The organism is Luteimonas sp. Soil_C_16 (assembly GCF_057657295.1).
Map to the genome: position 1 here is coordinate 1 of NZ_JBDGIS010000009.1, position 56782 is coordinate 56782.

At 67.4% G+C, this 56782-nt stretch carries 48 protein-coding genes (1 of these 48 cut by a window edge); 19 read left to right on the forward strand and 29 right to left on the reverse strand.

From position 1 onward, the window contains the following. Positions 1-307: 307 nt before the first annotated feature. From AC3A5T_RS15345 to AC3A5T_RS15360, 4 genes are read right to left on the reverse strand one after another with little or no spacing between them, the layout of a single operon-like run. Positions 308-1591, reverse strand: coding sequence for a TRAP transporter large permease (locus tag AC3A5T_RS15345; RefSeq protein ID WP_332078297.1), 1284 nt, complete (start codon positions 1589-1591; stop codon positions 308-310). Position 1592: 1 nt separating this feature from the next. After that, complete coding sequence (locus tag AC3A5T_RS15350; protein WP_487629293.1) at positions 1593-2111, reverse strand: TRAP transporter small permease; 519 nt, start codon at positions 2109-2111, stop codon at positions 1593-1595. 29 nt (positions 2112-2140) lie between these two features. Beyond that, positions 2141-3133: a TRAP transporter substrate-binding protein gene (locus AC3A5T_RS15355; protein ID WP_487629294.1), complete on the reverse strand. Its 993-nt coding sequence runs from the start codon at positions 3131-3133 to the stop codon at positions 2141-2143. Further along, positions 3130-3984, reverse strand: coding sequence for a 2-keto-4-pentenoate hydratase (locus AC3A5T_RS15360; protein WP_487629295.1), 855 nt, complete (start codon positions 3982-3984; stop codon positions 3130-3132). Before AC3A5T_RS15360 ends, AC3A5T_RS15355 begins: the two co-directional genes overlap by 4 nt. 141 nt (positions 3985-4125) lie before the next feature. On the opposite strand from AC3A5T_RS15360, the gene AC3A5T_RS15365 reads away from it, so the two are divergent. The 3 genes from AC3A5T_RS15365 to AC3A5T_RS15375 all read left to right on the forward strand — a co-directional run bounded on the left by AC3A5T_RS15365 (position 4126) and on the right by AC3A5T_RS15375 (position 7660). Continuing rightward, a complete protein-coding gene (locus tag AC3A5T_RS15365; protein WP_487629296.1) occupies positions 4126-5079 on the forward strand; it encodes an alpha/beta hydrolase in 954 nt (317 codons plus the stop codon). Further along, positions 5076-6683 (forward strand): carboxylesterase/lipase family protein, encoded by a 1608-nt coding sequence (locus AC3A5T_RS15370; RefSeq protein ID WP_487629297.1) that lies wholly within the window; start codon positions 5076-5078, stop codon positions 6681-6683. Before AC3A5T_RS15365 ends, AC3A5T_RS15370 begins: the two co-directional genes overlap by 4 nt. A gap of 101 nt (positions 6684-6784) precedes the next feature. Then, positions 6785-7660 (forward strand): rhamnogalacturonan acetylesterase, encoded by an 876-nt coding sequence (locus AC3A5T_RS15375; RefSeq protein WP_487629298.1) that lies wholly within the window; start codon positions 6785-6787, stop codon positions 7658-7660. Positions 7661-7746: 86 nt separating this feature from the next. Here the strand turns inward: AC3A5T_RS15375 and AC3A5T_RS15380 are convergent, their stop codons facing one another. The 5 genes from AC3A5T_RS15380 to AC3A5T_RS15400 all read right to left on the reverse strand — a co-directional run bounded on the left by AC3A5T_RS15380 (position 7747) and on the right by AC3A5T_RS15400 (position 19866). Further along, a complete protein-coding gene (locus AC3A5T_RS15380; RefSeq protein ID WP_487629299.1) occupies positions 7747-11562 on the reverse strand; it encodes a LamG-like jellyroll fold domain-containing protein in 3816 nt (1271 codons plus the stop codon). A 55-nt stretch (positions 11563-11617) separates the two neighbouring features. Continuing rightward, the gene (gene pelA, locus AC3A5T_RS15385; RefSeq protein WP_487629300.1) at positions 11618-12667 is read right to left on the reverse strand and encodes a pectate lyase; all 1050 of its coding nucleotides are present in this window, start codon (positions 12665-12667) and stop codon (positions 11618-11620) included. Positions 12668-12675: 8 nt separating this feature from the next. Further along, entirely contained in the window at positions 12676-13620 is a 945-nt protein-coding gene (locus tag AC3A5T_RS15390) for a pectinesterase family protein (protein WP_487629301.1), read from the reverse strand. Between the two features lie 31 nt (positions 13621-13651). After that, on the reverse strand, positions 13652-16807 hold the full coding sequence (locus AC3A5T_RS15395) for a TonB-dependent receptor (protein ID WP_487629302.1): 3156 nt from the start codon (positions 16805-16807) through the stop codon (positions 13652-13654). Positions 16808-17085: 278 nt separating this feature from the next. After that, on the reverse strand, positions 17086-19866 hold the full coding sequence (locus AC3A5T_RS15400; RefSeq protein WP_487629303.1) for a TonB-dependent receptor: 2781 nt from the start codon (positions 19864-19866) through the stop codon (positions 17086-17088). A gap of 192 nt (positions 19867-20058) precedes the next feature. On the opposite strand from AC3A5T_RS15400, the gene AC3A5T_RS15405 reads away from it, so the two are divergent. After that, positions 20059-21087, forward strand: coding sequence for a sugar kinase (locus AC3A5T_RS15405; protein ID WP_487629304.1), 1029 nt, complete (start codon positions 20059-20061; stop codon positions 21085-21087). 72 nt (positions 21088-21159) lie between these two features. On the opposite strand, the gene sppA is transcribed toward AC3A5T_RS15405, so the two are convergent. Together sppA and AC3A5T_RS15415 are read right to left on the reverse strand one after the other, a co-directional pair. Next, a complete protein-coding gene (gene sppA / locus AC3A5T_RS15410) occupies positions 21160-23055 on the reverse strand; it encodes a signal peptide peptidase SppA (RefSeq protein ID WP_487629305.1) in 1896 nt (631 codons plus the stop codon). A 117-nt stretch (positions 23056-23172) separates the two neighbouring features. Next, positions 23173-24552, reverse strand: coding sequence for an MATE family efflux transporter (locus AC3A5T_RS15415; protein WP_487629306.1), 1380 nt, complete (start codon positions 24550-24552; stop codon positions 23173-23175). A 180-nt stretch (positions 24553-24732) separates the two neighbouring features. Between AC3A5T_RS15415 and AC3A5T_RS15420 the strand changes: the two genes are divergently transcribed. Then, complete coding sequence (locus tag AC3A5T_RS15420; protein WP_487629307.1) at positions 24733-25902, forward strand: DUF3667 domain-containing protein; 1170 nt, start codon at positions 24733-24735, stop codon at positions 25900-25902. 80 nt (positions 25903-25982) lie between these two features. Here AC3A5T_RS15420 and AC3A5T_RS15425 read toward each other — a convergent pair whose 3' ends face one another. Together AC3A5T_RS15425 and AC3A5T_RS15430 are read right to left on the reverse strand one after the other, a co-directional pair. Continuing rightward, positions 25983-26627 (reverse strand): DUF3106 domain-containing protein, encoded by a 645-nt coding sequence (locus AC3A5T_RS15425; protein WP_487629308.1) that lies wholly within the window; start codon positions 26625-26627, stop codon positions 25983-25985. Further along, positions 26614-27576 carry an RNA polymerase sigma factor sigma-70 region 4 domain-containing protein gene (locus tag AC3A5T_RS15430; RefSeq protein ID WP_487629309.1) on the reverse strand — a complete coding sequence of 321 codons (963 nt, stop codon included), beginning with the start codon at positions 27574-27576 and terminating at the stop codon, positions 26614-26616. Before AC3A5T_RS15430 ends, AC3A5T_RS15425 begins: the two co-directional genes overlap by 14 nt. Positions 27577-28034: 458 nt before the next feature. On the opposite strand from AC3A5T_RS15430, the gene AC3A5T_RS15435 reads away from it, so the two are divergent. Beyond that, on the forward strand, positions 28035-30266 hold the full coding sequence (locus AC3A5T_RS15435) for a primosomal protein N' (protein WP_487629310.1): 2232 nt from the start codon (positions 28035-28037) through the stop codon (positions 30264-30266). A gap of 21 nt (positions 30267-30287) precedes the next feature. On the opposite strand, the gene AC3A5T_RS15440 is transcribed toward AC3A5T_RS15435, so the two are convergent. Genes AC3A5T_RS15440 through pssA form a run of 4 tightly spaced genes read right to left on the reverse strand, consistent with a single transcriptional unit; the run spans position 30288 to position 32656 of the window. After that, entirely contained in the window at positions 30288-31082 is a 795-nt protein-coding gene (locus AC3A5T_RS15440) for an NYN domain-containing protein (RefSeq protein WP_487629311.1), read from the reverse strand. Positions 31083-31138: 56 nt separating this feature from the next. Then, positions 31139-31618, reverse strand: a complete 480-nt coding sequence (gene rimI, locus AC3A5T_RS15445; protein ID WP_487629419.1) for a ribosomal protein S18-alanine N-acetyltransferase — start codon at positions 31616-31618, stop codon at positions 31139-31141. A gap of 16 nt (positions 31619-31634) precedes the next feature. Continuing rightward, positions 31635-31889, reverse strand: coding sequence for a hypothetical protein (locus tag AC3A5T_RS15450; protein ID WP_487629312.1), 255 nt, complete (start codon positions 31887-31889; stop codon positions 31635-31637). Further along, complete coding sequence (gene pssA / locus AC3A5T_RS15455; protein WP_332078276.1) at positions 31886-32656, reverse strand: CDP-diacylglycerol--serine O-phosphatidyltransferase; 771 nt, start codon at positions 32654-32656, stop codon at positions 31886-31888. The genes AC3A5T_RS15450 and pssA overlap by 4 nt, the downstream gene beginning before the upstream one ends. Positions 32657-32763: 107 nt before the next feature. Between pssA and AC3A5T_RS15460 the strand changes: the two genes are divergently transcribed. The 3 genes from AC3A5T_RS15460 (at position 32764) to AC3A5T_RS15470 (ending at position 35500) form a co-directional block, all read left to right on the forward strand. Next, positions 32764-33174 (forward strand): DUF4124 domain-containing protein, encoded by a 411-nt coding sequence (locus AC3A5T_RS15460; RefSeq protein WP_487629313.1) that lies wholly within the window; start codon positions 32764-32766, stop codon positions 33172-33174. A 74-nt stretch (positions 33175-33248) separates the two neighbouring features. After that, a complete protein-coding gene (locus AC3A5T_RS15465; protein ID WP_487629314.1) occupies positions 33249-34943 on the forward strand; it encodes a proline--tRNA ligase in 1695 nt (564 codons plus the stop codon). 179 nt (positions 34944-35122) lie between these two features. After that, entirely contained in the window at positions 35123-35500 is a 378-nt protein-coding gene (locus tag AC3A5T_RS15470; RefSeq protein WP_487629315.1) for an H-NS histone family protein, read from the forward strand. Between the two features lie 70 nt (positions 35501-35570). Here AC3A5T_RS15470 and AC3A5T_RS15475 read toward each other — a convergent pair whose 3' ends face one another. Then, a complete protein-coding gene (locus AC3A5T_RS15475; RefSeq protein ID WP_332078272.1) occupies positions 35571-36824 on the reverse strand; it encodes a threonine/serine exporter family protein in 1254 nt (417 codons plus the stop codon). A 118-nt stretch (positions 36825-36942) separates the two neighbouring features. On the opposite strand from AC3A5T_RS15475, the gene AC3A5T_RS15480 reads away from it, so the two are divergent. From AC3A5T_RS15480 to AC3A5T_RS15495, 4 genes are read left to right on the forward strand one after another with little or no spacing between them, the layout of a single operon-like run. Next, entirely contained in the window at positions 36943-38055 is a 1113-nt protein-coding gene (locus tag AC3A5T_RS15480; RefSeq protein WP_332078271.1) for an ABC transporter permease, read from the forward strand. A gap of 2 nt (positions 38056-38057) precedes the next feature. Beyond that, positions 38058-38891, forward strand: a complete 834-nt coding sequence (locus tag AC3A5T_RS15485; RefSeq protein WP_487629316.1) for an ABC transporter ATP-binding protein — start codon at positions 38058-38060, stop codon at positions 38889-38891. Continuing rightward, positions 38891-39817 carry an MlaD family protein gene (locus AC3A5T_RS15490; protein ID WP_332078269.1) on the forward strand — a complete coding sequence of 309 codons (927 nt, stop codon included), beginning with the start codon at positions 38891-38893 and terminating at the stop codon, positions 39815-39817. Before AC3A5T_RS15485 ends, AC3A5T_RS15490 begins: the two co-directional genes overlap by 1 nt. Then, on the forward strand, positions 39814-40512 hold the full coding sequence (locus AC3A5T_RS15495) for an ABC-type transport auxiliary lipoprotein family protein (protein WP_487629317.1): 699 nt from the start codon (positions 39814-39816) through the stop codon (positions 40510-40512). Before AC3A5T_RS15490 ends, AC3A5T_RS15495 begins: the two co-directional genes overlap by 4 nt. A gap of 116 nt (positions 40513-40628) precedes the next feature. On the opposite strand, the gene AC3A5T_RS15500 is transcribed toward AC3A5T_RS15495, so the two are convergent. Then, positions 40629-41222: an alpha-ketoglutarate-dependent dioxygenase AlkB family protein gene (locus tag AC3A5T_RS15500; protein WP_487629318.1), complete on the reverse strand. Its 594-nt coding sequence runs from the start codon at positions 41220-41222 to the stop codon at positions 40629-40631. A gap of 57 nt (positions 41223-41279) precedes the next feature. On the opposite strand from AC3A5T_RS15500, the gene AC3A5T_RS15505 reads away from it, so the two are divergent. Next, positions 41280-43346, forward strand: coding sequence for a glycoside hydrolase family 99-like domain-containing protein (locus tag AC3A5T_RS15505; protein WP_487629319.1), 2067 nt, complete (start codon positions 41280-41282; stop codon positions 43344-43346). Here AC3A5T_RS15505 and AC3A5T_RS15510 read toward each other — a convergent pair. Continuing rightward, complete coding sequence (locus tag AC3A5T_RS15510; protein WP_487629320.1) at positions 43325-43981, reverse strand: CoA transferase subunit B; 657 nt, start codon at positions 43979-43981, stop codon at positions 43325-43327. The two genes, AC3A5T_RS15505 and AC3A5T_RS15510, sit on opposite strands and share 22 nt — an antisense overlap. After that, positions 43981-44712, reverse strand: a complete 732-nt coding sequence (locus AC3A5T_RS15515) for a CoA transferase subunit A (protein ID WP_487629321.1) — start codon at positions 44710-44712, stop codon at positions 43981-43983. The genes AC3A5T_RS15510 and AC3A5T_RS15515 overlap by 1 nt, the downstream gene beginning before the upstream one ends. Positions 44713-44847: 135 nt before the next feature. Between AC3A5T_RS15515 and AC3A5T_RS15520 the strand changes: the two genes are divergently transcribed. Both AC3A5T_RS15520 and AC3A5T_RS15525 read left to right on the forward strand, forming a co-directional pair. Continuing rightward, on the forward strand, positions 44848-46197 hold the full coding sequence (locus AC3A5T_RS15520; protein WP_487629322.1) for a phosphohexomutase domain-containing protein: 1350 nt from the start codon (positions 44848-44850) through the stop codon (positions 46195-46197). A gap of 8 nt (positions 46198-46205) precedes the next feature. Continuing rightward, complete coding sequence (locus AC3A5T_RS15525; protein ID WP_487629323.1) at positions 46206-47618, forward strand: mannose-1-phosphate guanylyltransferase/mannose-6-phosphate isomerase; 1413 nt, start codon at positions 46206-46208, stop codon at positions 47616-47618. Between the two features lie 69 nt (positions 47619-47687). On the opposite strand, the gene rfbD is transcribed toward AC3A5T_RS15525, so the two are convergent. From rfbD to rfbB, 4 genes are read right to left on the reverse strand one after another with little or no spacing between them, the layout of a single operon-like run. Beyond that, complete coding sequence (gene rfbD / locus AC3A5T_RS15530; RefSeq protein ID WP_487629324.1) at positions 47688-48593, reverse strand: dTDP-4-dehydrorhamnose reductase; 906 nt, start codon at positions 48591-48593, stop codon at positions 47688-47690. After that, positions 48590-49147 (reverse strand): dTDP-4-dehydrorhamnose 3,5-epimerase, encoded by a 558-nt coding sequence (gene rfbC, locus AC3A5T_RS15535; protein ID WP_487629325.1) that lies wholly within the window; start codon positions 49145-49147, stop codon positions 48590-48592. Before rfbC ends, rfbD begins: the two co-directional genes overlap by 4 nt. Continuing rightward, on the reverse strand, positions 49144-50031 hold the full coding sequence (rfbA, locus tag AC3A5T_RS15540; RefSeq protein WP_487629326.1) for a glucose-1-phosphate thymidylyltransferase RfbA: 888 nt from the start codon (positions 50029-50031) through the stop codon (positions 49144-49146). Before rfbA ends, rfbC begins: the two co-directional genes overlap by 4 nt. Beyond that, positions 50028-51083 carry a dTDP-glucose 4,6-dehydratase gene (rfbB, locus tag AC3A5T_RS15545; protein ID WP_487629327.1) on the reverse strand — a complete coding sequence of 352 codons (1056 nt, stop codon included), beginning with the start codon at positions 51081-51083 and terminating at the stop codon, positions 50028-50030. The genes rfbA and rfbB overlap by 4 nt, the downstream gene beginning before the upstream one ends. A gap of 207 nt (positions 51084-51290) precedes the next feature. Between rfbB and AC3A5T_RS15550 the strand changes: the two genes are divergently transcribed. From AC3A5T_RS15550 to AC3A5T_RS15560, 3 genes are all read left to right on the forward strand, one after another. Beyond that, positions 51291-52037 carry an electron transfer flavoprotein subunit beta/FixA family protein gene (locus AC3A5T_RS15550; protein WP_487629328.1) on the forward strand — a complete coding sequence of 249 codons (747 nt, stop codon included), beginning with the start codon at positions 51291-51293 and terminating at the stop codon, positions 52035-52037. Between the two features lie 67 nt (positions 52038-52104). Continuing rightward, the gene (locus tag AC3A5T_RS15555; RefSeq protein ID WP_487629329.1) at positions 52105-53049 is read left to right on the forward strand and encodes an electron transfer flavoprotein subunit alpha/FixB family protein; all 945 of its coding nucleotides are present in this window, start codon (positions 52105-52107) and stop codon (positions 53047-53049) included. Positions 53050-53262: 213 nt separating this feature from the next. Then, on the forward strand, positions 53263-53883 hold the full coding sequence (locus tag AC3A5T_RS15560; RefSeq protein WP_487629330.1) for a class I SAM-dependent methyltransferase: 621 nt from the start codon (positions 53263-53265) through the stop codon (positions 53881-53883). Here the strand turns inward: AC3A5T_RS15560 and AC3A5T_RS15565 are convergent. The 4 genes in view from AC3A5T_RS15565 to AC3A5T_RS15580 are tightly spaced (at most 40 nt apart) and all read right to left on the reverse strand, a layout consistent with a single transcriptional unit that may run on beyond the window. Continuing rightward, complete coding sequence (locus AC3A5T_RS15565; RefSeq protein ID WP_487629331.1) at positions 53872-54849, reverse strand: glycosyltransferase family 2 protein; 978 nt, start codon at positions 54847-54849, stop codon at positions 53872-53874. The genes AC3A5T_RS15560 and AC3A5T_RS15565 overlap by 12 nt on opposite strands. Then, a complete protein-coding gene (locus AC3A5T_RS15570) occupies positions 54846-55631 on the reverse strand; it encodes a glycosyltransferase family 2 protein (protein ID WP_487629332.1) in 786 nt (261 codons plus the stop codon). Before AC3A5T_RS15570 ends, AC3A5T_RS15565 begins: the two co-directional genes overlap by 4 nt. Positions 55632-55645: 14 nt before the next feature. Further along, positions 55646-56008: an SMR family transporter gene (locus tag AC3A5T_RS15575; RefSeq protein ID WP_487629333.1), complete on the reverse strand. Its 363-nt coding sequence runs from the start codon at positions 56006-56008 to the stop codon at positions 55646-55648. 40 nt (positions 56009-56048) lie between these two features. Then, on the reverse strand, positions 56049-56782 hold the end of the coding sequence (locus AC3A5T_RS15580; RefSeq protein WP_487629334.1) for a DUF2142 domain-containing protein. It continues 1123 nt past the right edge of the window; 734 of the gene's 1857 nt are visible here — the last part of the coding sequence; its start codon lies beyond the right edge, outside the window — the gene reads right to left on this strand; it ends in the stop codon at positions 56049-56051.

Below are 56782 nucleotides of genomic sequence, written 5' to 3' on the forward strand. Positions count from 1 at the left end.
AAACTCGCTGCGCTCAGACATGGGCTGCTCTTCGGCCACGCCAGGCTCCGGTGCTCGGCTCGCTTTACGGCTCGATTGAAGATCAATAGCAAAGAGCAAAAAGCAAAAGCCAAAACGAAAGCAAAATAAAGCAGCAGCAGGATCACAATGGATTCCCGATTTCGCGGGAATGACGGCGGTGGAGCGAGGCCGAAATTCGCCAAGGACGGACGGCGCAGGCGACGACACAAACAAGCGCAAGGCGGACCCCACAACAGAAACGGCCCCGCAAGCGGGGCCATTTCATCAATCCATCGTCACCCGCCAATCAGGCGCGCAACACACCCGGCAACCACAACGACAGCTCCGGGAACAACGCCACGATCAACAACACCCCCAGACCCGCGAGCCAGAACGGCCAGATCGTGCGCATGCTCTCGCCGACGGTGATCTTGCCGATCGCCGTGCCGATGAACAGCACCGAGCCCACCGGCGGCGTCACCAGGCCGAGACCGCCGGTCAGCACGAGCACCAGACCGAAGTGGATCGGATCGATGCCGTAGGCGCGGGCGACGGGCAGGAAGATCGGGGTACAGATCAGGATCAGCGGGGCCAGATCCATGAAGGTGCCGAGCAGCAGCAGGATCACGACGATCATCAGCAGCACCGCGAGCTTGCTGTGTGCGAACGACTGCAGGAAGTCGACCGCGGCGGCCGGCACCTGCAGATAGGCCAGCAACCAGCCGAACACCGAGGCCGTCGCGATCACGAACAGGATCACGCCCGTGCTGCGCGCCGCATGGACGATCGTGTCCTTGAACTCGCGCAGCTTGAGCTGGCGGTACAGCACGATCGTCACCAGTAGCGCGTAGACCACGGCGATCGCCGCGCTCTCGACCGCGGTGAAGATGCCGGCGCGGATACCGATGAAGATCAGTGCGACCAGACCCAGACCCGGCAGTGCCGACACCAGACGCAGCAGCACCGCGCGCCAGCCCGGGAAGATCTCCACGCCGTAGCCGCGATGCCGGGCGACGAAGTAGCCGGTCACCATCAGCGCGGCGGTCATCAGCAGCGCGGGCATGATGCCGGCCGCGAACAGGTCGGCGATCGACAGTCCACCACCGGCCGCGGCGGTGTAGAGGATCAGGTTGTGCGACGGCGGCACCAGCAGCGCGACGAGCGCCGCGGTGATGCTGACGTTGACCGCGAAGTCGCGGTCGTAGCCGCGCTTGACCATCTGCGGAATCATCGTGCCGCCGACCGCGGAGACGTCGGCGATCGCCGAGCCCGACACGCCGCCGAAAAACAGCGACGACAGGATCGACACCTGACCCAGGCCACCACGCATGCGGCCGACCAGCGACGAGGCCAGTGCGATCAGACGCTCGGAGATGCCGCCGCGCATCATGATTTCGCCGGCGAAGATGAAGAGCGGAATCGCGATCAGCGAGGCACTGCCGATGCCGGCCGACACCTGCTGCACGAGCACGATGGTCGGCAGGTCGAGATACAGCAGCGTCGCCAGCGCCGCGGCGGCGAGTGCGAACGCCACCGGTACGCCGAGGATCAGCAGCAGTGCGAAGACGATGAAGAGAAGCGCGATCGCCATGTCAGAGGCCCTCCCCGGCCGGCGCGGCGCGCAGCACGCCCACGAATTGATTGAGTGCGAACACCACCATCAGCGCGCCGCCCACCGACAGCGGCAGGTAGTTGATGCTCTGTGGCAACGAGGCACCTGCGGCCTTGATGTGCAGCCCGTCGAACAGCAGCACCGCGCCCCAGTAGGCGATGACGATGCCGATCGCGATGATCACCAGCGGGATCACCAGATCCACCAGCTTGCGGATCGCCGGACGCATGTGGTCCTGCAGCAGGAAGAACCCGAAATGGCGCCTGGTGTGCACGCCGGCCGCGGCGCCCAGGCTCATCGCCACGCTCAGCAGCAGCAGCGTCACCGGCTCGGTCCAGCTCGGCGAATCGTTGATCACATAGCGGGCAAACACCTGCCAGCCCTGCACGAGCACCAACCCGAACAGGGCGGTGGCGGCAATGGCGATGACGGCATCGGCCAGGCGATCGAGCGCGCTCTTGGGCGCATCATCGGGCGCGAGGGTCGTGTCTTCGGACATCGTGGATTCCCGTGTCGGAGTCTGTCGGATCAGGCGAGGTCGCGGATGCGACGGTAGAGGGCCTGCAGTTCCGGCTGCTGCAGGTAGCGGTCGCGGATCGGCTGCGCCGCCGTGCGGAAGGCATCCATGTCGACATCGTTGAACTCGATGCCGTAGTCGGCGACCTGCTGGCGCGCGGCGCCTTCGGATTCGTCCCACATCTTGCGCATCACCGGCACCGACGCGCGCGCGGTGTCGATCAGCAGATCGCGATCGCCCGGACGCAGTGCATCCAGCGAGCTGCGCGAGATCAGCAGGATGTCCGGCGCGTATGAATGCTCGCTCTGCGACCAGTAGTGCGCGGCCTCGAAATGCCGGCTGGAATGGAAGCTGCGCATGTTGTTCTCGGCACCGTCGATCATGTGCGTCTCCATGCCGGAGAAGGTGTCGCCCAGCGACATCGGCGTCGGGTTCGCGCCGAGCAGGCGGACCAGGTCGATGAACATGTCCGACGAGGCGACGCGCAGCTTCAGGCCGTGCAGGTCCCGGGGCGTCACGATCGGGTGGCGCGTGTTGTAGAAGCAGCGCGCGCCGCTGTCGTAGACCGCCAGGCCGACGAGATCGCGCGTGCCGAAGCCGTCGAGCACGGTCTGCGCGACGCCGCTGTCGAGGGCGTGGCGCATGTGTGCGACGGAGTCGAATGCGTAAGGCAGGCACAGCGCGGTGGTCAGCGGGAACGCGTTGTTGAGGGCGCCCGCGTAGACGCGCGTCATGTCGATCGCGCCGAAGCGCGCCATGTCGATCGCCTCCGACTCGCGACCCAGCTGGCCCGAGTGGTACTGGCGCAGACGCACGCGGCCGCCGGTCTCGCGATCCATCGTTTCGCCGATCCACTTGACCGCGTTGACGGTGGGGTAATCGGCCACGTGGACATCGGTGGCGGTCAGCACCGTGTGCGCCTCGTCGGCGCGCAACACGGACGGGAGCAGCGGCACGGCGCAGGCCGCGCCGAGCCCGGCGAGGAAGGCGCGCCGTGTCGTCATGCCGCGCCCTTCTCCGTCTGCGGAACCGCGGCGCGTGCCGTCAGCGCCAGTTCGCCATGACCGGCGAACACCACGCGGGCACGCTGGCCCGGCAGGATGTCGTGGATGCCGGTGGCATTGCCGGTCGCGATCAGCTCGCCGCGCTTGAGCGGACGGCCGCGACGCGCCGAACGCGACAGCGCGAAGGCGAATGCCGCGCGCAGGCCGCCGGGCAGCGTGGTCGCGCCGCCGGTGCCGACTCGCGTGTCGTCGATCCAGCTCTCGGCGGTCAAGGAAGCTTCGTCGCGCGTCGTCCAGTCCGGAATCTCGCTGCCGACGACCAGGCCGTTGTTGTTGCCGAAGTCCGACACCACCACGCGCGGGCCGAGCTGGTTGATCGTGGCCAGCGGGCTGCTGGCGACCTCCAGGCCGATGAACAGCGTCGCCGGCAGGGCGGCCGCTTCGTCCGGGGTCCAGTCGATCTTGTCCACCGGTGCGTCAGCGTCGAGACGCAGCACGAATTCGGCCTCGATCGCGCCGAAGCCGCCGGCGAAGACATGGAACTCGCTGGCCTCGCCCGCCTGCTGCAGACGGTTGCGGAAGACCGGTCCGAGCAGACGCTCGTCGCCGGAGGCGTCGCGCTTTTCCGGGGCGATGTAGCCGACCTTCCAGCCCACCAGGGTTTCGGGCCACTGCGCGATCGCAGCGTCCTGCACCGCATATGCGGCGACGAGATCGTCGGGAATGTCGCCGGGGAAACCGGGCAGCGACTGCCCGTTCCGGCGTGCGTCGAGGAAGGCGTCGACGATGCCGCGGGTGGCGTCGCTCGGCGCCGCTTTCGACGTCGATGGATGCGCGGAGGCGTTGTTCAAGCGGGTTGCTCCTGGCCTGGGTCCGTTTGCTGCACCGCAGATCGCGGTGCCTCGGGGTGTCTTGTATGGTAAACCGGTGTCATCTTCAATGTGCACTGCGGCAAAAACACGAAGACGCGGTTGGAAGCGGGAGCGATTGCGATGCGGTCAAGCGGGTTTACAGCGCTTTTGTGGGTGTTCCTGCTTGCACTGCCTGCAGCCGCGCATGCTGCACCCGCACGCGAAGATGCGGCGCGGACGATCGTCCTGTGGAAGCCGCAGGGCGGCGCGTCGGCAGGCCGGATCACCGAACGCAGCGATGATCCCGCGGTGCCCGACCGCATCATCGAAGACGTCCGCGCGCCCTATCTCGCCGTCTACGCACCCGCGCGCCCGAACGGCACCGCGCTGCTGGTGACGCCCGGCGGCGGCTACGCGCGCATCGTGCTCGACAAGGAAGGCACCGCACTGGTGCCCGCCTTCGTGGATGCGGCCGGCATCACCCTGTTCGTCCTGCGCTACCGGCTGCCGGATCGCCGCCATGCCGAGGGCGCCGATGCGCCGCTGGCCGATGCCCAACGCGCGATGCGTCTGATCCGCGCGCAAGCATCCGACTACGGCATCGATCCGGCGCGCGTGGGCGTCATGGGCTTCTCCGCGGGCGGCCACGTCGCCGCGCGTCTGGCGACGACGGTGGACGCGGTCTACGCCGACACGGATGCGGCGGACGCGGCGGCATTCCGGCCCGACTTCGCCCTGCTCGTCTATCCGGTGATCTCGATGCACGCGCCGCTGGCACATGCCCGTTCACGCACGCGCATGCTCGCCGCGTCCGGCATGCCGGACGCCATCACGCTCGAGCGCTACTCGCCCGACCTGCACGTCGACGACCGCACGCCGCCGCTGTTCCTGCTGCACGCGCAGGACGACGATGTCGTGCCCGTCGGCAATGCACTGGCGATGCATGCCGCCGCCCTGCGCGCCGGCGTGCCGGCCTCGCTGCACGTGTTTCCGCACGGCGGCCACGGCTTCGGCACGCGCGGCGCGACCGGCGCCCTCGCCCGCTGGCCGCAGCTCGCCCTCGACTGGATCCAGGAGCAGACCCTTACCCCATGACCGACTTCCCAACCGATCCCGGCCGTCGCCACTGGCTGCGCGTCGGCGCCGGTGTCGCGGCGCTGTCCGCGCTGCCCGGCGCATTCGCCGCCGACACCTCACCTCGCACCACCGTCGCACGCGTGCGCAGTGGCCGGATCGGCGGCAGCGTCGAGCACGGCGTGCACGTGTTCCGCGGCGTACCGTATGGCGCCGACACCGCGACGCGTCGCTGGCAGCCGGCGCTGCAGGAAGCCGCCTGGCGCGGCGTGCGTGATGCGTTCGACTACGGCCCGTCGGCGCCGCAGCGCGGCAGCGACGGCCCCGGCAGCGAGGACTGTCTGCGCCTCAATGTCTGGACGCCTGCGCCGCGCGATGGCGCGAAGCGCCCGGTGCTGGTGTACATCCACGGCGGTGCGTTCAACACCGGCTCGGGCAGCGATCCGCTCTACGACGGTGGTGCGCTGTGCCGCAGCGGCGATGTCGTCGTGGTCACGGTCAATCACCGGCTCAACGCGTTCGGCTACTTGCATCTGCGCGATCTCGGCGATGCGTCATTCGCGCATGCGGGCAACGTCGGCCAGCTCGATCTGGTGCAGGCGCTGGAGTGGGTGCGCGCGCACGCGGCCGAGTTCGGCGGCGATGCCGGCAGCATCACCGTGTTCGGCCAGTCCGGCGGCGGCGCGAAGATCGCGACGCTGATGGCGATGCCGGCCGCGCGCGGCCTGTTCCATCGCGCGTGGACGATGAGCGGCCAGCAGGTCACCGCCGCCGGGCCGCGCGCGGCCACGCAGCGCGCGCAGATCTTTCTCGATGCGCTGGGCATCACGCCCGGCGAACTCGAGCGGCTGCGCACCTTGCCGATGCAGGCCCTGCTCGATGCGCAGCGCGCGCGCGATCCCTCGCGCGTCGAGGACAGCGCGCTGTATTTCGGTCCGGTCGTCGACACGGTGCATCTGCCGCGGCATCCGTTCTGGCCCGATGCGCCGCCCCAGTCGAGCGGCATCCCGATGGTCATCGGCAATACGCGCGATGAGACGCGCGCCTTTCTCGGCAACGATCCGGACAACTTCACACTGAGCTGGGACGCGTTGCCAGCGAAGCTGCGCACGCAGCAGTTCGTCGACCTCGATCCCGCGGTCGTCGTGGCCGAGTACCGGCGCCTGTACCCGGACTACACGCCGTCGGACGTGTTCTTCGCCGCGACCACCGCCGGACGTTCGTGGCGTGGTGCGGTCGAGGAACTGGAAGTGCGCGCCGCGCAGGGCAGCAACACATGGGCCTACCAGCTCGACTGGTATCCGCGCACCGAAGAAGGCGCGCGTCTGCGCGCGTTCCACACGCTCGACATACCGCTGGTGTTCGGCAACACCGCCGTGGACGGCGCGAAGACAGGAAACGCCGACGACGCACGCGCAGTCGCCGCAAGCATGCGCGACGCCCTGCTGGCCTTCGCACGCAACGGCGATCCCAACCACGCCGGCATGCCGGCCTGGGCGCCGTATTCGATGGCATCGCGCGAGACGATGGTGTTCGACGCCGCGTCGCGTCTAGAGCACGACCCGCGCGGCGGCGAACGCCGGCTCTACCAGCAGGCGCCGTTCGTGCAGCGGGGCACCCAGTGACGACGGCTTCGGCCTGCGTGTCCGCACCGTAAGCGGCACACGCGCCGTCTGATGCCGCGATACGGACCGTCGCCTCCCACTCCTTGACTGGAACCGTTCTGATGCATCGATGTCTTGCTACCGCGCTCGCCTGCGCTTTGCTCGCCCCCGGGCCCGCGATCGCGGCCGATGACCCCATGCGGCCGCCGGTCACGCCGATCCAGGCCAGCAAGATCGTGCTGGTCGGCGATTCCACGACCGCCGTGCTGGGCGGCTGGGGCGGCGCGTTCTGCGATCGCCACGTTGCCTCGTTCCTCGCCTGCACCAACCTCGCCCGCGGCGGCCGCAGCACCTACAACTACCGAGCGGAAGGTTCTTGGGACATCGCCCTGCACGAGATGCGCGCCGGGCCTTATGCAGCGGTCTACGTGCTGGTGCAGTTCGGCCACAACGACCAGCCGGGCAAGCCGGGGCGCTCGACCGATCTCGCCACCGAGTACCCGTACAACCTGCGCCGCTACGTCGCCGAGATCCGCGCTGCCGGTGCGCATCCGGTGCTGGTGACGCCGCTGACGCGCCGCCAGTTCGAGAACGGCGTGCTGGTCGACGATCTGGCGCCCTGGGCCGAGGCGACGCGCACGGTCGCGCGCGAACTCGACGTGCCGCTGGTCGACCTGCACACGCGCAGTCGCGCGCTCGTGCAGGGCATGGGGCCGGTGCTGGCGATGCGCGCGGCGCAGCGTCCGGCGGCGCCCGAACAGGTCGTCGCGGCGCAGGCGGGCACGACGATCGGCACGCCGCCATCCGCCGCGCCCACGGCCACGGCGCCCGCGCGGACTGCGGCGCAGGACAATGCCGCGACCGAACCGATGGGCCAAGCCAAACTGGCCTTCGACTACACCCATCTCGGGCCCGAGGGCGCCGCGCTGTTCGCAGCCATCGTCGCCGACGAGCTGGCGCAGCAGGTGCCGGCGCTGCGGCGCAACCTGATTCCCTGAGGCGGCCCTCCGTCGCCGTCACCGCCGCGGCGTGCCGACGACGGCGGTGGGAAGGATCGCCGGCGTGGAGCCGGCGATCTCCGACGTCAGCGCACGTCGACGACGTTGTTGAGCCGCGTTACTTCCTCGCCGTCATCCGGCAGCGCGATGCGCACGCGTCCGCCGCGCAGATCGACGCCCGCCGTGTGTTCGAGACGCAGCGTGACATTGCGCGGCTGCAGGTCGCGCGGCGCTTCGAGTGCGGGAATGTCCGCACGCGCGAGTTCGCGGCCACGCGCGTCCTCGAGGATCGCCACGCCACCCGGTGCATCGGCGTGACCGAGGCTGTGCACGGTCACCTCGACCGCACCGTCGACCACGCGCACGTCGCCGCGACCGATGCCGAGGTCGGCGCGCGTCTCGACTGGCGTGCCCGCCTCGATCAGTTCGAACTCGAACACCTGGGTCTGGCCCGAGGCGAACGACAGGTCCACCGACGCACTGGACTCCAGCGTGACCTCGCGCGTCTGCGCGCGGCCGTCGATGGTCTCGTCGCCGGTGCGGTCCACGCCGTTGGTGATGCGCCAGCGGCCGGGCGCGACGTTCCAGCCGGTCATCGTAGCCTTCGCGGCGCGCACGCCGGTGTTGTGCGCGATCACCTTGAACGCCTCGCGCGACGGCGCCGACACCAGCAGCGCGACGGTTTCCGCCTGCGCGTCATCGGCGAAGCGCCAGCTCACCGTGTGACCGGGATACGTGGTGTTGCGACGCAGGGCCAGACCGCCGAGGCGGGCGCGCTGCAGGAACTCGCTCGGCGCTTCGACGCGATCCGACCACCAGTGGCCCTCGGTGTTCATGTACTCGCGCATCGCCTTGGCCTGGATGCCGTCGGCATGCAGGGCTTCGAGATACGCCTTGTTGCCGGTCTGCTGCCAGGCGAACACGCTCTGCACGCCGGTGTCGCCCTTGTCGGCCGACTGCTGCAGACGCGTGCCCCAGTCCTCGCGCTTGCCGAGCACGTCGACGTAGTTCTCGGCCAGGTTCGACAGCCCCGCAGGTCCGCTGCGGTCTACGCGGTACTGCAGCGGCTTCAGATACTTCTCGTCACCGGTCCAGCGCCACGCGGCCCAGTACAGATGCATCGTGTCGGCGCCGCCGGAGCCGTCGAACAGATCGCCGCCGCGGCGCTCGCCGGTCGCCCAGTTGATTTCGTTCGGCAGCTGCCAGGCACCCTTTTCGTCGGTGTAGGCGTGGGCGAGATAGCCATCGGCCAGCCCGGTGATCATCGCGCGGCTGGTCGGGTCGGCATTGAACACGCCGAGCAGGAACGCCGGATGCAGCACCGGGAACGAGTACGGCTTCTGCCACTGCCAGCGCGGTTCGCGGTAGACCTTGTGGCCGCCGAACCAGTTGCTCGAGAACAGCACGTGGCCCTGCGGGTTGCGCAGCACGATCTTCTCGTCGAGATCGCGCACGGTTTCCATCAGCCGCGTCATTGTCAGTGGATCGCCCCAGTTGAGCAGGGTCATCGCGCTGTTGGTATTGATGCCTTCCTCGTAGGCATGCAGCTCGTCGGTCTCGATGGTCGACAGGCCGCCGACGAACATGTCGTTCTCGTAGGCCGCATCCGCGAGTGCGGTGATCGAGGCGTTGATCTTGTCCGGGATCACGCCCATCAGCGCCAGGCCCGGCCACTGCTGCGACAGATCGCTGTCGTCGGAAATGCCGCCGCCGAAATCGCCGAACTCGACCTGGCGCTCGTCGATCCACCATTCGATGAAACGGCGCACGGCCTTGAGGTCCTCGAGCTGGCGGAACGCCCACAGCGGCACGCCGGCCGGCGCCTGCGGCTGCTCGAACGGCGGCAGACCCTGGCTGTTGTAGCTCATGTAGTTCCAGTAGCGCCGGCCCAGTTCGTGGCCCGGATCCACCCGCAGCAGATCGCTGATGTCCGCGTACGCGCGTGCGTACAGGCGCTGACGCTTGGACGTAGTGTGCTCCTCGACCAGGAAGCCCCAGTTGTCGCGGACCTGGTTGAAGCGGTCGGCAACGTGTTCGACGATTGCCTCTTCGCGCGGCTTGTAGACCATGCGCACTTCGGCGCCGTCGAGCGCCGCGGCGTCGAAGCCCGGCGCAGCCGAGGCGATGCTGATCCACAGGCTGTCCTGGGTCAGGATGCGGTCGCGCAGGTCCAGCCACAGCGTGCGCTTCTCGCCCGGTGTCACCGAGACCGACACGTCGATCATGTCGCGCGCCGGCCAGATCGGATCCTTGATGCGGATGTTGAGCGGGATCGCGTCCTCACCATCGACGCTGTGCGTCGCCGGCAGCTTCAACGCGGGAATGTCGATGGCGATGCCGTCGAGCCCGTCGTACATGTTCTCCCAGCTGTGCGCCCAGCTGCGGATCAGCGGCTGCGCGGCCGGCGCGTTGCCGATGCCCGACGGAATCAGCACGTGCACGATCGGCTGTCTGGCCTCGCGCACCGGCGGTGTCGTCCGTTCGCGGAACGCCGCGCGGCCCGGCAGCGCCAGCACCATGCTGCGCTCCTCGGGGGCGTAACGTCCTTCGATGAAGGCGCGCAGGTCGGCGAGGTTGGTGTAATCGATCTCGGCATTGCTGCGGATCGTGTACGCCTGCTTCACCGAACCTTCGGGCTCGGCGGCATCGCTGACGTGGTACGCCCAGATCTCCTGGATCGGGGTTTCCTGCGCGGTGTTGGCGAAGCGCAGATGCCCGCCCTGGCGGGTCTCGAACTCATCCACGCTGCGCACCGTGCCCTGATGGCGCGAGAACAGCGGCTGCTGCGCGTCGGCATCGGCGCCGTAGGTCGCTTCGCCGTAGGCGGCGCCGCGCAGTTCGATGCGGTTGAAGGGTTCATCAGGCAGGGTCAGATCCAGCGCCTTGCCGCCATCGACATAGGTGTTCCAGTCGGGCAACTGGAAGTAGTCGTCGCGGCCGCGCAGCCGCGAGCGGTTGTAGACGCCCGGCCAGGTGGTTTCGGCGATGCCGTCGGTGGCCTTCCACATCCACTGCTTCAGATCCTTGGTGTCGGCGAATTCGACCTTGCGGATCGTCGTCACCGGCGTGTCGAGCACCGGCGGCGCGACGCCGTCCGCCCAGCCGTGGCGGAACAGCCACGCGGCATGACGATCGTTCGGCGCGACAGCGGCGGTCGGCGCACGGAAGCTGCGCACGGCCTGCACGCCGCTGGCATCGAGCATGCGGTCATGCACGCGGATGTCGTCGAAATCGCTGCCGCGCAGGAAGTTGTAGCGGCTCTGCACCTGGTGCGGGGCGAGGATGCGTGCGGCGAGACCGAACTGGTCCAGACCCGCGTCGTAGTCGAAACCGGCCTGCGCATTCGCCGGGCGCTCTTCGCGCGCGACCTCGCGGCCGTCGATGTACAGACGCACGCCGATGGTCTCGTCCCAGGCGAACGCCACATGCGTCCACGCATCAGCGGCGGGCGCGGTGTCCATCTTGAACGAGACGCGCGTGCGCGACAGGTTGGCATCGGTCACGAAGGCGTCGAAACCCGCGCCGTTCCAGTCGATGCGCAGCCAGGCCATGTCCCAGCTGGAGTGGTCGGCATAGCCGACGCGGAAGATCACGAACGGCGCCTCGCCGACCGGATCGCGCGAGCGCCAGAAGAAACTCAGCGTGCCGCGTGCGGCGTCGATGTTGCCGGGTGCGTTCCACGACAGCACGCCGTCGTCGTCCCATTCGATCGCGCGGCCGCGGACGCCGTCGTCGACCAGGCGCACCTTGTCCTTGAAGTTCGGCACCGGATCGCCGGCCGCGGTATCGGCGACGAAATCCTGGTCGGCCGACACGTGGAACAGCAGGCGGGGCGTATCGTCCGCATGGACGGCGGCGGACAGGCCCAAGGCACAGGCGACGGCCAGGACTCGCTTCGACATCTGGTTCAACACTCGATCTCCTCGACAGCGCGCGCCGGCCGCAGCCGGCACGTCGTTACGGATTGTCGGCCCGATGGCCCTCCAGCGCATGGCGGCGACGCCATTGCGGCAGATCCTTTTCCAGCAGCGCCTGCGGCCAGATGCCGTACCAGGCATAGCCGGTGCGGCGCTCCTGCGACATGTCGGCCAGCGACGCGACCACCGCGCCGCCGCGATCGACCAGCAACGGCCGTTGCCGCTGCAGATCGTAGAACCGGGCCCAGACCGTCGCGCCCGGTTGCGCGACGAGACGGACATCGCGCGGACGCGATCCGTCGCGGCCGATGCGCTCGATCGCGGTGTCTTCCAGATCGTGCGCCTCGAACCAGGCTGCCGCGTGTTCGACCGCCTCGACGATACGCGGCGACAGCGGCTGTCGCATCAGCAGGCGCACGATCGCGACCGATTCCGCGCTCGCCAGCGACGGCAGCTCGTAGCTGCGTGCGGTGGCCGGCTGCAGCGTGGTCTCGTCGTACTGCGCGGCCCAGATCGTCGGCGTGCCGTCGATGCGGACCTGCAGGTCGAGGATCAATGCGATCGCCCGTTCGACCGCACCCGCCGCGGCGTCGCCGCGCAACGGCTGCAGTGCCGCGAGTGCGCCCTCGCCTTCGGCGATGTCCTGCAGCAGGCCGACGACCTGGGTCATCGCGTCGTCGTTGAAGGTCACCTGGCCGCGATAGCTGGAGCGGTCCGGATGGAACTGCGGCCAGCCGCCGTTGGCGTACTGCGCGGCGAGCAGATAGACGACGCCGCGCACGGCGGCATCGCGATAGCGGGTGTCGCCGTGCGTGCGCCACGCGTCCGACAGATGCGCGATCTCGCGCGTGGTCGCGTCGTTGTCGATCGTCGCGTCGTCTGCGCGATCGGCCTGCGCGAGCGCGGCGCTCGCGGCGTCATTGAACGGCTCCGCGTAGTCGATGGCTTTGCCGTCGAGATGCTTGGGCCAGCCGCCGGACGCGGTCTGCGTCTGCAGCATGCGTTCGGCGACGGGATCCGCACCAGCTGCGAACGCGGCGGTGCCCGCCATGAGGCCTGCCAGCAGCACGGCACACTGCAACACACGCATCGGACATCTCATTCGAACGGTCTCCAGTCCTGCATCAGCGTGGCGGTGTCGGGTGCGGCCCCGGTATCGCGCAGCCACGACACGCGGCCGTCGAGCGCGCTGCCCGGGCCTGTGTTGCCATGTTCGGCGAAGCGTGCGGTGGCCTGGTTGTCGGGCTTGCCCCAGTCGTGCCACCCCTCGGCCGGCACCGGTGCATCGATGCGGCACGTCTCGAAGCGTGTGGCGCCATGCGGCCGCCATGGACGGCCGAGATACACCCGGGTCACGTCTGGCACGGCAGTCAGGGTGCAGTCGCGAAACACGAAGCCGTGGGCCTGGTCTGCGGGCGTCGACGGCGCGGTGACATAGCCGTCGCCGACCGAATGCAGCGCACAGCGCTCGAACAGCGCGGTCGCTGCGCCGAACACGTAGTCGACCGTGCCTTCGATGCGGCAATCGCGGAACCATGCACGGGTGCCGGCCTTGCGCAGGTACAGCGTGTCCTGGTGTCCGAGCAGATGCACGTCATCGAAGGAGGCGCGCGTGCCGTCGACGACCAGCGCCACCGCCTGCCCGACCGGTCCGGCGTCGTTGGCGATGGTCAGATGTTCGGCGTGGAGATCGTCGGCGCGCACGAACAGCGTCGCCGAGCCGTAGGTGCCGAACGCTTCGCCGGTGCGCGGATCGATCCGGCTCGCGTAGTGATTCTGGACGATGCGGGTGTGTTGCGTGCCTGCGCCGATGAGCCGCAGTGCGGGCGCGTCTGGCGGCACGTCGACGACGCCGCGCCAGATGCCCGCCGCAATCCGGATCGTCGCGGCCTCGCCGCCTGCGACTGCCGCATCGACCGCGGCCTGCACATCATCGAATGCAGCGTCGCCAGTGCCGACATCGAACACGCGCTCGGCCAGTGCGGCCGGCGCGAGCAGTGCCAATGCCAGTGCAAGGCAGACACGCCCCCGCCACCGTCGCATGCGCGACGGCAGCGGGCGACGCAGGGAGGCCTCAGAAGCGATAGCGCGCACCGACGTAGTACTGGCGACCGGTCGTGGTGTAACGGTCAGGCAGCATCAGGTCGGAATCGACGTAACGGCGGTCCGGCGTGTCGAGCAGATTGACCGCTTCGAACGTCAGGCTCAGCTTGTCGGTGAGCTTGTACGAGGTGTTGAAGTCGACGTTGCGCACGCTGTGCTTGCCGGTGACGTCGGCGGTCCCGAACTGGTTGCCGTCGAGATCGACGATGTTCTCCCGGCTCAGCACCTCACCGATGTAGCCGTCGCGGTAGCTGGTCGACACGCGCGCACTGAAGCGGCCGTCGTCGTAGTACAGCGTGGCGTTGTACGAATTCGGCGACAGGTTCACCAGCTGGTTCTCGGTGATCTGGGTCACGACCGCGGTGTTGTTGCTGGCCGCGGTGCTGAACATGTACTCGATGTCCGAATCGACATGCGTGTAGTTCATCTGCACACCGAACTTGCTCCAGAAGCCCGAAAGGAAGGTGAAGGGCTGCTGGTAGGTCAGCTCCCAGCCCTTCAAAGGACCGCCGGGGGTGTTGTAGTAGCTCTGCACGTTGAAGATCGTATTGGCGTTGAAGCCCGGCGGCAGCAGATCCAGCGAGTAGCCGAGCTCCGACCACGTGCTCAGCAGACGCGTGCGCTGCACGTAGGTTTCGATGTCCTTGTAGAACACCGCGGCCGACAGCAGGGCGCCCTCACCGAAGTACCACTCCGCGCTCAGGTCGAAGTTGGTCGAGCGGAACGGATCGAGCTTCGGGTTGCCGAGGTTGATCGAGTAGAAGCGACCATCGTCGAAGAAGTTCGTCGGGCCACCGGTGACGCTGGGCGACATGTAGGTCAGCGTCGGACGGGCCATGGTCTTGGCCGCGCCGAAGCGCATCACGAAGGTATCGGTCAGATCCCAGGAGAGATTCAGCGACGGCAGCACGTCGGTGTAGTTGTGGCCGACGACGCTCTCGACGACGAAGCGGTCGCCGGCCGCGGACGTCGCATTGGCGACACCGAACACGCGCTCGCAGTTCGCCTCGCCGCCCGTCGGGCACGGCGCCCAGCCTGCGGCGCTGATCTGGGTCTTGACCAGTCGCACGCCCACGTTGCCGCGCAGTGCGCGCGAGAACAGATCGGTGTTGAAGTCGAGCTGGGCGTAGGTCGCCATGCTGCGTTCGTTGACCGAGAAGTTGTTGTTCGACGAACCGAAGTGACCGATGCCGGCGAGACGGTAGTCGCCGCCCGGCACGCCGTTGTCGGCGTTGCTGTAGATGTTCAGCAGACCGGCGATCCTGTCGAAATCCGGAATCAGCCACGAGGCCGGCATGCTGCCCGACAGGTTCTTGCCGAAGCCGTCGAGCGTGGTGCTCAGATCACCGATCGTCACCCCGGCCGGCAGCGCCTGCGGCAGGCGGCCGTAGCTGATGTGCCGGTATTCCTCGGTGCTCATGTCGTAGTCCTTCCACGCCAGGCCCGTGCGGAAGGTGAACGTGGGATTGAGATCGAACGACAGATCGACCTTGGCCGAATCGAAGGCGTTGCTGACGTAGTTCGGGTTCAGACGCACTTCGCTGATGTTCGCGCCGCGGGCCGTGCCGTTGCTGTTGACCGGCACCGCGCCGTAACCGAGCCACTGCCACGCATCCGGGCTGCTGGTGTCGAACGGGAAGGTCATGCTCGGCATCTCCGGATCGCCGCGCAGATCGAGCACGAAGCCGTCGAGGTTGGCGTTGTCGAAGCTGACCATCGAGAAGATCGGGCGCGCGTAGTCCGACGACGAATGGCCGATCGTCGCGTCGAGGCGCACCGCGTCGTTGAAGCGGTGTTCGAGCTGCAGGCTGAACTGCTTGAACTCGGTCGACTCTTCGATCTGGCTGGATTCGGTGCGGAAATCGACGTTGTCGAACACGCCGTACTGCAGCCGGTTGCGGTCGTCGACCTGCGCTTCGCGCACGACGATCTGGGTCTTGCCGCCGAGGTTGGCGGTGCGGTGCAGATTCGCGCCCAGCGAATCCTCGCGCTGGTCCTTGTCGAGCTTGGAATACAGCGCGTCGAAACTCAGCAGGGTGTCGTCGCTGATTCGGAACTGGAACGCGCCGGTGACGCCAAGACGCTCGATGTCGTGCTTGGTGCGGATGTAGCGCGGGTAGCGCGGCAGCCAGGCATTGGTCGCGGTCTCGTAGGCGGCGATGTTCTCCGGCGTCGCGGCAGGACGCGGCAGCCCGGTGCCGCAGTTGTTGGCGTCGATGCCGTAGCTGCCCCAGCCGTTGTTGCGGTCCTGGTTGGCCTGGCTGCCGACACCGGCCGGCGTTTCGTTCGCCAGCGGATTGCGCGGCGTCTGCGGGTTGTAACCGGCCGGCGAACAGAATCCGTAGGTGCCGTTGTTGGCGACGTTGGACTGATTGGAGTTGCGGTGGTTGCCGTGCTCCCAGCGGACCGGGTTGTAGCCTTCCTCGAAGATCGTGCGCTGGCTGTAGGACGCCGACAGCAGCGCACCAACGCGGCCGTCGGCCCAGGTGTTGCTGATCAGGCCCGACACGCGCGGATCGTTTTCTTCCGACAGCTCGTTGTAGCCGACCTGCGCGCTCGCCGAGGCACGGAAGCCTTTGAAGTCGAACGGGCGCGAGCCACGCAGATCGACGGTCGAGCCCAGCGAACCTTCGTCCATCTGCGCCGACTGGGTCTTGTTGACCTTGACCTGGCTGAAGAGCTCGGAGGCGAAGGTGTTGAAATCGAAACCGCGAGACCGGTTGACGCCGGCGCTGCCGCTGCCGGCAGTCGCCAGCGCTTCGAGGCCGTTGAGGCGCACGCGGGTGAAGTCGAAACCCAGGCCGCGCACCGAGATGCGCTGGCCCTCGCCGCCTTCGCGATCGATCGAGATGCCGGCGATGCGCTGCATCGATTCGGCGAGATTCTGGTCCGGGAACTTGCCGATGTCCTCGGCGAAGATCGCATCGACCTGCTCCACGCTGTAGCGCTTCTCGTCGAGCGATTTCTGCAGGCTTTCGCGATAGCCGGTCACGGTCACGGCGGCCATGTCGACGGCGCGCTCCTGGTCCGCGGGCTGCTGCGCCATTGCCGGCGAGGACAGGACGACGGCGATGCCGGCGGCCAGCAAGGTAACCGGTGTCTTCCGGCTGCTACGGATTCGATCCATCAACGCGCTCCTCCCCAAAACCTGTGGTCTTCTTCTCGTGCGGAAGGTCGCGTCCCGCGCCTTCTCTGTGTCGTCAATGACACCGATGGTCATCGAGGCGCGTAACCTAACAGCGCGGGGCACGAGCGGCATCTTGCAACGCAACAAGACGGCATCGAATGTGGGGTGAAACCTGCTTGTTTTCGTGCGTGCGACGCGTTCGTCATGCGACGCCGATCGCAGACACAAAAAAAGCCGGAGCGTCGCCGCTCCGGCTTCGATGTGGTCACGCGGATCGATCAGAACTTGTAGCGCAGGCCCAGCAGGTACTGACGGCCGGTTTCGCTGAAATCGAGCGGCAGGCGCGCGCCGGCGCCGACCCAGGTTTCCGACGGCTGGTTGGTCAGGTTGATGCCTTCCAGGCTCAGCTCGATCTGCTCGCTGATTTTGTAGCGCAGCGACGCATCGATCACCGTCGTGCCGTTCTGGCCGTGGACGTCTTCGGTGAAGCCTGCTTCCTGTCCCGGCACCTGGATCAGATAGTCGTCGCGATTGGTCGCCGAGATGCGGCCCGAGAAGCTCTGGCCCTCGTAGAACAGCGTCGCGTTCCATGATGTCTTGGACGAACCCAGCAGCGACGTGCGGAGGGAGTTCGCACCCGAGGCCGTCAGGTACTGGATCTCGGTGTCGACATAGGTGTAGTTGAGCTGGATGCCGAAGTCGCTCCAGACACCGGACAGGAACGTGAACGGCTGCACGTAGTTCGCTTCGAAGCCCTTCAACGGACCACCCGGCGTATTGAGCGGCACGCTGAAGACGAAGTCGTCGTTGACGGTGGCGCCCGTGCCTTCGAGCAGACTTGCAGGCAGGCCGCTGGACGCATAGCTGCGCACTTCGCGCGACGGCTGGATGGTGGTCTTGAGATCCTTGTAAAACAGACCCAGGCCGAGCATCGCGCCTTCGTCGATGTACCACTCGAAGCCGAGATCGGCGGTATCCGCGCGCACCGGGTCGAGCGTCGGATTGCCACCACTGACGGTGCGCGCACCGCCACTGACGTTGACCGTGACGCCTGGCGTCAAGGAGCCGAGCCCGGGGCGGGACATCACGCGTGCAGCGCCGAAGCGGATCAGGAAATCGGGGGCGATCTCGGCAACGAGGTTCATCGACGGCAGGGTGTCGCTGTACTCACGCGTCACCGTCGATGCGATCGGGGTACCGCTGGCGGTTGCGATGCCCGTCGACGCCTGCTTGGTGCGCACGTAACGCACGCCGAAGTTGCCCGAGAGCGGGATCGAGCCGAGGTCCGTCGAGAATTCGCCCTGCAGGTAGGCACCGCGATCCTGCTCTTCCACGCTGCGGGTGTTCACGGCGCGCTCGGTCAGCGCGAAGGTGCCGGTACCGCTGTAGATATCGAAGAAATCGGCGATACCTTCGTAGCTGGGCACGACCCAGCTCGACGGCGATCCGTCGATGCCGCTCAGATTGCCCGTGCCCGTGAGCGCACCCGGCACGATGAAACTGCCGTTTGCGAAGCGCGGCACCGAGACTTCCGAACCCCGGCGCAGTTCGCGGGTGGAGAACGCATAGTCCTTCGCCTGCAATCCACCCTTGAGGCGGAAACCCGGACTCATGTTCCAGTTGAAGTCGATCTGCGCGGTGTCGAAATCGTTGTCGACGTATTGCGGCCGCAGACGGATTTCCGCCAGCGTCCAGCCGCTGGGATCGAGCGGATCGATGCCGTAGTTCAGCACCGGCCTGTAGGGATCGCCGCGATAGTCGTAGCTGTAATTGTCGACGTTCGCCTTGTCCATGATGATCGTGGTCTGGATCGGGTTCTCGTGCTTGGAACGCGAAGTGCCGACCTTGCCCGACAGCGTGAAGTCGTCGGTGACTTCGAATTTGCCGTCGAGCGTGAGTTGCGTGAAGACCGTATTCCACTCGTCGTGGCGATTCTCCGAGCGGACGTCGACATCGTCGAACAGGCCGTACACCAGCGCGCCGCGATCATCGATCACACCGTCGCGCACGATCGTCTGCGGCTTGCCGGTACCGCTGCGGCTGAAGGAGATCGCCTCGATGTACTTCTCGTCGCGGATCGCGTCGATCTTCGAGTACAGGCCATCGAGCGAGAACTCGGTGCGGTCGGTCGGCTTGAACTGCAGCGACGCGGTGACGCCGGTGCGCTTCTGGTCGTGCTCCATCAGCGTGTAACGTGGGAAGCGCGGGTGGAACACGTTCGCGCCGCGTGCGGCGGCGAACGGCGATGCCGCGCTGAAGCCGCCGTTGCTGGGACCGTTGGCCCAGCGACCGGTACCGCTGCCTTCCTCGAGCGCCTGGCGCTCGCTGTAGGCGACCGACAGCAGCGCGCCGAACTTGCCGTCGGCCCAGGTGTTGGCGATCAGGCCGGCGACGCGCGGATCGGCCTTGTTGGCCATGTCGTTGAAGCTGGCCTGGCCGCTGCCGACGATCGTCAGACCGTCGTAGTCGAACGGGCGCGCGGTGCGCAGATCGACGGTCGCGCCGAGCGAACCTTCCTCGACGTCCGCCGATGCGGTCTTGCGCACGATCAGCTGCGAGAACAGGTCGGATGCGAACACGTTGAAGTCGAAGCCGCGGCCCCGGTTGGAGCCGCCGCTCTGGTCGGACGCGCCGACGGTGGTCAGCGCTTCCATGCCGTTGATGCGCACGCGGGTGAAGTCCGGACCGAGACCGCGCACGGTGATCTGGCGGCCTTCGCCGGCGTCGCGCGCGATCACCACGCCGGGGATGCGCTGCAGCGATTCGGCCAGGTTGAGATCGGGGAACTTGCCGATGTCCTCGGCGACGATCGCATCGACCACACCCGCTTCGCCGCGCTTGATGTCGAGCGCCTTCTCGACGCTGGCGCGGTAGCCCACGACACGCACCGCTTCGAGCTGGGTCGCGTCACCGGCGGTGGCGGTCTCTTCGACACCGTCGTCCGCAGTGGTCCCGGCGGTCTGCGCGAACACGGGCATGGCCACCGCCTGCAGCGCGATCGCAATGCTCGCGGCCAGCAAGGTAACCGGTGTCTTTTTCGAACCGAACAACTGCGTCATGTCGTTCCCCTCCCAGGGTGCGAAGCGGTCTCGGCGCGTCTTGACTGCATCGACGCGCTTGTTATGGTGTTCGCCGGTGCCGGAATGACACCGCGGGTCAAACGCTAGCAGAGGCGATTCTGCAAAGCATGTTGCGCCGCCACATCCACATGCCCGCTCCCCCACCGGGCCCGATCGAAAGGCATTGCCGCGATGGGCAAACGTATTCTCTGTTTCGGCGAGCTGTTGCTGCGCCTGGGCGCGCCAGGGCGCGAATTCCTGCTGCAATCCCGGCATCTGGACGTGCACGTCGGCGGCGCGGAAACCAACGTCGCGGTGTCGCTCGCCCGCTTCGGTCATGACGCCGCGCTGGCCGGTACGGTGGCCGCCAATGCGCTGGGCGATGGCGCATTGGGCGAACTGCGCCGGCACGGCGTGGATGTCTCGCGCGTCATCCGCACGCCGGGCCGCATGGGCCTGTACTTCTTCGCCGCCGGCGCCGGTCTGCGGCCCAGCGACGTGGTCTACGACCGCGCCGACTCGGCCTTCGCACGCGCCGCGCCGGGCAGCTACGACTGGCCTGCCCTGCTCGACGGCATCGACTGCCTGCATGTCTCCGGCGTGACGCCGGCCGTGGGCCCGAATGCCGCCGAGGCGGCACTGGCCGCGCTGCGCGCCGCACGCGCACGCGGCACCACGGTGTCCTTCGACGGCAATTTCCGCCCGAAGCTGTGGGCCGCGTGGAACGACACGCCCGCGCCGCTGCTGCGCGGTCTGCTGGCCGAGGCGGACATCGCCTTCATCGATCACCGCGACATCGATCTCGTGCTCGGCGCGGAGGCATCGGAAACCGGCGCACACGCCAGCGCCGAACGCACCCTGCAGGCGTCCGCGCGCGCGTTCGCGGCGTTCCCGCATCTGCAGCGCATCGCGTGCACGCAGCGCACGGTGCACAGCGTCGACCGTCACGCGCTCGGCGCGCTGCTGGTGCGTCGCGACGGCGGCGTGCAGCGCATCGACGCCCTGCCCGTCGACGGCATCGTCGACCGGATCGGCGGCGGCGACGCGTTTGCAGCCGGCGTGCTGCACGGCGTGCTGTCGGGTCTCGACGACGCCCGCACGCTCGCGTTCGGTCTCGCGGCGGCACGGCTCAAGCACAGCGTGCCGGGCGACTTCAATCTGGTCGGCGAATCCGACGTGACCGCGCTCGTCGACAGCGGGCGATTCGACGTGCGCCGCTGACCGCAATCGCGATGCCGTAAACGAAACGGCCCGCCAATGGCGGGCCGTTCGTGTATCAGGCGCTGCGCGGCCTCACAGCTCGCAGAAGCAGTACGCAACCGCCTTGACCGGACGACCCGGCTGCGGGGTGATCACGCTTTCGAGCAGCTGCAGATCCTGCTCCGCCCGCGGCACTGCGCGGGCCAGCAGGCCGCGTGCGATGTCGCTGTGGCCGACCAGCGCGCCGCCGAGACGGCCGCTGACGAAGCCGGTCAGGAAGCGACCGAACGGCGTCGCGGTCTTCTCCACGTAACGCGTGCGCCACTTGCCTTCTTCCAGCCCACCGAGTTCGGCGGCCTTGGCGATCGCAGTGCGCAGACCGCCGAGCTCGTCGACCAGACCGCGATCGAGCGCCTGGGTGCCGCTCCACACGCGACCACGCGCGACGGTGTCGATCTCTGCGCTGCTGCGGCCGCGCGCCTCGCCGACCTTGCCGATGAAGTTGGCGTAGCCGCGATCGATGATCGCCTGGATCGCCTGCCCGGCTTCGGGCTGCAGTTCGCGGGTCAGATCGAACGCGCCGGCGAAGCGCGTGGTGCCGACGCCGTCGGTACGCACGCCGATCTTCTCCAGCGTGCGCGGGAAGGTTGGCACCAGCGCGAAGATGCCGATCGAACCGGTGATCGTCGATGCATCGGCGTAGATGCGATCGGCGTTCATGCTGATCCAGTAGCCGCCCGAAGCGGCGACGTCGCCCATCGACACCACCACCGGCTTGCCGGCGGCCTTGAGCGCGTCGACCTCGCGACGGATCTGCTCGGACGCGAACACTTCGCCGCCACCCGAATCGACGCGCAGCACGACCGACTTCACGTGCTCGTCTTCGAGCGCCTCGCGCAGCAGGGCCGAGGTCGACTCGCCACCGATCGTGCCCGGCGGCTGCTCGCCACCGGTAATGCCGCCTTCGGCGACGACCACGGCGACCTGGTCGCGACGGTCCGCGGCCGAGCTGGCCGGCGACACGTGCGCGAGGAAGTCGCGCATCGACACCTGGCGGAAGCCGCCCTCGGCATCTTCGTCGGCGACGCCGCGCTCGATGAGCAGGTCTTCGACTTCGCCACGCGTCTTCAGGCCGTCGACGAACTTCTGCGACAGCGCGTACTGCGCCAGATCGCCCTGGGCCGCGGCGATGCCCTGCGGCAGCGTGTCGACGCCGGCATTGAGCGCCTCGGGCGTGGTGCCGCGCACCTTGGCGATATCGGCGATATGCCGCTGCCAGATGTCGTTCATCCAGTACAGGTCGGCTTCCTTCGACTCCGGCGACGCGCCGTCGAGGATGTAGGGCTCGGCCGCCGACTTGTATTCGCCGACCTTGAACAGGTGCACGTCCACGCCGAGCTTGTCGGCCAGCGCCTCGCGGTAATACTGGCGATAGCCGGCCAGACCTTCGAGCATCATGCCGCCCTCGGGATCGAGGTAAACCTCGTCCGCCTGCGCTGCAAGCAGATACTGCTGCTGGCCGAAATACTCGCCGAACGCGACGACCTGCTTGCCGGCCGCACGCACTTCGCTGATGGCGTCGGCCACTTCGCGCATCGACGCGTAACCGGAGAAGGTCATGCGGTCGGTACGCAGCAGCACCCGTTCGATGCGGTCGTCGGTCTTCGCCGCTTCCAGCGCGCGCAGCACGTCGCGCAGCTGCACTTCGCCCACGCCGCTGCCGCTGTTCTCGGCCAGCGCGCGCATGAAGGGATCGGACTTGTACTGCTCCACCAGCGCGCCTTCCGGCGCGATGACCAGCGTGGTGCGCTCGAGCAGAGGCGACTGCCGCGAACCGCCGCCGACGATCGCGATGAGGATCAGCAGTGCGACCAGGAACAGCAGGCCGAAGAACAGGAAATTGAGGATCAACCGGCGGATGAAATTCATCCCGTCCCAGATGCCGACAATGAAGCGCGTCAGCGGCGCGCGTGGCTGCACAGTACTCATGCGTAAAACGGCTCCATCAGAAGAATTCGCGGGTCGTGGCCGCCGGCAGCGGTGCGGCCACGGGTCCGCCCAGCACGCAGCCTACCGGGCGCGGCAGGGCATTGCATGCGCCGGTCGTCACTGTGCCGTCGGGTCCGGGGTCGGCGCGGGCACACGCCGGCTGCTGCGCAGGAAACGGGTGCCCAGCAGCACGGCCGCGACGGTGAGGCCGGCGATCAGGCCGATCCACATGCCCTTCGGCCCCCACCCCAGCCCGAGACCGAGCGTGGCGCCCAGCGCCATGCCCACGCCCCAGTACGCGGCCGCGGCGAGGAACATCGGCACGCGCGTGTCCTTGAGCCCGCGCAGCGCGCCGGCCGACAGCGCCTGGATGCCGTCGGGAAACTGGAACGCGGCGGCGTAGAGCAGCAGCGATCCGGCCAGCGCGGCGACCGCCGCATCCTCGGTGTAGATGCGCACCACGTGGTCGTGGCCCAGGAGCAGCAGCACGCCGGACACCGTCTGCGTCACCAGCACCAGCGTCAGGCCGGCGAAGCCCGCCCGGCGCACGCCGGCGCTGCCCAGGCCGCGACCGATCGCATTGCCCACGCGCACCGTGGTCGCTTCGGCCAGGCCGAACGGCACCATGAAACACAGCGCCGCGACATTGATCGCGATCTGGTGCGCCGCCGCCTCGATCTCGCCGAGCCGGCCGATCAGCAGCGCGGTCACCACGAACAGGCTGCCTTCCATCGTCACGGTCACGCCGATCGGCAGACCGGTGCGCAGCAGCGCGCGGATCTCCGTCCAGCGCGGCGGGTCGAAGCGGGTGAACAGCTGGTAGCGCGCGAACCGCTTCGACAGCGCCAGATACAGGGCGAATGCGATCGACTGGGTCCACATCATGATCGCGGACGCGATACCCAGCCCGCCGGCGCCGCCCTCGGGGAACGGGCCCCAGCCGAACGCGAGCGCGTAGCCCATCGGCACCAGCACGGCGAGACCGCCGAAGCCGAAGACCATCGTCGGCAGCGTCCAGTGCAGGCCGTCGCTGAGGTAGCGCATGCAGAAATACAGCGTCAGCGCCGGCACGCCCCAGCGGATGCCGTGCAGGAACGCGGTCGCGCCCGGCACGATGTCCGGGGCGATGCCGAACGGACCGAGCCCGGCGGCCAGCGCCGTCAGCAGCCCGAACAGCGCCACGCCCAGACCCGCCGCCAGCCACAGCGCCTGCCGGAACAGCGGGCCGACCTCGGCATGGCGGCCTTCGCCGTCGAGCTGCGACACCGACGGCGGCACCGCCATCAGCGTGCCCATCGGCACCATCAGCGGCAGCCAGAAAATCGCGGTGCCCACGGCGACACCCGCCAGCGTGGCCGTGCCGTGGTGGCCGGCGATGACGGAATCGACGAAACCGATCAGGCCGGTGGCGACGTGGCCAGCGACCAGCGGGGCCGCCAGAACGGCGGTGCGCCGCACCTCGTGACCGAAGGGCGGCGGCGTGATTGCGGAGGACATGGGAACGGCTCTGCGGCTGCGGCCGCGCGTACGACGGATGCGTGCGCTGGCACCGGGGCGCGAAGGACCGCATTCTACCGGCACGCCGCGCAGGGGAGCGACACGCGCGGCGCCCCACGCCCGCCTTTTGTCCGTGTCCGCGGCCGCGCCGCTGCGGCCTTGCCAGGAATCCGTCCGCGCATGTCCCACGCTGCCCTGCCGCCGCTGCCCTCCGACGACGCACACCCGTCCGCCTGCGAGAACTGCGGCACGCCGCTGCACGGCGACTTCTGCCACGTCTGCGGCCAGTCCACGCACAGCCCGGTGCGCAACGTCGCCCACGCGGTGGAGGAAGTCTTCGAATCCTTCTGGCATCTCGACGGTCGCATCTTCCGCACGTTGCGCGACCTGTTCGTGCCGGGCCGCATCGCCAACCGCTATCTCGGCGGCCATCGCGTGCGCTACGTCGCACCGATGCGGCTGTTCGTGATCCTGACGCTGCTGACGTTCTTCGTCGCCAAGTTCGTCGTCCAGGACGCGATGCAGGACGTCCAGCCCGGCCAGATGGTGCGCACCGACGATGTCGCCACCGAGTTCTCGCAGGCGCAGACCGTCGACGAGGTGCAGACGATGCGCGACGACGCACTGGCCGGCATCGCCGAGACCCGCCGCACCGTCGGCGCACTGCCGGGCGTGAGCCCGCAACTCGACGTCGCCGCGGCGGAAGTGCGCGCGCAGGCGCAAGCGCGGATCGCGACACTCGCGCCCGACGGCGCGGCGCCGACCGCCCCCGATGCGGCGCCCGATGCCGCCACATTGGACACCGGTCCACAGGCCGCGACGACACCCGCGCCCGACGACGCCGACGCGTCGACATCCGGCCCGCCGACCATCGGCGGCCCGATCGGCGAACGCATCGAGCGCAACATCGAACGGTTCAACAACGATCCGCAGATCTTCGTGCGCGCCCTGTTCGGCGTCGCACCGACCGCGCTCTTCATCCTGGTACCGCTGTTCGCCGTGCTGCTGAAGCTGCTCTACCTGTTCCAGGGTCGGCTGTATCTCGAGCACGTCGTCGTCGGCCTCTACAGCCACGCGGCGCTGATGCTGGCGTTGTTGCTGGTGCTCTGCGGTGCGCTCGCATCGCCCTGGCTGGCGACGCACGCGGCGTGGTCGACGGGCATCGTCGGCGTCGCGCAGATCCTGCTGCTGTGGGCGATGCCGGTCTATCTGCTGCTGATGCAGAAGCGCGTGTACGGCCAGTCGTGGCCGTGGACACTGGTGAAGTTCGCGATCATCGGCATGGCGTACCTCGCGCTGTTCCTCAGCGTCGCGATTCCGATGGCGGGCTACGCGCTGTACGCGTTGTAGCGTCGCGTTCGAAACGCCGTCAGGGCGTTCCGGCCACCCGCGCACGCAGCCACGCATCGCGCGTATCGGCCGAAACGCCGTCAGGGCGTTCCGGCCACCCGCGCACGCAGCCACGCATCGCGCGTATCGGCCGGCACCGCCAGCCACTGCGCACGCAGCGCGTCGCGCTCCTGCGGCGGTGTGCGCTGGGCCAGGGCGGCGAGATCGTCGCGCGCCTGCAGCGACGTCGCACGCAGCGCGAGCAGCACCGGGCCGCGCTGGTCTTCGGGCATCGCCGAGAACAGCGGATGCAGCCGTGGCCAGTCGGCGCCGAGCACCGGCCCCAGCAGCCAGCCGCGGCGCAGGCTCAGATCCAGTTGTTCGAAGGCCAGCCGCAGTTCGCGCTGCTCGGGCTCGGGCAGGGTCTCGAAATGCGCGGCCGCCTGCTGCAGCCGCATGCGCTCGGCATGCGGCAGGGCGTCGGCCGCCTGCCAGGCGATCCGCCGGCGCGCACGCTCGCCGGCCGGCAGGATCTGCCACGCCGCCAGGCGCGCCTTCAATGCGTCGCGCTCGGCCGGGGTCATCTGCGCGAGGCGTGCGGCGCGGGCTTCGAGTTGTGCGCGTTCGGCGGCCGGCAACGATTCGGCTTTCAAGGCAGGCGGCAGGGCGGCCTGCGCGAGCGGCGCGGCGAGGAGCAGCAGCCCCGCGACGCCAGCGAAGCGGCGCACGCGCTCAGAGATCGGCATCGGTGGTCTCCATGCCGTCGGCATCGTCCGGCACGTCGTCGAGATGGGCGTCGCGGGTGTCGTCGGTCGGTGTTTCGATCTGCGTGGACAGCCACGCGTAGAACGCGGGGTCCTCGCGCCAGGGCGCGTTTTCCGATTCGGTCAGCAGTTCGAAGTCCGGCGCGGTCAGCAGCGCGACCTCGTCGTCGTAGGTCGCTGCCGGGGACTGGGCGTCCGGCAGGGCCTCGATCCGGATCGTCGTGTCGTCGTCGAGACCGCCGCCCGGCAACGCATCGCGCCAGGTCCAAGCCAGCGCGGCGACCATCGCGACCAGAACCACCGCCTGCGCCGGCCACAACCAGCGGGCACGGGTCCGGGGCGGCGACGGCGCAGCCTCGGCCGGGGGCGGCGCAGCGACGGCGCGCTGCAGCGGGAACCGGCGCAGCGGCGGCACCTGGCCGCGCAGCGCGGCCTCGCGCAGGCCGGCCAGGCGTGCCAGGCGATCGGGCGGCAGCGCGCGGATCGCCGCCTGCGCGGCCTCGGCGATGCGACGCCAGGCGTCGGGATCGGGGCTGCCGTCCTCGCGATGCGGCAAGGCGCGCTGCAGGCCCAGTCGATACGTGGCCCGGGTGACGCCCAGGACCGCGGCCGCTTCGTGTTCCGGCAGGCCGGCCACCATCCGCAGCAGCACCGTGACCCGCGGACCGCCGGACAGCCCGGCCAGTGCGGGCAGGCCATCGGCATCGTCGGGCAGCACCGCGGGCGCGCGCAACGCCGGCGCCGCCAGCAGCTGGGCCCAGAACCGGCGCGGCCAATCGGGGAACGGGGTATTGGTCGCCAGCTGGCCGAAATCGGTCATCGCGGCGGCCAGCGCGGCGTCGCCGGTCTCGATGTCGCCGCTCTGCCACTGCGCGAACGCGGCCGCGCGCCGCTCCACCCCGCGCAGGAACGCGGCGACGGCGGAGGACATTCCGGGTGGAGCTGACTGGGGAGGCGTGGTCATCGGGGCCGGCGTGTGCGACCGCGCATCATAGCCATCCGCCGCCGCGGCCCAAGCCTTGACAGATCGTCGCGCGAACGTTCCACAGGCGCCGACGCGCGCAAGTGGTTGTTCACAGGGTTCACAACGCTGTCATCCAGCTGAAGATGACCACATGCCGATGCTGCATGACAACAATGTTTCACGGCCAAGCCGTTGATTCCATTGCGGATTACCCATATGGCACTTTTTTGTCCAACATATCCTTTACCCCACTGAATACCGCATAACGTCGTGTTCGAAGCGGTGTATGCACAGGCTTATCCACAGATCGTGTGGATAAGCGGCAATCCCTTTTCTTTCCGGCACTTGCAGCGACAACGTACAAGTCAAGCGAGGTTGGGCGCGCAAATGAGGGAAAGCGCCGGTCGAGCCGATAGAATTTGCAGGTGCCCGATCCGAACGCCGCCCTTTCCGTCCTCCAGATCGCCCTGCCGGTGCCGCTGCCGCGCCTGTTCGACTATCGCGCGCCCGCCGGCGCCGCCGTCGGACCGGGCGATGTCGGACGCCGGGTCCGGGTGCCGTTCGGGCCCCGGGAACTGATCGGCGTCGTGGCGGGCGTCGGCGCCCCCGACGATCCCGCGCAGACGCTCCGCGAGGCGCTCGAATGGCTCGACGACGCCCCGCTGCTGCACGGCGAGCTGGCCGCCTCGCTGCGCTGGCTCGCCCGCTACACCCATGCGCCGCTGGGCGAAGTGCTGGCGACGGCCCTGCCCGCCGCCCTCCGCCGTGGTGAGGCGCTGCCCGATACCCACGCCTGGGCCTGGCGGTTGACCGAAGCCGGTCGGACCGCGTTGTCCGGACTCAAAGCCGGTGGCCGCCCGCAGCGCCTGGCCGCCCTGCTCGCGCCCACGCCCAGGGACGAAGACGCGCTGGACTTGGCGATGGACGGCTGGCGCGCCGCCGCGCGCACGCTGGCCGGTCGCGGCCTCGCCGAACGCTTCGCGATTCCGGCATCCCAACTGGCGCCCACGCCACAGCCAGGGCCGTCGCTGCACGACGAACAGCAGCAGGCGGTCGATGCGGTCGCCGCCTGCATCGGTTTCGCCGCGCTGCTGCTCGATGGCGTGACCGGCAGCGGCAAGACCGAGGTCTACCTGCAGGCGATCGCCGACTGCCTGGCGCGCGGACGACAGGCGCTGGTGCTGGTGCCGGAGATCGGCCTGACCCCGCAGACGCTCGCGCGCTTCCGTGCCCGCCTCGGCGTGCCGGTGCATGCGCTGCATTCGGGACTGGGCGACGGCGAACGCGCGCGTGTCTGGGCGGCTGCGGCGCGCGGCGAGGCGCGCGTCGTCGTCGGCACCCGTTCGGCGGTGTTCGTGCCGCTGCCCGATGCCGGGCTGATCGTCGTCGACGAGGAACACGACGGCAGCTACAAGCAGCAGGACGGTATCCGCTACCACGCGCGCGACTTCGCGCTGGTGCGCGCCAAGGCGCTCGACGTGCCGGTGCTACTGGGCAGCGCGACACCGTCGCTGGAATCGCTGCAGAACGCCGTCTCCGGCCGCTACGCCCATCTGCGCCTGACCCACCGCGCCGGCGCGGCGAAACCACCGACGGTGCGCGTGCTCGATGTGCGCAAGCGCCCGCTCGAGGCCGGCCTGTCGCCGGAGATGTTCGCCGCGATCTCCGCCGCGCTCGCTGCCGGCGGACAGGTGCTGGTGTTCAAGAACCGCCGCGGCTATGCGCCGGTGCTGCTGTGCCACGACTGCGGCTGGAGCGCGCACTGCCCGCGCTGCAGCACGCCCGATCGTCCGCATCCGATGACCGTGCACGCCGGCGGGCGCCGCCTGCAGTGCCATCACTGCGGCCATCGCGCGAGCGCGCCGCCGGCGTGTCCCGATTGCGCGAGTCTCGGCCTGCAGCCGCAGGGCGTGGGCACCGAACGCATCGAAGAGCTGCTGGCCGCGCGCTTCGCTGACGTGCCGGTGTTGCGCATCGACCGCGGCAGCACGCGTCGACGCGATGCGCTGGAAAATCTTCTGGGCGAACTCGGCAGTCAGCCCGGCATCCTGATCGGCACGCAGATGCTGGCCAAGGGTCACGATCTGCCGAATCTCACGCTCGTGTGCGTGGTCGGCATCGACGAAGGCCTGTTCTCGGCCGACTTCCGCGCCGGCGAGAAACTCGCGCAGCTGCTGATCCAGGTCGCCGGGCGCGCCGGCCGCGCGGAAAAAGCCGGCCAGGTGTTGCTGCAGACCCACCACCCCGAACATCCGCTGCTGCTGACGCTGATCCAGGGCGGGTATCACGCCTTCGCTGCGGAAGAACTGATGCAACGCGAAGCTGCGGGATTCCCGCCGTTCGCACCGCTCGCGCTGCTGCGCGCCGAGTCGCAGCAGGCCGAACCGCCGATGGCATTCCTGCAGGCCGCGCGCCGCGTGCTCGCGCCGCATGCCGGCCGCGACGCCGCCGGCATGCCGACACTGCTACTCGACGGCCCGGTGGTCGCACCGATGCCCCGCCGCGCAGGCGTGTATCGCGCGCAATTGCTGATCGCCACCGATCAACGTCCGCGCCTGCACGCGATTCTCGATGCGGCCCTGCCGCTGATCCACGCCCTGCCCGAAGCACGCCGCGCGCGCTGGTCGCTGGATGTGGATCCGGTGGATCTGTACTGAGTCGACCGGAACGCGGACGCGTCAGTCCGTCGCCGCCGGCTTGCGGCGACCGCGTGCACGTGACGCCTGTTGCGCAGGCGGCTTCTTCGGCGCCTCGCGGATCTCGACCGCCTGCCCCACCCGGCGCACTTCGAACAGCCCGGTCGCATCGATCAACGCACTGAGGTTGCGATAGCCGTAATTGCGCGCGTCGAACGAGCCCTGGTTGCGCACGTGGCTGCCGACCTCGCCCAGATGCGACCAGCCCGCGTCATCGGCGCCTGCGGACACCGCATTGCGCAACAGCTGCACGAGCTCGCGATCGGCCTGCAGTTCGCCGCCGGTGCGCGGCTTGGTCGTGCCGCCGCTGTCGACCTCGTCGGCGGCGCGGAGTTTCTCCAGATACAGGAACGTCGAACAGGCTTTGACGAACGGCGTCGGCGTTTTCTCCTGGCCGAAGCCGTAGACCGCGTAACCGTCGTTGCGCAGGCGCATCACCAGCGGCGTGAAATCCGCATCGCTGGACACGATGGCGAAGCCGTCGAGATTGCGCGCGTACATCAGGTCCATCGCGTCGATGACCATCGCCATGTCGGACGCATTCTTGCCGGTGCTGTAGGCGAACTGCTGGATCGGGCGGATCGCATATTCGTGCAGCACTTTCTCCCAGCCGACCAGATGCTGGCTTTTCCAGTTGCCGTAGGCGCGCCGCACGTTGGCGACGCCATGGCGCGCGACCTCGGCGAGGATCACGTCGATCTTCGCCGCCGGCGCATTGTCGGCATCGATCAGCAGCGCGATGCGTTTCTCGTTGTCGATGCGGGTGTGTTCGCCCATGGCGGCTCTCCGGTCGGGGCGCGCGGCGCGCGCCGGATGCAACACGGCGGCGGTGTTCAGTCCGCGCCGAACAGTTCGCGGGCCATGACGATCGCGTCCTCACGGCCATTGTGCGCGGGGTAGTAACGCGGCCGACGGCCGATCTCGTTGAAGCCTTCGTCGTGATACAGCGCGACCGCATTCGGATTCGACGGCCGCACTTCGAGGAACACGCGCTGCGCGCCGTGCTGCTGGGCGAGATCGACCAGGGCGCGGAACAGGCGGCGGCCGTGGCCGCGGCCATGCAGGTCGGGATCGACGCAGACATTGAGCACGTGCGCTTCGCCGGCCGCGACGCTCAGCACGCCGTACCCGGCGAGTCGCCGGTCGACGTGCAGCACCCACGCGGGATACGCCGCGCGCAGGCAGTCGTCGAAGATGCCGCGCGTCCACGGAAACGGATACGCGCGCACTTCGATTTCCATGACCGCATCGACGTCGGTCGCGCGCATCGGACGCAGCGACCAGTCGCGCGCCGCAGTGGCCGCCGCCGGCATCGACTGCGTGTCGGGCTCAGCCGCCATGGCGGCGCAACCGACGCAGCCGCGGCCACAGGGCACGCTTGGCCGACGCCGAGCGCAGATCGGTCAACGAACCGAGACTGCGCACGAAGGCGAACGCGCCATCGCCATCGCGATGCAGGCCGGCAGCGCGCAGCAATGGGTCGACGAGCGGGTCGTCCGGCAACACCTGCCCGGGCACCTGCACGCGATAGCGGTCGTGGCCCAGCGCATCGAGCGCCGCGATCTGCAGCGCATCCCAGGTCACGAGGCGGCCTCGGCGCCTCCGCGGCGGCGCAGCAGCCACAGCGTCGGACCGGACAATGCGTAAAGCACGGCGGCGATCAGCAGGGTCTTGGGCGGATCCACCCACATCGCGATCAGCAGGCCGACCGCGACGACCAGCGCCACGAACGGCACGCGATCGGACTTCGGCCCGGTGCCGCTGCCCTTGAAGCTGGTGTAGCGGATGCGGCTGACCATCAGCAGGCCGCAGACCACCGTGACCGCGAGCGCGACGTAGCGCAGCGCGTCGCCGGTGAAGTCGAGCTCGTGGCAGGTCCAGACGAAACTCGCCATCAGGCCCGCCGCCGCGGGACTCGCCAGGCCGACGAAATAACGCTTGTCGACCGTCGCCACCTGGCTGTTGAACCGCGCCAGGCGCAGCGCCGCGCAGGCGGCATAGAGAAATGCGCCCAGCCAACCGATCTTGCCGAGCGTGGTGCCGTCGAGGCGCATCGCCATCAGCGACCAGTGGTACATCACCAGCGCCGGCGCCAGACCGAAACTGATCAGGTCGGCCAGCGAGTCGTACTGGACGCCGAATTCGCTCTGGGTATTGGTCAGGCGTGCGACCCGGCCGTCGATGCCGTCGAGCACCGCGGCGACGAAGATCGCGATGCATGCGGCGCTGAAGCGGCCCTGCGATGCGGCGATGATCGCGAAGAATCCCGCGAACAGGCCGCCGGTGGTGAACAGATTCGGCAGCAGGTAGATGCCGCGGCCGCGGCGCGGGGTCGGGTCGGGTTGGCTCATGCGGGCCAGTGTAGCGCCTGCATCGGGCCGGCCGGCGACAGCGGTTGCGCCTGCGGCCCCGGAGTGCTGCAATCGCCGCCACATTCGAGCACCTGCCGGGGACCGCCATGCGCCGCACTTTCGTGACCGCCCTTGCATTGCTCATCGCCGCCGCGCCACTCGCCGCCAGCGAGGTCTACAGCTGGAAGGACGCGCGCGGCGTCACCCATTATTCGCAGACACCGCCACCGGCCGGCACGCGTTTCGAAGTGCGCAACGTGCACGGCAACGCCGCGTCGTCCACGGCGGCCACACCTGCACCGGCGGCCGCACCCGCGGCGGCGCAGGCGGCGACCACCGCCAGCGCGGGGGGCGACAACAGCCAGTGCGCACTCGCCCGCACCAACGTCGCCGCACTCAAGGGCGAAGGCGCGGTGCAGCAGCTCGGCGCCGACGGCAAGCCGCGCGAACTCGCCGGCAGCGAACGCGCCGACCAGCTCGCGCTGTCGGAAGCCGCGGTTCGCGCCTACTGCCGCTGACACCCGGCCGGCAGGCCGGCACGCGCGGGGCGCGTGGCACACTATCGCCCCCCGTTCCCAGCCAGAAGCCGCCGATGCGCCTGTCGCAGTTCCATCTCCGCACCGAGAAAGAAACGCCCGCCGATGCCGAGGTCACCAGCCACAAGCTGATGCTCAAGGCCGGCATGCTGCGCAAGCTGGGCGCCGGTCTCTATACGTGGTCGCCGCTGGGTCTGCGCGTGCTGCGCAAAGTCGAAGGCATCGTGCGCGAGGAAATGAACGCCGCCGGCGCGATCGAACTGCTGATGCCGGCCGTGCAGCCGCGCGAGCTGTGGGAAGAAACCGGCCGCTGGGAGAAGTTCGGCGGCCAGCTGCTGAAGATGCAGGACCGCAAGGAGAGCTGGTACTGCTTCGGCCCGACGCACGAGGAAGTCGTCACCGATTTCGCGCGCAGCGAACTGGCCAGCTATAAGCAGCTGCCGGTGAATTTCTACCAGATCCAGACCAAGTTCCGCGACGAGATCCGCCCGCGTTTCGGCGTGATGCGCGCGCGCGAATTCCTGATGAAGGATGCCTACTCGTTCGACATCGACGAGGCCGGCATGGCCGCGTCGTACCAGGCCATGCATGCGGCCTACACGCGCATCTTCACCCGCCTCGGTCTCGAGTTCCGCTCGGTGCAGGCCGATTCGGGCGCGATCGGCGGTGACGCCTCGCAGGAATTCCACGTCATCGCCGATTCGGGCGAAGACGCGCTGGTGTTCTCGACCGGCTCGGAATACGCCGCGAACGTCGAAGCCGCGCGCGCCGCTGCGCCCGCGCCGCGTCCGGCGGCATCGGAAACCCTGCGCAAGGTCGACACGCCGACGCAGAAGACCTGCGAAGACGTCGCCGCCCTGCTCGACATTCCGCTCGCACGCACCGCGAAGTCGATCGCGCTGATGGCCGGCGAGGCCTTCGTGCTCGCGCTGGTGCGCGGCGACCATGCGGTCAATGCGATCAAGCTCGCCAAGGTCGACGGCCTCGCCGATTACCGCATGGCGACGGAAGCGGAAATCGCCGCGCATCTGGGCGCGGCGTCGGGCTTCCTCGGACCGATCGGCGCCGCCAGGCCGATCCGCGTCGTCGCCGATCTCGAAGTCGCCGCACTGGCCGATTTCGTCGTCGGCGCCAACGCCACCGGCTTCCACATCGCCGGCGTCAACTGGGGCCGCGATCTGCCCGAGGCCGACGTGGTCGCCGACATCCGCGACGTCGTCGCCGGTGACCGCGCCGAAGACGGCGGCGAACTGAAGATCGCGCGCGGCATCGAGGTCGGCCACGTGTTCCAGCTCGGCCGCAAGTACGCCGAGGCCATGCACTTCAAGGTGCTCGACGCCAACGGCAAGGCGAGCGTGCCCTTCATGGGCTGCTACGGCATCGGCGTGTCGCGCATCGTCGCGGCGGCGATCGAACAGAACCACGACGCGAACGGCATCGTGTGGCCGCTCGCAATGGCGCCGTGGCAGGTCGCGGTGTGCGTGATCAATCCGAAGAACGAGGCGCACGTGGCCGAGGCCGCGGACGCGCTGTATCGCGAACTCGGCGCGGCCGGGTTCGAAACCGTGCTCGACGACCGCGGCCTGCGCCCCGGCATGATGTTCGGCGACATCGAATTGATCGGCATTCCGCATCGCGTGGTGGTTTCGGCGCGCGGACTGGAATCGGGCGCGTTCGAGTATCGCGCGCGCCATGCCAGCGAATCGGAGAATCTCGATCGCGCGGCGCTGTTCTCGCGCCTGCGCGGCTGAGGGTTTCCTGCGCGAAACCGGCGGCATTTACCGCCGGATAATCCCGAATGTTCACGCGGCCTGCACGAGCGGGCCGCGCTGACGCGTGCGCGGTATTTGTCGACCCGCGATAAACCGGATTAAGATGCCGCCCATGCCAATGGACTGGTATTCCCAATAATCAGCCGGAGCCGACTCAAATGGCGTTTGACCTCAATGCATTTTCACCCCAGCAGCTCGACGCGCTGATCACCCAGGCCAAGGAGCGCAAGACGACGCTGAAGAAGCGCAAGCCGCTGACGGCCGTGCGCAAGAAGCTGACGGACATGGCCGCGGCCGAGGGTTACAGCATCGCCGAGCTGTTCGGTGGCAGCGCACCGCGCGCGGCATCGACCGCGGCTGCGCCTGCGACGCGCAAGAGCGCGACCAAGGGTCGCAAGCTCGGCAAGGTGGCGCCGAAGTACCGCAATCCGGCGAACAAGGCCGAGACCTGGACCGGTCGGGGCAAGCAGCCGCTGTGGCTAGCCGCGCACACCAAGAAGGGCCGCAAGCTGGAAGAGTTCCTGATCCAGAAGTGAGCCTGGCGGTTCGCGCCGCGCAGTGACGTTCGAAAACGCCCTCCGACCGGAGGGCGTTTGCGTATGCGGCTCAGAGGTTCTTGCGCGCCGGCAGCAGCACGTTGCCGAACAGCAGGCCGGCGATCAGCGCCAGCACGATGTTCATCACCACCAGCGCCGCTTCCTGGCCGGCGGCCATGTCTTGCTGCTGCACCAGATTCATCAGACCGCGCAGGCTGTTACTGCCGGGCACCAGCATGATCAGCCCCGGCACCCGGATCACCGCGCCCGGACGGTTGGCCCAGCGCGCGTAGCCGTTGCCGGCCGCGGTGGTCACCAGCGCGGCGACGAACAGGCCGATATTCGGACCGAGTGCGGCGCCGACCCAGCGCGAGACGAGATATCCCGACGCGGCGGCGCCCATGACCAGCAGCACGTCGCGGCGCCCGGCGCGGAACAGGATCGCGAACGCCCCGGCCGCGGTCGCCAGCGCCGCCCATTCCACCCAGTCGGGCTGCGGCCGCAGCGCGCGCACGTTCGGCGTGACGCCGAGCATCTGCATCAGCGTGAGCGCGATGATCGTGCCAATGGTGAGTTTGAGCACCGTCGTGATCGCACCGGCGAAGCGCGCCGTGCCCGACACCAGATGCTGGCTGGTCAGTTCGTTGATCGCATTGGTGAGCGCCATACCCGGCAGCATCACGATCAGCGAGGCAATGACCACGGTATTGAGATTCAGCGGTGCGACGAAGGCCGACACCAGGATCGCGACCACGCCCGCGACCATGCCGGCCAGCGCTTCGTGCGCTTCCTTGAGCCGCGTACCGTTGCGCGTGACCAGGTCGAGCAGACCGATGAGCAGGCCGATGGTGCCCGCCGTCGCGATGTCGGCCCACGGCAGCCGCCACAGGCCGGCAACGCCCATCGCGACCATCGCGAAGCCCATGACCTGCGCCGCCTTGCCCCAGGCGCGCGGTTCGCGTGCGTCGAGCGCGCGCAGCGCGGCGTAGCCTTCGGCCAGATCCATCTCGCCGGCCATGACCTGCTCTGCGATGCGGTCGGTCTCGCACAGCTTGTAGAGGTTCACGTCGCCCGGCGACATGCGGATCACGCGCGTGGTGTCGCTGTCGCCCGGCGGGCGCAGCGGATCGCTGAAGGACAGCACCATGCCGGTCGGATTCACCCAGGGCTCGCAGTCGATACCGAGTTGCTGGGTCACCGCGATCACCGCGCCTTCGAGGCGCTGCGCGGTGGTGCCGTAGGCATGCAGATGCTCGGCCAGCTCGACCACGAAGGCGATGCGCGTGGCGTAGCTGGCAGTGGTGAGCGGGGTGGCGCCGGACATCGACACAGGATCGCACGTCGCGCCGGGCGCCCGGTAGGCCGCGCCGCCGTGATGCGCGGCCTCACACCTGATTTCGGTATGCTCACCGGCGTTTGCACCTCGACCGACCGATGCCTGCATGACCGTCCCCCGTCACGCCACGCCCAGCGCCGATTCCGGTGACGGTGGATCGCTGCGGCTGCGCGGTCACTGGACGCTCGCCTACGCCGGCGACATCGAGACGGTCCTGCGCGCGCACGAGGCGCCGGCGGGCGACGTGGACGCGACCGGCGTCGACCGGCTGGACTCGGTGGGCGTGCTGCAGCTGCTGCGCTTCGCCGAAAAACGCGGCCTGGATTTTTCGACGTTCCGGTTCCGCGACGACCACCACGCGCTGGTCGAGGCGATCGAGGACGTCGCCGACGACCGGCCGAAGAAGAAGCGCGATTACGGCGTGTATGCCGCGCTCGCACGTTTCGGCGAGACGATGCACGACAACTGGCGCGAGATCGTCGCGCTCGTCAGCTTCCTCGGCGAAACCCTGCTCAAGCTCGGACGCCTGCTGGTGTCGCCGCGACGCTTCCGCATGACCTCGACCGTGCACCACATGGAGCAGGTCGGTCTCGACGCGGTGCCGCTGGTCGCGCTGCTTTCATTTTTGGTCGGCGCGGTCATCGCCTTTCTCGGCTCGACCGTCCTGGCCGAATTCGGCGCGACGATCTTCGTCGTCGAACTGGTGTCGATCGCGTTCCTGCGCGAATTCGGCGTGCTGCTGACGGCGATCTTGCTCGCCGGTCGCACCGCCAGTGCGTTCACGGCGCAGATCGGCGCGATGGTGAGCCGCGAGGAAGTGGATGCGATCCGCACGCTCGGGCTGGACCCGGTCGATCTGCTGGTGATTCCGCGCGTGGTCGCGCTGATGGTGATGCTGCCGCTGCTGACCTTCATCGCGATGATCGCCGGCCTCATCGGCGGCCTGACCGTCGGTGCCTTCAGTCTCGACATTCCGCCGCAGGCCTACATGGCGCGCATGTACGAGACCATGAACGTCCGGCACTTCTTCGTCGGCATGTCCAAGGCGCCGATCTTCGCGATGGTGATCGGCCTGATCGGCTGCCTGGAAGGCCTGCAGGTCAAGGGCACGGCGCAGTCGGTCGGCGAGCGCACGACCTCGAGCGTGGTGCAGACGATCTCGCTGGTGATCGTGTTCGATGCGTTCGCCGCGATCTGGTTCATGCACGTGGGATGGTGACGATGTCCGACACGCCCGCCCGCGATCCGCATGCGCAGGATGACCTCGGCGACGAGATCGCGATCCGTGTGCGTGGCCTGGTCAACCGTTTCGGCGCGCAGACCGTGCACGAGAACCTCGATCTCGACGTGCGTCGCGGCGAGATACTCGGCGTGGTCGGCGGTTCGGGCACGGGCAAGTCGGTGCTGATGCGCAGCATCCTGGGGCTGCGTCCGCCGCAGGCGGGCACCATCGAGGTGCTGGGCGCCGATGCGCTGTCGCGCGACGTCGAGGAGCGCCGGCACATCGAACGCAACACCGGCGTGCTGTTCCAGGACGGCGCGCTGTTCTCGTCGCTGACCGTCGGCGAGAACGTGCAGGTGCCGCTGAAGGAACACCATCCGGATCTGCGCGATTCCTTGCGTTACGAGCTGGCGCTGCTGAAGGTCAAACTGTCCGGCCTTCCGGCCAATGCGCTCGACAAGCTGCCGGCGGAACTGTCGGGCGGCATGCGCAAGCGCGCGGGCCTGGCGCGGGCGCTGGCGCTCGACCCGCCGCTGCTGTTCCTCGATGAGCCCACGGCCGGTCTCGATCCGATCGGCGCGGCCGCGTTCGACCGCCTGATCCGCACGCTGCAGGAAGCGCTGGGACTGACCGTGTTCCTGATCACACACGACCTCGACACTCTGTACGCTATCTGTGACCGCATCGCGGTCCTGGCCGACAAACAGGTGATCGCGGTGGCGCCGGTGGCGGAGATCGAACAGGTCGACCATCCCTGGATCCAGGATTATTTCCACGGCCCGCGCGGCCGTGCCGCACGCGACGCCAGGGCCAACGCCCCGGGAGCCCACTGATGGAAACCAGAGCCAATTACGTCCTCATCGGCGCGTTCACGCTCATCGCGTCGATCGCTCTGCTCGGCTTCGCGCTGTGGGCGGCGAAGTATTCGTCCGACCGCAGCTGGAACGAGTTCGACGTCGTCTTCCGCGAGCCGGTGACCGGCCTGACCGAGGGCAGCAGCGTGCAGTACAACGGCATCGCCGTGGGCACGGTCGACAATTTGCAGCTCGCGCCGCAGGACCCGCGCCAGGTCATCGCGCGGCTGCGCGTGCAGGCCAATGCGCCGGTGAAGACCGACACCCGTGCGCGCATGTCGATGACCAGCCTGACCGGTTCGCCGATCATCCAGTTGACCGGCGGCTCGCCCGAAGCGCCGATGCTGGTGTCCGAAGACAGCGACCGCGTGCCGATCATCCAGACCGAAGCCTCGGCGCTGCAGAACATCTCCGACACTGCGAACCGCCTCGTCGAACGCCTCGACCGCGTGCTGAGCGAGGAGAACGTCGCGCGCATCTCCAACACGCTGGAGAACATCGAAGGCATGACCGGATCGGTCGCCGGGCAGCGCGAGGATCTCGCCGCGATCATCGTCAATGCGCGGACCGCCAGCGAACAGCTGGAGCAGACGCTGACCACGACCAACCGCGCGATGACCAACTTCGACCGCGAGCTGGTGCAGAAGCTGCCGGGCCTGGTGTCGAGCCTGGAAAGCACGCTCGCGCGCATGGACTCGGCCGCTGGCGGCGCCGATACCATCCTCAACGAGAACCGCGCGGCGATCAGCAGCTTCGCCAACGACGGCCTGTCGCAGCTCGGCCCGACGCTGGGCGAACTGCGTTCGCTGGTCCGCGACCTGCGCCGCATCAGCGACCGTCTCGACGCCAATCCCGCGCGTTACCTGCTCGGCCGCGACGCGCCGAAGGAATTCGAACCCGAATGATCACGCCCACGACCTCCGCGCGACGCGCCCTGCCCCGTCTCGCCGTCGCACTCGCGCTCGGCACCCTGCTCGCCGGCTGCAGCTCGCTGCTGGGCGGCGGTGGCGGCGAGCGCGACCGTTCTACGATCTATGCGCCCGATCCCCGCGTCGAAGCCAATCCCGCGTGGCCGCGCGCCGAGTGGCAGCTCACGCTGAGCCCGCCGACCGCCGCGCGCATGATCGACAGCTTCCGCATCGCCGTGCGCCCGACGCCCGCCGAACTGCAGGTTTACCGCGGCGCCAGCTGGGCGAAAACGCCGACCGACATGCTGCAGGACACCGTGCTGCGCACGATGGAAGACTCGGGCAACATTCCCGCCGTCGCGCGTCAGGGCGCCGGCATCACCGCCGACTACAAGCTGGTCATCGACCTGCGCCGCTTCGAGGCCGACTACAACGGCAACGTGCTGCCGGCGGCGACGATCGAAGCCAACGTCAAGCTGATCCACAACATCGACCAGACCGTCGTGGGCTCGCGTACGTTTATTGCGGCGCAGCCGGCGTCGAGCACCGAAGTCGCGCAGGTCGTCGACGCGTTCTCGGTCGCCCTGCAGAGCATCAGCGGCGAGATGGTCGGCTGGATCCTCGAGTCGGGCAACGCGCACGAAATGACCCACGACCGCAAGCCGCCGGCGTCGCCCGCGCCGCGCCGCTGAGTCGCGTCTTCGCCGCGCTTTTCTTGCGTCGCGTCTCGTCCGGCGCGCGTGGCTGATCTGCAGTCGCGTCCGACGACGCGGGTAGGCGACCCGCGGTGCCGTCCCGACGACCTGACTCAGGTCAGGATCCGCCGGAACGTCAGATTGACCCGCGGCCCGACCGGCCGCGCCGTCCGCGGCAGCGCATGCCGGAACCGCGTCTGCGTGTCGCCGCGCATCACCAGCAGACTGCCGTGCGGCAGCTCCAGCACATGCCGCGCGAACTGCCCGTCCGCGTCCGCCATCCGCGCCTTCAGCACGAAGCGACGCGTCGCGCCCAGACTCAACGACGCGATCACCGGCTCGGGCCCCAGTTCGCGCTCGTCGTCGCTGTGCCAGCCCATCGCGTCCTGTCCGTCGCGATAGAGATTGGCGAGCACGCTGTTGAAACCGACGCCTGCCGCCTCGGAAACCGCATCGCGCACCGGCACGAGTGCCGCAGGCCACGGCTCGGGCTCGAACCGCGTGCCCGAATAGCGATACATCGCCTCTGGATCGCCGATCCAGCAGCTGAGTCGGGGCGCATCGACCTCGCGCCCGAAGATGCGCAGGCGATGGCGCGTCCAGGGGATGTCGGCCAACAACGCTTCCAGCGCCGCCGTGGCGTGGGCCTCGGGCAGCCAGCCTGCCTGCAACGTCCATCCGTTTGTGTCGCGCAGGTCGGGTCCCATGGTCAGACCGTAACAGCTCGGGTCGTGAGCGTGCGCGGAATCTGGGATCATGTGCCGATGTCCAGCCGTCGACTGCGCACCTTCGCATTCAAGCTCCTGCGCTTCGCATTCCGTTGCGTCCCGATGACTGTCGCGACACGCGATCGTCTGCGTGCGCGTTTCCTCGATCGCTACAGTCACCTCGTTCCGCCGCCGCCGCGTGGTCAGGATGCAGGCACGAGACGTGAGATGCGTCCGCGTTCCCGCGCTGGCGCACGCGCCATCGGTTATCGGGAGCGGATCACGGATCCGCCCCCGACGGACGTGTCCGCACGCCTGATCGCGTTCTACCTGCCGCAGTTCCATCCGATTCCCCAGAACGATGTCTGGTGGGGAGCCGGGTTCACCGAATGGCACAACGTGACCCGTGCACTGCCTCAGTTCGAAGGCCACCAGCAACCGCGCCTGCCTGCCGACCTGGGCTTCTACGATCTGCGTGCACCCGATGTCATGCGCGCGCAGGCGGCCCTTGCGCGCGAGGCCGGCATCGAAGGCTTCTGCAGCTATTTCTACTGGTTCGGTGGCATGACGCTACTGGAAGCGCCGCTACGTGGCTGGCTGGACGATCCGACGATAGAACTGCCGCTGTGCCTGTGCTGGGCCAACGAGAACTGGTCGCGCCGCTGGGACGGCCGCGCCGACGACGTTCTCGTCGCGCAGTCGCACAACGCCGAGGACGATATCGCGTTCATCGCGCACATCGCGGACTACCTGCGCGATCCCCGCTACATCCGGGTCGACGGCAAACCGCTGCTGCTCGTCTATCGTCCGCACCTGCTGCCCGATGTCGCGGCCACAGCAGGCCGCTGGCGCGACTGGTGCCGCGACGCCGGCATCGGCGAACTCCAGCTCGCGTATGTACAGGGCTTCGAACGTCCCGATCCCCGTGACATCGGTTTCGATGTGGCGATCGAGTTTCCGCCCAACATGAGCACGCCACGATCGATCGTCGACAGGCAGACACTGCTCAACCCGGATTTCAACGGAGACGTGCTCGACTGGCGCGCGCTCGCAGCAGACGCGGCCGTCCGTCCGATGCCGTCGTATCCACTCTATCCGGGTGTGAATCCCGGATGGGACAACGAACCGCGGCGCTCCGGGCGCGGCCGCGTGTTCGCGCATGCGTCGCCGCGCGGCTATCGCGACTGGCTGCGCGCGACGATCCACGGTCGCCTGCGCGACGTCGCGCCGGCCGACCGGATCGTCTTCGTCAATGCGTGGAACGAGTGGGCCGAAGGCGCGGTGCTGGAGCCGGACACGCGGCTTGGTCATGCTTGGCTGACGGCAACGCGTGCGGGATTGACATCCGCGGTCACCGCGACGAATTCGACGCCTTGCGTCGTGATCCACGTGTGGTACGTCGAGATTCTCGACGACATTCTGGCAGCGCTTCAAGCGAGTGGAATCCGCTGGCGAATCATCCTCACCACGACGCCAGAGCACGAGGCAGCCGTGCGCGACCGACTGGCTGACACCACACTTCAGGCCGAGATTCACGTGTCGCCGAACCGCGGCCGCGATATGCGTCCTTTTTTGCAGATTGCCGACCGATTGCTGGACGAGGGCGTAGGTGTCGTGCTGAAACTCCACACAAAGCGAACAACGCATCGTGACGACGGTGCAGCGTGGGGCCGTGCGCTCGTAGACCATCTGCTCGAGCCAGGCAATCCGGCATTGGTGCTCGCCGAGTTCGCACGCGTGCCGCAATTGGGTGTCGTTGCACCGGACCGTCATTTGTGCCGAACCGAACTACACATGGGTGCCAACGGAAAGGCCCTGACGCAGCTCCGGACGATGACCGGAACAGCTGCAGCAGAAACCGAAAATGATGTGCACTATTTTGTCGCGGGCAGCATGGGGTGGTGGCGACTGGAAGCGTTGCGCCCCCTGCTCGATGCACATCTTGCCGATGATCTGTTTGAACCGGAGCTGGGCCAGATCGACGGCACGTGGGCGCATGCGACGGAACGGTTCCTCGTGGAGTCCGTCCGCCGCGCTGGTTACACCGCATGCGAGCGCCACCAGGTCAAGGAGGTCGCAGCAGACCCCCGAATCCGGATGCCCTATACGGAATCAGCGGGTTGAGGGCCCGCGGGTTTGAACTTCACGCCAGTCTTGTCCTGCAGATCCAAGGCGTCCACACCCTCCGCCATCTCGACGAGCACCAGACCATCGGCAGCCACGTCGAACACCGCCAGATCCGTGATGATCCGGTCGACCACGCCGACGCCGGTCAGCGGCAGGGTGCACTCGGGCAGGATCTTGTGGCTGCCGTCTTTCGCGACGTGTTCCATCAGCACGACGACGCGCTTGACGCCGGCGACGAGATCCATCGCGCCGCCCATGCCCTTGACCATCTTGCCGGGCACCATCCAGTTGGCGAGATCGCCGCTGCCGGTGACCTGCATGGCGCCGAGGATCGCCAGATCGATGTGGCCGCCGCGGATCATCGCGAAGGAATCGTGGCTGCCGAAGTAGCTCGCGCCCTTGCGTGCGGTAACGGTCTGCTTGCCGGCATTGATGAGGTCGGCGTCGACCTCGTCTTCGGCCGGAAACGGGCCGATGCCGAGCAGGCCGTTCTCGCTCTGCAGCCACACGTCGACACCGTCAGGAATATGGTTCGCCACCAGCGTCGGCAGGCCGATACCGAGGTTCACGTAGGCGCCGTCGGTCAGCTCGCGCGCAGCGCGCGCGGCCATTTCATCGCGGGTCCAGGCCATTACTTCGCTCCTCGCACGGTGCGCTGTTCGATGCGCTTTTCGGGCGTCGCGTTGACGACGATGCGGTCAACATAGATGCCAGGCAGGTGCACCTGGTCCGGATCGATGTCCCCGATCTCGACCAGCTCCTCGACCTCGGCCACGCACACCTTTCCGGCCATCGCGCAGGCGGGATTGAAGTTGCGCGCGGTCTTGCGGAACACGAGGTTGCCGGCGGTGTCGGCCTTCCACGCCTTGACCAGCGCGACATCGGCGACCAACGCGGTTTCCAGCACGTAATGCTTGCCGTCGAACTCGCGCGTTTCCTTGCCTTCGGCGACGATCGTGCCGTAGCCGGTCGCGGTGAAGAACGCCGGGATGCCCGCACCGCCCGCGCGCAGCCGCTCGGCCAGCGTGCCCTGCGGGTTGAACTCGAGCTCCAGCTCGCCGCCCAGATACTGGCGTTCGAACTCCTTGTTCTCGCCCACATACGAGGAAATCATCTTGCGGATCTGCCGGGTTTCCAGCAGCTGGCCGAGGCCGAAACCATCGACGCCCGCATTGTTGGAGATCGCGGTGATGCCCTTGACGCCAGAATCGCGCAATGCGGCGATCAGCGCCTCGGGAATGCCGCACAGGCCGAAGCCGCCGACCGCGAAGGTCTGGCCGTCGGCCACGATGTCGGCCAATGCCGTCGCGGCGTCGGGATACTGCTTGCCGCGTCGACCCGCGGCGGAACTCTGCTCGCTCATTGTGATCCTCATGGCGCAACGGACTTTGATTCTACCGGCTGCGCGTGTCCACGGCCTTGGACCTTGGTGCAGTGGCGCAAACGGTTCCGTCCGCGCGAAACGCTAGAATCGGGCGTCCCCACCGATGGATCGACCATGCCCCTGCCCGCCTTCAAGGCCTACGACCTCCGCGGCCGCGTGCCGGACGAACTCAATCCCGCCCTCGCCCGCGACATCGGTATCGCGTTGGCCGGTCAGCTGCCACCAGGCGCGATCGTGCTGGGCCGCGACGTGCGCCTGAGCAGCCCTGAACTGCAGGCGGCGTTGTCGGAAGGCCTGCGCAGCCAGGGGCGCGAGATCATCGACATCGGCGTCGGTGGCACGGAAGAGGTCTATTTCCAGGTCGACCACCTCGGCGCGGCGGGCGGCGTCATGGTGACCGCCAGCCACAACCCGATGGACTACAACGGCATGAAGCTGGTGCGCGAGCATGCGCGGCCGATCAGTTCGGACACGGGCCTGTTCGCGATCTCCGACGCGGTCGAGGCCGGTAATCTGCCTGCGCCGGTGGCGGCAACAGGCACCGAAACTGCCGCGCCCGACAAATCGGCCTACATCGAGCACCTGCTGGGCTACGTGGAGGCCAAGGCGCTGCGTCCGCTCAAGCTCGTGGTCAATGCCGGCAACGGCGGCGCCGGCACGGTCGTCGATCTGCTCGCGCCCCACCTGCCGTTCGACTTCGTGCGCGTGTTCCACGAGGCCGACGGCAACTTTCCCAATGGCATTCCGAATCCCCTGCTGCCGGAGAACCGCCAGGCGACGGCCGATGCGGTCCGCGCACACGGTGCGGATTTCGGCATCGCCTGGGACGGCGACTTCGATCGCTGCTTCTTCTTCGACGAAACCGGCGCCTTCATCGAGGGCTATTACCTCGTCGGGTTGCTGGCCGAGGCGATCCTCGCCAAACAGCCGGGTGGCAAGGTCGTGCACGATCCGCGTCTGGTCTGGAACACCGTCGAACAGGTCGAAGCCGCCGGTGGCGTGCCGGTGCTGTGCAAAAGCGGCCACGCCTTCATCAAGGAAAAGATGCGCGCCGAAGACGCCGTCTATGGCGGCGAGATGAGCGCGCACCATTATTTCCGCGAGTTCGCGTATGCCGACTCCGGGATGATCCCGTGGCTGCTGATCGCCGAGCTCGTCTCCACCAGCGGCCGCTCGCTGGGTGATCTGGTGGCCGAGCGCGTCGCGAAGTTTCCGTGCAGTGGCGAGATCAACTTCCGCGTCGCGGATGCGAAAGTCGCGGTCGATCGCGTCATGGCGCACTACGCCGCGCAGTCGCCGGCGATCGACCGGACCGACGGCATCAGCGCCGACTTCGGCGACTGGCGCTTCAACCTGCGCAGCTCCAACACCGAACCGTTGTTGCGGCTCAACATCGAGACGCGCGCCGACCGCGCGCTGCTCGACGCGCGCACGCGCGAGCTGTCCGATCTGTTGTCTGCGTGAGGCCTGACATGTCCACGATCGTCCCGGTCCTGCTCTCCGGTGGCTCAGGCACCCGCCTGTGGCCACTGTCGCGCGAGATGTACCCCAAGCAGTTCCTGCCGCTGGTCGGCACAGACACGATGCTGCAGGCGACCTGGTTGCGCGCAGCGCCGCTGGCTGGGGATACGGGCCCGATCGTCGTCGCCAACGAGGCACATCGTTTCGTCGTCGCCGAGCAGCTGCAGCAGGTCGGCGTCACGCCGGCGGCGATCGTGCTCGAGCCGGTCGGCCGCAACACGGCCCCCGCAATCGCGGCGGCGGCACTCGAAGCGCTGCGTGAAACGCCGGACGCGGTGCTGCTGGTGCTGCCGTCGGATCATGTCGTACAGGCGCCCGAGGCCTTCCATGCCGCAGTGCGCGCCGCGCTGCCTGCGGCCGAGGCCGGCAAACTGGTGACGTTCGGCGTGGTGCCGCGCGGACCGGAGACCGGCTATGGCTACATCAAGGCGGCCAGCGGATCGGGCGACGCGCCGGCACCTGTCGAGGCCTTCGTCGAAAAGCCGGATCTGGCGCGCGCCCAGGCCTACGTCGCGTCAGGCGATCATTTCTGGAACAGCGGCATGTTCCTGTTCCGCGCCGACGCGTATCTCGCCGAGCTCGAACGCCACGCGCCGGCGATGCTCTCGGCGGTACGCGCCTCGTGGATGGCGGCGCGCCAGGACGTCGACTTCACCCGGCTCGATGCGGACGCGTTCGCTGCCAGCCCATCGGATTCGATCGACTACGCGGTCATGGAGAAGACCGATGCCGCCGTCGTGATGCCACTGGACGCCGGCTGGAGCGATGTCGGCTCGTGGGCAAGTCTGCGGGAAGTCTCGCCGCAGGACACCGACGGCAATGCCCATCACGGCGAGGTCGTGTCGATCGATTGCCGCAACACCTATGCCTACGGCGAGCGGCTGATTGCGATGATCGGGCTGGAGGACACGATCGTCGTGGAAACGTCCGATGCGATCCTCGTCGGCCGCAGCGACCGCATCCAGCAGGTCAAGGAGGTCGTGGCCGAGCTCAAGTCGCGCGAGCTGCCGCAGGCTGCCTGGCATCGCAAGGTCTACCGGCCGTGGGGCGCGTACGACTCGATCGACAACGGCCCCCGGCACCAGGTCAAACGCATCACGGTCAAGCCGGGCGGCGTGCTGAGCCTGCAGATGCACCACCACCGCGCCGAGCACTGGATCGTCGTCAGCGGTACGGCCGAAGTCACGCGCGGCGACGATGTCCTGTTGCTGAGCGAGAACCAGAGCACCTATATCCCGCTCGGCGTGACGCACCGGCTGCGCAATCCCGGCAAGGTGCCACTGGAACTCATCGAGGTGCAGTCGGGCAGTTACCTGGGCGAGGACGACATCGTGCGCTTCGAGGACACCTACGGCCGGGCCTGATCGGCGCGGATCGTTCGACGCAGAAACGGCGCCCGAGGGCGCCGTTTTCGTGTCCGCGACGCCGCACGCTCAGCGCTGTGCGGCCGCCAGCGTATCGAGCACGCCGTCGAGTCCAACCTGCCAGGTCGGCAGCGCAATCCCGAAATCGTGCTCCAGCGTCGTGACGTCCAGTCGAGAGTAGGCGGGACGCTTGGCCGGCGTCGGATAGTCTGCCGTGGTGATCGCTTCGACGGTCGGCGCACGCGCGATCAGACCGCGCGCGACGGCGCCGTCGAAGATCGCTTCGGCAAATCCGTGCCAGCTCGTCTCCCCGGTCGCGGTGAGATGCCACGTGCCGGATCTCGAGTCGTCACCATGCAAGATCTGCGCGGTGACGTCGGCGATCAGAGCCGCGGGCGTGGGCGTGCCGATCTGGTCGGCCACGACGCGCAACACGTCGCGCTCGGCACCTACACGCAGCATCGTGCGGAGGAAATTCTGACCGTGTGCGGCGTAGACCCAAGCGGTGCGGAAGATCAGATGGCGCCCGCCCGCAGCACGGATCGCTTCTTCACCCGCGAGCTTGCTCGCGCCGTAGACGCCGAGCGGCGCCGTGGCGTCATCGGGACGGTACGGACGCGAGCCACTGCCATCGAACACGTAGTCCGTCGAGTAATGCACCAACGGCACCGAGTGCGTGGCGCACCAGCGCGCGATCGCGCCCGGGGTCTCCGCATTTGCAGCTTGCGCCGCCGCGGACTCAGTCTCGGCCTTGTCGACCGCGGTATACGCGGCCGCGTTGATCACGCGCGTCGGTCGCGTTGCGTCGAGCAGTGCGACGACCGACTCCGGATCGGCAAAGTCGGCGGTCAGGCAGGCGCTGCCATCTGGCAGCGTACCGGCGCGGGTCGTGCCGCGCACATCGCCCAGCGGCACGAGCGCCCGCAGCAGCTCCTGCCCCACCTGTCCGTTTGCGCCGAAGACCAGCGAGGTCATGCGGCGAACACCGGCAGCCGATCCTCGGCGATGTCGGCCAGCAAAGGCGCGTGTGTGTCCTTGTCGGACAACAGCGGCGCATCGATCTGCCAGTCGACGCCGATCGCGGGATCGTTCCAGCGCACGCCAGCATCGGCTTCCTTCACGTACACGTCGGTGCACAGATAGCTGAAGACCGCGCTGTCGGACAGCACCGCAAAACCATGGGCGAAGCCTTCCGGAATCCAGAACTGGCGTTTGTTCTCCTCGCTCAGGATCACGCCTTCCCACTGCCCGAACGTCGGCGAGCCGCGGCGGATGTCGACGGCGACATCGAGCACCTCGCCGCGCAGCACGCTGACCAGCTTGCCCTGCGGCCTCGGCCATTGGTAATGGAGGCCGCGCAGCACGCCCTTGGACGATGACGACACGTTGCTCTGCACGAAATTCGTCGGCAGCCCGTGCTGGCCGAACCGCTCGGCATTCCAGGTTTCGAAGAAGAAACCACGCGCATCGCCGAACACGGCCGGTTCGATGACGACCGCGCCCGGCAGTTTCGTTTCGACGATCTTCAACGCACTACCCCCCGCTGCACGAGCGACATCAGGTACTGGCCGTAGCCGTTCTTGGACAGCGGCCTCGCGAGCGCCAACAACTGTTCGGCGTCGATCCAGCCGTTGCCGTACGCGATTTCCTCCGGACAGCACACCTGCAGACCCTGCCGGTCCTGGATGGTCTGGATGAAATTCGATGCCTCGTGAAGGGACTGGTGCGTGCCGGTGTCGAGCCACGCAAAACCGCGACCAAGCTGCTCTAGATACAGCGCGCCTTCGTCGAGATAGCGCCGATTGAGATCGGTGATCTCCAGTTCGCCGCGCGGTGAAGGCTTCAGTTCAGCGGCGTAGTCGCTCGCGTGCCCATCGTAGAAATACAGGCCCGTCACGGCGTAATTCGAACGCGGTGCCTCCGGCTTCTCGGCGATGTCGATGACCTTGCCCGCGGCATCGAACTCGGCCACGCCGTAGCGCTCCGGGTCGTTGACCCAGTATCCGAACACCGTGGCGCCATCGCTACGCGCGTCGGCGTTCTTGAGCGTGTCCGTCAGGCCGTGGCCGTGGAAGATGTTGTCGCCCAGCACCAGGCAGCTTGGTTTGCCGGCGACGAAATCCCGCCCGATCAGATACGCCTGCGCCAGACCGTCCGGACTCGGCTGCACGGCGTACTGGATGTCCATGCCCCACTGCGAACCGTCGCCGAGCAGGGTCTGGAACAACACCTGTTCGTGCGGCGTGTTGATGATCAGCACCTCGCGGATACCGGCCAGCATCAGCACGCTGAGCGGGTAATAGATCATCGGCTTGTCGTACACGGGCAGCAGCTGCTTGCTGACGCCCTTGGTGATGGGATACAGCCGCGTGCCGGAGCCGCCGGCGAGGATGATGCCCTTGCGTGCGGTCATGCCTGCTCTCCCATGCGCTCCAGACGGTAGCTGCCATCCAGGATGCGCTGCACCCATGGCTGGTTGTCGAGATACCAGTCCACGGTCGCTTCGATGCCGGTTTCAAAGGTGTGCTCGGGTTTCCAGCCGAGTTCGCCCTGCAGCTTCGATGCATCGATCGCGTAGCGTCGATCGTGGCCCGGGCGATCGGTGACGTAGGTGATCTGCGTGGCGCGCGACTGGCCGTCCTCGCGCGGACGACGTGCGTCGAGCAGGCGGCAGATCGTCTCGACCACCTCGATGTTCTGACGCTCGGAATCGCCACCGACGTTGTAGGTCTCGCCGACGCGGCCCTTCTCGAGCACGGTGCGGATCGCGGCGCAGTGGTCGGTGACGAACAGCCAGTCGCGGACCTGCTTGCCGTCGCCGTAGACCGGGAGCGGCTCGCCGGCCAGCGCCTTGGCGATCACCAGCGGGATGAGCTTTTCCGGGAAGTGGTACGGGCCGTAATTGTTCGAGCAGTTGGTGGTGAGCACCGGCAACCCGTAGGTGTGGTGGAACGCGCGCACCAGATGGTCCGACGCGGCCTTCGATGCCGAATACGGCGAATTCGGCGCATACGGCGTGGTTTCGGAGAACTTGCCGAAGTCCCCCAGCGTGCCGTAGACCTCGTCGGTCGACACATGCAGGAAGCGGAATGCCTCGCGACGGCCGTCTGGCAGCGCCTTCCAGTAGTCGCGCACCGACTCGAGCAGACCGAGCGTGCCGACGACGTTGGTTTCGATGAATGCAGCCGGGCCATCAATGGAACGGTCGACATGGCTTTCCGCCGCGAAGTTCAACACCGCATCGGGCTGATGCTCGGCCAGCAGACCGGCGACGAGCGCGCGGTCGCCGATATCGCCATGCACGAACACGTGGTTCGGGTCGGATTCGACCGATGCCAGCGTCTGCAGGTTACCCGCGTAGGTCAGGGCATCGAGATTGATCACGCGGACGCCGCGACGCACGGCCTCCAGTACGAAATTGCCGCCGATGAAACCGGCGCCGCCGGTGACGAGCCATGTGGGCACGAGTTCACTCCTGTAGACGATCGAAAAGCCCTTCTGGGGCCAGCCGCCAAGGATACCGGCTCGTCCCCGCAATTTCGGTACGAACATGAACACCGAGGCGGCATGGTCCGAGTTCGCATGCCGGAGGTCGCCCCGTTAGAATCGGCGGATTGCCCCGCGCCTGCCGCCGCGGCCGGGTGATCCGCCAGTACAAGGAATGCCCCAAAGATGAAGATCCTCGTCGCCTACAAGCGCGTGGTGGACTACAACGTCCGCATCCAGGTCAAGCCGGACGGGTCCGGCGTGGTCACCGATGGCGTCAAGCTGTCGGCCAACCCCTTCGATGAAATCGCGCTGGAAGAAGCCCTGCGCCTGCGCGACAAGGGCATCGCGACGGAGGTCGTGGTCGCGACGATCGCGCCCGCCGACGCCCAGGCGCACTTGCGCAACGGCCTGGCCATGGGCGCGAACCGCGCCATCCACGTGGTCTGCGACCAGCCGATCCAGCCGCTGACGGCCGCCCGCACCCTGCTCAAGCTGATCGAGAAGGAACAGCCGGACCTGGTGATCCTCGGCAAGCAGGCGATCGACGACGACGCCAATCAGACCGGCCAGATGCTGGCGACGCTGTGGGGGCGCCCGCAGGCGACCTTCGCGTCGAAGGTCGAGATTGCTGACGGCAAGGCCACGGTGACGCGCGAAGTCGACGCCGGCTTGGAGACCCTCGAAGTCGACCTGCCGGCCGTCGTCACGACCGATCTGCGCCTCAACGAGCCGCGCTTCATCAAGCTGCCCGACATCATGAAAGCGAAGTCGAAGCCGATGGAATCGATCCCGTTCGCCGACCTCGGCGTCGAGTCGGTCGACACGCTCAAGACCACGCACTTCGAGGCGCCGACCAAGCGCGGCAAGGGCGTCATGGTCAAGGACGCGGCCGAACTGGTCGCCGCCCTGAAGGCCAAGGGCCTGCTCTGAATTCCGTCGCTCCCGCGCGCGGGAGCCCAGTGACGTCCGGCCCGGGGCCGGATCGCAGGAGAACCTCATGTCCAAAGTCCTTGTCATCGCCGAGCACCTCGACGGCACCCTGAACGCCAGCGCGACCGCCAAGACCGTCGCCGCGGCGCAGGCACTGTCGCCCGACTCCATCGACGTTGCGGTGTTCGCCGCGGACCCGGCGGGCGCCGCCACCGAAGCCGCAACGATTGCCGGCGTGTCGAAGGTACTCGCCGTCGCCAATCCGGCCAACGCGCAGGCGCTCGCGCAGGTGCTGGGCCCGCAGATCGCGAAGCTTGCCGCCGGCTACAGCCACGTCTTCGCGCCGTCGACGACATTCGGCAAGGACCTGCTGCCCGTCGTCGCCGCGCTGCTGGGGGTGAACCAGATCTCCGACCTGATGACGGTCGAGAGCAGCCACGTCTTCAAGCGTCCGATCTACGCCGGCAATGCGATCGTCACGGTCGAAGCCCCGACCGACCAACCGGTCGTCGCCACGGTGCGCACTGCATCGTGGCAGGAAGCCGCACGCGGCGGCAGCGCAACGGTGGAGACGACCAGCGTCGACGCCGAGCTGCCGACGCACACCCGCTTCATCGGCCTCGCCGCAGGCAGCACCGACCGCCCCGACCTGCAGAGCGCCAAGCGCGTCGTCTCGGGTGGCCGCGGCGTCGGCTCGGAAGAAAACTTCAAGATCGTCTTCGACTTCGCCGACAAGCTCGGCGCCGCAGTCGGCGCCTCGCGCGCCGCGGTCGACGCCGGTTACGTACCGAACGAACTGCAGGTCGGCCAGACGGGCAAGATCATCGCCCCCGAGCTCTATGTCGCCATCGGCATCAGCGGAGCGATCCAGCATCTGACCGGCATCAAGGATGCCGGCACGATCGTCGCGATCAACAAGGACGCCGACGCACCGATCTTCGAGATCGCGGACATCGGCCTGGTGGGCGACCTGTTCAAGGTGCTGCCGGAGCTGGAAGCTGCACTCTCATGATCTTAGGTTGGTAGCCAGGCGACGAGAGAACCCTCATCCAGCGAGCGCGCGCACATGCCCCGTGTCGGCCACTGCGCTCGTGCCTGCCCAATGACAGGCTTGGTTGTAAGGCCAGTGAAGGCGCTATATTCGAGGCAACGCCGAGCAAGTCGGTATGCGGAGGATGGAGCCATGCCATTAGGGCCCGCGTTGCGATCACTTATGAACCCGGCGATGGAACGTCGTCTGTCGGGAATGTATCGCCGGATATTCGTCGACCTAGAGCAGGTTTCTAAGGTGCTCTTGCCCCACTTGCCCCATAACGCGAGAATTCTCGATATCGGCGGCGGTGATGGAGAACTGCTGAATCACCTGCTTCGCGCCAGGCCGGATCTCTCCATCGACATGGTCGATATCGCGCCAGTTGTTGGAAAGTTCATCCAGCCCGATCATACGGGCAAGGTGCGGAGGTTCACACAGACGCCGGTAGAGAAACTTCCCCCGGAGAACGCCGGCTACGACATCGCCCTGATTAGTGATGTCATGCATCATCTGCCTACGGAATATCGCGAGACCTTTCTCCAGTCAATCCGCGCCCGACTTCGAAACGACGGATGCCTGTTGATAAAGGATATCGAGCCGGGCCATGCGATCTCCAGCTTGAGTCTCTTCTGCGACATGTATGTCAGCGGGGACAGAGGGGTAAGCTTGATTTCACTTCAGGAGCTCGAATCTCTATGCGAGCGCCTAGAGCCGATCTCGATGTCCGAAATCGGGCTTCTCGAAATGGATCGCCCCAACTATGCGCTGCGAGTGGTTTTCGGAGATGCTGGAAATCAGATCTCAGCGGAGTAATCGATGGATTGCACGCTTCGGCACGGATGCGATGTCGAACGCAATGAACCCCAAAAGAAGCTGAAGCCCAAGAATCACGGGAAGAGCAGCAAGCATGACCCGTCCCGCTGATGTCGGGAGCCCTGCCTCTGCCGATTCGATCCAGAAGTACGCGCCCGCCATGAGCCCCCCGGCTACGAGCGCGATGCCACCTGCAAGCTCTATGGTGGCGAGCGACATGTCGCGCAGAAAGTAATTGTAGAAAATCCGCTTGAACGTGTTCCGAACGTGTTTGGACAAGAAGTCGACGAGTATTTTTCCAATCTTCAGTCCACTCTCCTCATCGCCGTACTTCGCGTCCATCGGAATGTCCACCACAACGGCGCGAAGCGTGTTCAACCGGAACAGAATGTCCGTCTCGAAGAAGTAGCGTTGACTTATCTTCTCCAACGGCAACTTCGAAACCACGCGCGCATGGATGGCGGTGTACCCGTTGGTTGGGTCGAAAAGATCCCAATAACCCGACGATATTTTGGTCATGAAAGAAAGTCCGGCATTTCCGAATATTCGGATACGCGGCATCTGTCCGATCTGGGTGAGATCGTAAAAGCGATTCCCCTTTGTGTAATCCGCTTCCCCAGCTTCGATCGGCGCCACGAAGCGTGGCAATAACGCGGGGTCCATCTGACCATCGCCGTCCATCTTTACGATGATGTCTGCACCATCGTCGACCGCCCGCGAGTAACCTGCCATCACTGCACCGCCGACGCCAAGATTGGTCTCGTTGAACACCACGATCGTTCGATCATCCGGCGAGTGCGCCTGCACCAATGCTCCGCTGCCTTCGGGACAACGGTCATCGACGATGTAGATCCGCCATATCCATGAGGGCAATCCGGCGATTACATCGAGGATATGTCGCGTCACTCGATAGGACGGTATGACGATCGCGACCTTCGATCCACCCGGAGTTTGAAGTCCCGTCACTTGCCGCCCTCTTCGTAGGACATTGCGTACGCACGAGCCAGAACGCCCGCTACCGGTGCAGGCCAGAGCGATCTGAACATCTCGGCATCTTCTCTCGCTCTTATCCCGTCTCGTACGCCCGCGGTGGTCTCACTCGCCCCATGAATGCGATGGAGCATCAGATTCTCACGGACATAACAGAACGCCCCTGGGATCCGGGCTGCGCGAATCCAAGCCTCCCAATCGAGATCGACCTTCAAATCCTCGCGGAAGCGGAGCGCGGATGCGGAAGGACCGAGCGTCACCGACGGACACGCGATCGGACAACCGAAACGCAGAAGCCGCAGCTTTGCGCCTGTCCGGGAGACAGAAGCCCTCCCCATAAAGCCCAGCTCCAGCAGCAGTCTTTTGATGCGCAACATCGGCGTCGGTGGGCGAACGCTGCCTTCGTGCAGCTCCGAGTAGCCCGTCATCACAACCGAGGAATCAGGCGTCGCATCTGCGGCTTCAAGAGTGCGCGCCACAAAATCAGGCAGATAGACGTCATCCTGGTGCGCAATCGTGGTCCAGCGACGCGTCGAGCAATCGAGTGCGGCATTCCAGTCGCGTCCGATACCTGCATTCGGCCCATGTACGCGAACAGGAACCTGGAAACGCTCGGCAATCTGAAAAAGTGCATCATCCGGGGTCGATGTCGAAATGACAATTTCCGAACCAGAGCGGGTTTGCGTCGTGAGCGATTCCAGGCACTCGCTCAGATGCGGCGAGCAACCGTAAGCAGGAATTACAAAGCCATGATCCATGACGCCTCTCTTCCTCATGCCGCTTTACCGGACAGCGTCATAAGCAGAACGCCGGACGACACAAGCGCAAGCCCCAGCCATTGAAGAGGCCCGAGCCTCTCGCCGTAAAGAAGCCAGCTCGCGGCCGCGATCAGAATGTAGAAAAAAGAACCCGAAATCGCGAAAGCGACGCCGAGCTTGATTCGGCTGACGACGACTACCCAGACGACGAAACCGATACCTTGGATTGCGACAGCAGTAATCACATTTGGCGAAAGACACGCGGCGAGCAGCCACTGCAGCCCACTCGGGACTGGCTCGCGCATTGCGATTTCCGTCACTGCTCGTTTCACAAGGAGTTGGCTCCCCAGAGTCGAGCAGGTAACGAACACAATCATGAGAATTTCTTTCCACACGCTGGGGCATCTCCGAATTCAATCAATAATATCTGGACAGAATAGAAATAAATGCAATCGCGGACATGAGCGGCACGGATAACACCACAAGCGCCGCAACAGGTCCCCGCCACGCCCCGGGAATCGAGAATGAACAGAACATTGCGACAAACGCTGCGAGGGGAATGAAGTAGCGACCTTGCAGACCTTCGATCACCGCGCTCTCAGGCGGGGTCCAGTAAGCATAGAAAGGTATGCACATGATGACGATCACCACCATCACGATCGCCCAAGCGAAAATTCCGGTTCTGAATCCAGATGGCTTTGCGGCGACGTTCAAGGCAGCTGCGCCCGACAAGGCAAGGATCGCTATGGAATAGAAGTAGTCGGGCGGGTAAACGTCCAGCCATCCGAAGACCCCTACGACGCCCTTTAGAATCAACTCACCTGTATGCGAGAAAGCCGTGGCCGCGAGCATCTGCAGGTAACCGAGCGGCGCAGCGACCAGTGCTTCCATTCCGTTGACGCTTGCCACGTCGGGACGCACATAACCGTCCCCTCCGCTCGAGAGGCGCAGAATCCACACAGCATGGACTGCTGCCGGCACCAGCGAGGTCACAAGCAGCCAGCGCAGTCTCCGTGACCATCCGCCTTGGATGATCGCGAGGCAGACCCAAGGCGCAAAGAAGATCCAACCCATCAGAGGTTTCGAAAGAGCCAGCAACAACCCGAGCCCCAAAAGCAACCATCGTGCTCGCGCTGTGGAGACGCGTGCGC

Excerpts from the sequence above, each read along its gene's own strand:
- AC3A5T_RS15345 (WP_332078297.1), bottom strand. The coding sequence starts at position 1,591 with ATGGCGATCGCGCTTCTCTTCATCGTCTTCGCACTGCTGCTGATCCTC.
- AC3A5T_RS15350 (WP_487629293.1), bottom strand. The coding sequence starts at position 2,111 with ATGTCCGAAGACACGACCCTCGCGCCCGATGATGCGCCCAAGAGCGCG.
- AC3A5T_RS15355 (WP_487629294.1), bottom strand. The coding sequence starts at position 3,133 with ATGACGACACGGCGCGCCTTCCTCGCCGGGCTCGGCGCGGCCTGCGCC.
- AC3A5T_RS15365 (WP_487629296.1), top strand. The coding sequence starts at position 4,126 with ATGCGGTCAAGCGGGTTTACAGCGCTTTTGTGGGTGTTCCTGCTTGCA.
- AC3A5T_RS15370 (WP_487629297.1), top strand. The coding sequence starts at position 5,076 with ATGACCGACTTCCCAACCGATCCCGGCCGTCGCCACTGGCTGCGCGTC.
- AC3A5T_RS15375 (WP_487629298.1), top strand. The coding sequence starts at position 6,785 with ATGCATCGATGTCTTGCTACCGCGCTCGCCTGCGCTTTGCTCGCCCCC.
- AC3A5T_RS15380 (WP_487629299.1), bottom strand. The coding sequence starts at position 11,562 with ATGTCGAAGCGAGTCCTGGCCGTCGCCTGTGCCTTGGGCCTGTCCGCC.
- pelA (WP_487629300.1), bottom strand. The coding sequence starts at position 12,667 with ATGCGTGTGTTGCAGTGTGCCGTGCTGCTGGCAGGCCTCATGGCGGGC.
- AC3A5T_RS15390 (WP_487629301.1), bottom strand. The coding sequence starts at position 13,620 with ATGCGACGGTGGCGGGGGCGTGTCTGCCTTGCACTGGCATTGGCACTG.
- AC3A5T_RS15395 (WP_487629302.1), bottom strand. The coding sequence starts at position 16,807 with ATGGATCGAATCCGTAGCAGCCGGAAGACACCGGTTACCTTGCTGGCC.
- AC3A5T_RS15400 (WP_487629303.1), bottom strand. The coding sequence starts at position 19,866 with ATGACGCAGTTGTTCGGTTCGAAAAAGACACCGGTTACCTTGCTGGCC.
- AC3A5T_RS15405 (WP_487629304.1), top strand. The coding sequence starts at position 20,059 with ATGGGCAAACGTATTCTCTGTTTCGGCGAGCTGTTGCTGCGCCTGGGC.
- sppA (WP_487629305.1), bottom strand. The coding sequence starts at position 23,055 with ATGAGTACTGTGCAGCCACGCGCGCCGCTGACGCGCTTCATTGTCGGC.
- AC3A5T_RS15415 (WP_487629306.1), bottom strand. The coding sequence starts at position 24,552 with ATGTCCTCCGCAATCACGCCGCCGCCCTTCGGTCACGAGGTGCGGCGC.
- AC3A5T_RS15420 (WP_487629307.1), top strand. The coding sequence starts at position 24,733 with ATGTCCCACGCTGCCCTGCCGCCGCTGCCCTCCGACGACGCACACCCG.
- AC3A5T_RS15425 (WP_487629308.1), bottom strand. The coding sequence starts at position 26,627 with ATGCCGATCTCTGAGCGCGTGCGCCGCTTCGCTGGCGTCGCGGGGCTG.
- AC3A5T_RS15430 (WP_487629309.1), bottom strand. The coding sequence starts at position 27,576 with ATGTCCTCCGCCGTCGCCGCGTTCCTGCGCGGGGTGGAGCGGCGCGCG.
- AC3A5T_RS15440 (WP_487629311.1), bottom strand. The coding sequence starts at position 31,082 with ATGGGCGAACACACCCGCATCGACAACGAGAAACGCATCGCGCTGCTG.
- rimI (WP_487629419.1), bottom strand. The coding sequence starts at position 31,618 with ATGCCGGCGGCGGCCACTGCGGCGCGCGACTGGTCGCTGCGTCCGATG.
- pssA (WP_332078276.1), bottom strand. The coding sequence starts at position 32,656 with ATGAGCCAACCCGACCCGACCCCGCGCCGCGGCCGCGGCATCTACCTG.
- AC3A5T_RS15460 (WP_487629313.1), top strand. The coding sequence starts at position 32,764 with ATGCGCCGCACTTTCGTGACCGCCCTTGCATTGCTCATCGCCGCCGCG.
- AC3A5T_RS15465 (WP_487629314.1), top strand. The coding sequence starts at position 33,249 with ATGCGCCTGTCGCAGTTCCATCTCCGCACCGAGAAAGAAACGCCCGCC.
- AC3A5T_RS15470 (WP_487629315.1), top strand. The coding sequence starts at position 35,123 with ATGGCGTTTGACCTCAATGCATTTTCACCCCAGCAGCTCGACGCGCTG.
- AC3A5T_RS15475 (WP_332078272.1), bottom strand. The coding sequence starts at position 36,824 with ATGTCCGGCGCCACCCCGCTCACCACTGCCAGCTACGCCACGCGCATC.
- AC3A5T_RS15480 (WP_332078271.1), top strand. The coding sequence starts at position 36,943 with ATGACCGTCCCCCGTCACGCCACGCCCAGCGCCGATTCCGGTGACGGT.
- AC3A5T_RS15485 (WP_487629316.1), top strand. The coding sequence starts at position 38,058 with ATGTCCGACACGCCCGCCCGCGATCCGCATGCGCAGGATGACCTCGGC.
- AC3A5T_RS15490 (WP_332078269.1), top strand. The coding sequence starts at position 38,891 with ATGGAAACCAGAGCCAATTACGTCCTCATCGGCGCGTTCACGCTCATC.
- AC3A5T_RS15495 (WP_487629317.1), top strand. The coding sequence starts at position 39,814 with ATGATCACGCCCACGACCTCCGCGCGACGCGCCCTGCCCCGTCTCGCC.
- AC3A5T_RS15500 (WP_487629318.1), bottom strand. The coding sequence starts at position 41,222 with ATGGGACCCGACCTGCGCGACACAAACGGATGGACGTTGCAGGCAGGC.
- AC3A5T_RS15505 (WP_487629319.1), top strand. The coding sequence starts at position 41,280 with ATGTCCAGCCGTCGACTGCGCACCTTCGCATTCAAGCTCCTGCGCTTC.
- AC3A5T_RS15510 (WP_487629320.1), bottom strand. The coding sequence starts at position 43,981 with ATGGCCTGGACCCGCGATGAAATGGCCGCGCGCGCTGCGCGCGAGCTG.
- AC3A5T_RS15515 (WP_487629321.1), bottom strand. The coding sequence starts at position 44,712 with ATGAGCGAGCAGAGTTCCGCCGCGGGTCGACGCGGCAAGCAGTATCCC.
- AC3A5T_RS15520 (WP_487629322.1), top strand. The coding sequence starts at position 44,848 with ATGCCCCTGCCCGCCTTCAAGGCCTACGACCTCCGCGGCCGCGTGCCG.
- AC3A5T_RS15525 (WP_487629323.1), top strand. The coding sequence starts at position 46,206 with ATGTCCACGATCGTCCCGGTCCTGCTCTCCGGTGGCTCAGGCACCCGC.
- rfbD (WP_487629324.1), bottom strand. The coding sequence starts at position 48,593 with ATGACCTCGCTGGTCTTCGGCGCAAACGGACAGGTGGGGCAGGAGCTG.
- rfbA (WP_487629326.1), bottom strand. The coding sequence starts at position 50,031 with ATGACCGCACGCAAGGGCATCATCCTCGCCGGCGGCTCCGGCACGCGG.
- AC3A5T_RS15550 (WP_487629328.1), top strand. The coding sequence starts at position 51,291 with ATGAAGATCCTCGTCGCCTACAAGCGCGTGGTGGACTACAACGTCCGC.
- AC3A5T_RS15555 (WP_487629329.1), top strand. The coding sequence starts at position 52,105 with ATGTCCAAAGTCCTTGTCATCGCCGAGCACCTCGACGGCACCCTGAAC.
- AC3A5T_RS15560 (WP_487629330.1), top strand. The coding sequence starts at position 53,263 with ATGGAACGTCGTCTGTCGGGAATGTATCGCCGGATATTCGTCGACCTA.
- AC3A5T_RS15570 (WP_487629332.1), bottom strand. The coding sequence starts at position 55,631 with ATGGATCATGGCTTTGTAATTCCTGCTTACGGTTGCTCGCCGCATCTG.
- AC3A5T_RS15575 (WP_487629333.1), bottom strand. The coding sequence starts at position 56,008 with ATGATTGTGTTCGTTACCTGCTCGACTCTGGGGAGCCAACTCCTTGTG.